The 41,844-nt window shown below is 73.7% G+C and carries 23 protein-coding genes and 2 pseudogenes; 16 read left to right on the forward strand and 9 right to left on the reverse strand.

Translation table 11 applies throughout. The features are described from left to right. Window positions 1-223: 223 nt before the first annotated feature. Complete coding sequence (locus tag ACZ4V6_RS30335; protein WP_077801510.1) at window positions 224-589, reverse strand: VOC family protein; 366 nt, start codon at window positions 587-589, stop codon at window positions 224-226. 28 nt (window positions 590-617) lie between these two features. Further along, window positions 618-1,031, reverse strand: coding sequence for a DUF3224 domain-containing protein (locus tag ACZ4V6_RS30340; protein ID WP_077801511.1), 414 nt, complete (start codon window positions 1,029-1,031; stop codon window positions 618-620). 134 nt (window positions 1,032-1,165) lie between these two features. On the opposite strand from ACZ4V6_RS30340, the gene ACZ4V6_RS30345 reads away from it, so the two are divergent. After that, window positions 1,166-1,882 carry a PIG-L deacetylase family protein gene (locus ACZ4V6_RS30345; RefSeq protein ID WP_467833637.1) on the forward strand — a complete coding sequence of 239 codons (717 nt, stop codon included), beginning with the start codon at window positions 1,166-1,168 and terminating at the stop codon, window positions 1,880-1,882. Window positions 1,883-1,916: 34 nt separating this feature from the next. On the opposite strand, the gene ACZ4V6_RS30350 is transcribed toward ACZ4V6_RS30345, so the two are convergent. Then, window positions 1,917-2,663, reverse strand: a complete 747-nt coding sequence (locus ACZ4V6_RS30350) for a class I SAM-dependent methyltransferase (RefSeq protein ID WP_467833639.1) — start codon at window positions 2,661-2,663, stop codon at window positions 1,917-1,919. Continuing rightward, the gene (locus ACZ4V6_RS30355; RefSeq protein WP_467833640.1) at window positions 2,660-4,651 is read right to left on the reverse strand and encodes an alpha/beta fold hydrolase; all 1,992 of its coding nucleotides are present in this window, start codon (window positions 4,649-4,651) and stop codon (window positions 2,660-2,662) included. The genes ACZ4V6_RS30350 and ACZ4V6_RS30355 overlap by 4 nt, the downstream gene beginning before the upstream one ends. A gap of 301 nt (window positions 4,652-4,952) precedes the next feature. Here ACZ4V6_RS30355 and ACZ4V6_RS30360 point away from each other — a divergent pair, with 301 nt between their 5' ends. From ACZ4V6_RS30360 to ACZ4V6_RS30390, 7 genes are read left to right on the forward strand one after another with little or no spacing between them, the layout of a single operon-like run. Continuing rightward, window positions 4,953-5,207 carry an acyl carrier protein gene (locus ACZ4V6_RS30360; protein WP_171991178.1) on the forward strand — a complete coding sequence of 85 codons (255 nt, stop codon included), beginning with the start codon at window positions 4,953-4,955 and terminating at the stop codon, window positions 5,205-5,207. Continuing rightward, entirely contained in the window at window positions 5,204-6,685 is a 1,482-nt protein-coding gene (locus tag ACZ4V6_RS30365) for an AMP-binding protein (protein WP_467833642.1), read from the forward strand. Before ACZ4V6_RS30360 ends, ACZ4V6_RS30365 begins: the two co-directional genes overlap by 4 nt. Window positions 6,686-6,717: 32 nt before the next feature. Next, entirely contained in the window at window positions 6,718-27,357 is a 20,640-nt protein-coding gene (locus ACZ4V6_RS30370) for an SDR family NAD(P)-dependent oxidoreductase (protein WP_467833644.1), read from the forward strand. Then, on the forward strand, window positions 27,354-28,634 hold the full coding sequence (locus tag ACZ4V6_RS30375; RefSeq protein ID WP_467833645.1) for a hydroxymethylglutaryl-CoA synthase family protein: 1,281 nt from the start codon (window positions 27,354-27,356) through the stop codon (window positions 28,632-28,634). Before ACZ4V6_RS30370 ends, ACZ4V6_RS30375 begins: the two co-directional genes overlap by 4 nt. After that, on the forward strand, window positions 28,631-28,888 hold the full coding sequence (locus ACZ4V6_RS30380) for a phosphopantetheine-binding protein (RefSeq protein WP_467833646.1): 258 nt from the start codon (window positions 28,631-28,633) through the stop codon (window positions 28,886-28,888). The genes ACZ4V6_RS30375 and ACZ4V6_RS30380 overlap by 4 nt, the downstream gene beginning before the upstream one ends. Beyond that, complete coding sequence (locus ACZ4V6_RS30385) at window positions 28,888-30,135, forward strand: beta-ketoacyl synthase N-terminal-like domain-containing protein (RefSeq protein ID WP_467833648.1); 1,248 nt, start codon at window positions 28,888-28,890, stop codon at window positions 30,133-30,135. The genes ACZ4V6_RS30380 and ACZ4V6_RS30385 overlap by 1 nt, the downstream gene beginning before the upstream one ends. 53 nt (window positions 30,136-30,188) lie before the next feature. Beyond that, window positions 30,189-30,443: an MbtH family protein gene (locus ACZ4V6_RS30390; protein ID WP_467833650.1), complete on the forward strand. Its 255-nt coding sequence runs from the start codon at window positions 30,189-30,191 to the stop codon at window positions 30,441-30,443. Here the strand turns inward: ACZ4V6_RS30390 and ACZ4V6_RS30395 are convergent. Beyond that, window positions 30,391-31,068, reverse strand: a complete 678-nt coding sequence (locus ACZ4V6_RS30395) for a Crp/Fnr family transcriptional regulator (protein WP_467833651.1) — start codon at window positions 31,066-31,068, stop codon at window positions 30,391-30,393. The genes ACZ4V6_RS30390 and ACZ4V6_RS30395 overlap by 53 nt on opposite strands. Window positions 31,069-31,411: 343 nt before the next feature. On the opposite strand from ACZ4V6_RS30395, the gene ACZ4V6_RS30400 reads away from it, so the two are divergent. The 4 genes and pseudogenes from ACZ4V6_RS30400 to ACZ4V6_RS30415 all read left to right on the forward strand — a co-directional run. Then, window positions 31,412-32,611 (forward strand): cytochrome P450, encoded by a 1,200-nt coding sequence (locus ACZ4V6_RS30400; RefSeq protein ID WP_467833652.1) that lies wholly within the window; start codon window positions 31,412-31,414, stop codon window positions 32,609-32,611. A gap of 10 nt (window positions 32,612-32,621) precedes the next feature. Beyond that, a complete protein-coding gene (locus tag ACZ4V6_RS30405) occupies window positions 32,622-32,825 on the forward strand; it encodes a ferredoxin (RefSeq protein WP_467833653.1) in 204 nt (67 codons plus the stop codon). 1,129 nt (window positions 32,826-33,954) lie between these two features. Beyond that, on the forward strand, window positions 33,955-34,326 hold the full coding sequence (locus ACZ4V6_RS30410; RefSeq protein WP_467833655.1) for a hypothetical protein: 372 nt from the start codon (window positions 33,955-33,957) through the stop codon (window positions 34,324-34,326). 61 nt (window positions 34,327-34,387) lie between these two features. Next, a pseudogene (locus ACZ4V6_RS30415) lies at window positions 34,388-34,522 on the forward strand (IS3-like element ISRhosp1 family transposase); the annotation flags it as partial. 339 nt (window positions 34,523-34,861) lie between these two features. Here the strand turns inward: ACZ4V6_RS30415 and ACZ4V6_RS30420 are convergent. Together ACZ4V6_RS30420 and ACZ4V6_RS30425 are read right to left on the reverse strand one after the other, a co-directional pair. After that, window positions 34,862-36,061, reverse strand: coding sequence for a serine hydrolase domain-containing protein (locus ACZ4V6_RS30420; RefSeq protein WP_467833657.1), 1,200 nt, complete (start codon window positions 36,059-36,061; stop codon window positions 34,862-34,864). A gap of 761 nt (window positions 36,062-36,822) precedes the next feature. Further along, window positions 36,823-37,419, reverse strand: a complete 597-nt coding sequence (locus tag ACZ4V6_RS30425; RefSeq protein WP_467833658.1) for a TetR/AcrR family transcriptional regulator — start codon at window positions 37,417-37,419, stop codon at window positions 36,823-36,825. A 168-nt stretch (window positions 37,420-37,587) separates the two neighbouring features. On the opposite strand from ACZ4V6_RS30425, the gene ACZ4V6_RS30430 reads away from it, so the two are divergent. The 3 genes from ACZ4V6_RS30430 (at window position 37,588) to ACZ4V6_RS30440 (ending at window position 40,016) form a co-directional block, all read left to right on the forward strand. Then, the gene (locus ACZ4V6_RS30430; RefSeq protein WP_467833660.1) at window positions 37,588-38,553 is read left to right on the forward strand and encodes an alpha/beta hydrolase family protein; all 966 of its coding nucleotides are present in this window, start codon (window positions 37,588-37,590) and stop codon (window positions 38,551-38,553) included. A 420-nt stretch (window positions 38,554-38,973) separates the two neighbouring features. Further along, window positions 38,974-39,324, forward strand: coding sequence for a hypothetical protein (locus ACZ4V6_RS30435; protein WP_467833662.1), 351 nt, complete (start codon window positions 38,974-38,976; stop codon window positions 39,322-39,324). 62 nt (window positions 39,325-39,386) lie between these two features. Further along, the gene (locus tag ACZ4V6_RS30440) at window positions 39,387-40,016 is read left to right on the forward strand and encodes a hypothetical protein (protein ID WP_467833664.1); all 630 of its coding nucleotides are present in this window, start codon (window positions 39,387-39,389) and stop codon (window positions 40,014-40,016) included. 70 nt (window positions 40,017-40,086) lie between these two features. Here the strand turns inward: ACZ4V6_RS30440 and ACZ4V6_RS30445 are convergent, their stop codons facing one another. Both ACZ4V6_RS30445 and ACZ4V6_RS30450 read right to left on the reverse strand, forming a co-directional pair. Then, a complete protein-coding gene (locus ACZ4V6_RS30445; protein WP_467833666.1) occupies window positions 40,087-40,692 on the reverse strand; it encodes a hypothetical protein in 606 nt (201 codons plus the stop codon). Between the two features lie 15 nt (window positions 40,693-40,707). Then, window positions 40,708-40,845 (reverse strand): annotated as a pseudogene (locus tag ACZ4V6_RS30450) (NucA/NucB deoxyribonuclease domain-containing protein); the annotation flags it as partial. A 17-nt stretch (window positions 40,846-40,862) separates the two neighbouring features. On the opposite strand from ACZ4V6_RS30450, the gene ACZ4V6_RS30455 reads away from it, so the two are divergent. Next, a protein-coding gene (locus tag ACZ4V6_RS30455; protein WP_467833672.1) for an IS5 family transposase occupies window positions 40,863-41,712 on the forward strand; the annotation gives its coding sequence in 2 pieces (ribosomal slippage) (window positions 40,863-41,222 and window positions 41,224-41,712; 849 coding nt in all). Window positions 41,713-41,844 lie beyond the last annotated feature (132 nt).

The raw sequence follows: 41,844 nt of genomic DNA on the forward strand, positions 1-41,844 counted from the left end.
GGGGAAAAAGAAGGGGACCCCCGGAGCTTCTCAAAAAGCGGAGCCGAAAAAGGAAAAACGCCCCGGGGGCGGAGACCCCGCGGGGCCCCCCCCCCCCGCGGCTGTGGGCCCGCGCCCGGCCCGAAACGGCGCGTCCGGCCCCGCCCGGTGGCCTCGTCGCCGGTCTCCGGTACACGACCGGGCGGCCCCGCGGCACGTGCCGCGGGGCCACCCGGGGTGCGGTTCATCCCGCGTACGTGGTCAGGCAGAACGGGTGTCCGGCCGGATCCTGGTAGACCCGCCACTTGTCGCCGCCCGGCTGGAACTCCGGCTTGGTGGCGCCCAGTCGCAGCACCTGCTTCTCCGCCGCGTCCAGGTCCGGGACGCTGAAGTCGAGGTGGAACTGCTTGCCGGCGTCCGGCCAGCTCGGCGGGGTGTGGTCGGCGACCCGCTGGAAGCCCAGCCGTACGGAGGAGTCGCCCATCAGGTAGGTGTTGTCCTCGCTGCTGAAGATCTCCTTCCATCCGGTGAGCTTCCCGTAGAACTCCGCGAGCGCCTTGGGGTCCCTGCAGTCGAGCGAGATGGCGGCGAGAGTGCCGACGGTCTCCATACTTCTTCCCTCTCCTGTGACCGAGAACTCAGTCGGTCGGCAGCACGTAGTTCAGGACGAACGAACTGTGTCCGTCCGGACCGACGTTATCGCTCTTGTACGTGCCCTCGCCCTCCAAACCGGCCAGTTGCGCCGTGCCCGACCCGGGGACGACGGTCATCGTCGCCTCGGCGGCCCCGGGACGCACCACGCCCTTGACCTCGAGGACGAAGCTGCCGGTGCGGCCCTCCAGTTCACCGACGACCCGCTCCAGCCCGTAGAAGGGGCTCGTCCCGTCGCGGTGCCCGAGGATGAGGCACTCCTGGGTACTGGTGGCCGTCAGGTCACCGGAGTAGTGGTTCACCACCTGGCCGTGGAAGAGCATCATGGCCTCCTCCTGGGCGGCGAAGGGGCGCGGCTTCCAGGGCTCCCACTTCATCACGCCGGTTGCCGTCCTGCTCATGGGTCTCCTTCGCACATCTCTCGGCACGACGCGGCGGAATACCGCGCGCACCGGCCATGTTCACGCTTCACCGGCGCCGTCTGCTGTGCAATTTTGAGCATTGGCGGGGACTGTCCGCATGTTAACTTCCCCGTATGAGTGAGGAATTGAAGCCATTTCCGGACGACTGGACCACCGCCCTCGCGGTGGTGGCTCATCCCGACGACATCGAGTTCGGCGCGGCCGGCGCCGTGGCCGCCTGGACCAAGGCCGGGAAGACGGTGAGCTACGTGCTGGCCAGCAGGGGGGAGGCCGGGATCGACGGCATGTCCCCGGCCGAGGCCGCACCGGTCCGCGAGGCCGAGCAACGGGAGAGCGCGAAAATCGTGGGCGTCTCCTCGGTCGAATTCATGGATCTTTCCGACGGTGCCATCGAATACGGAACCGCGCTGCGCCGCGCGATCGCCGGGACCATTCGCAGGCACCGGCCGGAATTGCTGCTCACTTTCAATTTCCATGACCGCTTCAGCAGCGGTCGCTGGAATTCCCCCGACCACCGCAACCTCGGCCGTGCGGCGCTCGACGCCGTCGCCGACGCCGCCAACCGGTGGATCTTCCCCGACCTCGACGAGGAACCCTGGACCGGCGTCCGTCACCTCGCCGTCGCCAACTCCCCGCACCCCACGCACGCCGTGGACGTCTCCGGCTCGCTGGACCAGGCCGTCGCCTCGCTGGAGGCCCACCGCACCTACCTGGACGGGCTGCGGCCCCCGGTGAGCGACGTCCGCGGTCCGCTCACCGGCCTGGCCGCGCAGACCGGCGAGCGGTTCGGCGGCCGCCCCGCCATCGCCTTCGAGGTCATCCCCTGCTGACGCCGGACCGTCCCGCCCCCGCGGGGGCGAGGTGTCACTTGCGCAGCACCGTCAGCCAGGAGCGCCAGACCTGCTCCCGGGGCCGTTCCGGCTCCGGGAGCGCCCGGAGCGCCTCGATCACGGGCACCACCAGCCGTCGCCAGTCGTCGTCGGTCACCTCCCACAGATAGGGAGGCACACGCTTCTCGAGGCTGGTGGCCAGCTGCTCCGGGCTGGTCGCCTGCACGTACGCCGCGTCGGGCCCCTGCTGGACGGTGCGCAGCCCCACCGCGGCCGCCGCCTCGACCAGCCGGCCGGGGGAGTCCGGACGCTCCGGCCGCAGCGGCGCCAGCCGTTCCAGGGCCGCCACCATCGGATCGTCGTCGGCGAACGGGTCACCGTGCACCGCGACCAGCCGGCCACCCGTACGCAGCACCCGCCGCGCCTCGGCGAGCGCGGCTCCCATGTCGCCGACCAGGTGCAGCACATGGACGCAGACCACGTTGGCGAAGGCCCCGTCCGGGCAGGGCAGCGCACGGGCGTCGGCGCGGGCCAGCCGGCCGCCGATCCGCTCACCGGCCTGCCGCAGCATCGAAGGGGAGATGTCCACGCCGTAGACCGTGTGGCCCCGCTCCAGAAGCCCGGCCGCCACGGCCCCCGTGCCGACACCGACCTCCAGGGCCGGCCCGCCCGGCACCAGGTGGGGGGCGATGGCCCCGGCGGACTGGCGTCCGCGGTCCATGCCGCCCCGCAGGGCGTCGTAGTCGCGCGCCACCCGCTCGAACGATTTGGGGGTGCTCACCTCGTTTCCTCTCCGGCCGTCCCCGTGACGACCTCGTCCGCCGGCGGTGTACGGTCCGCCGGGTCCCGCCAGAACTCCTCCAGCACTTCCGCGAGCAGCTCGGCCCGGTCGTACAGGAACTGGTGCGTGGCCGCGGCGAACTCCGCGTAGTGCCCCCGCGGGAACCGGGCGGCGGCGGCGCGCAGCCGGGCGCGGGACACCACGCGGTCGTACTCCGCGCCCAGCGCGAGCACCGGCACGGACACCTCCGGCGCGCCGTCGGCGCTGTCATCGGCCCAGAACCCGAGCATCGCGGCGGCGTAGCGGACCAGGGCGTCCTCGTCGCGGAACGGCGCCCGCACCAGCTCGCGCAGGTCGCGGTGGGTGGCGGCGAGCACGTTCTCGGCGGACTCGGGCTCGGGCTCCGGCTCCCCGAACAGCCGCAGCAGTCGTCCGGCGGTGGAGGGCCGGGCGTGCACCGCGCGGCACAGGGTGTGCAGGCTGCGCTCGTGCTCCGTGTCGAGGCCGTCCCCGCGTCCCTCCACCCGGAACGATCCGCTGAGGAAGGCCAGCGACGCCACCCGCTCCGGATGCGCCCGCGCCAGGGCGACGGCCTCCTTCGGCCCGGTGCACCAGCCCACCAGGTGGGCGGGGCCGACGCCCTCGCGCCGCAGCACGGCGGCCGTCTCCGGCGCTCCCGTCCGCTGCCGCTGCGCGCCGGACGGCTGGACCAGCAGGACTCGCCGCCGCGCCGCGAGCCGTCGCATCAGCGGATACCAGAAGTCGGGGCCCTGCCCCAGCGCCCCGACCAGCACCACCGGCAGCGCGTCGGTGCCGCCGGGAGGCGGTCCGGCGGTGCGGTACGCCACCGTTTCCTGCCCGTCCCGAGCGGGGGACGTGCCCGTGCCGAGGGTCCCGACGAAGGCGGTTGTTCCGAGCAGCCGCTTCTCCCGCGCGGCCCTCTGCCCCTCGCTGACCGCGCGCAGCAGCCCGCGCTGCGCCGGCGGGCGCATGGCGGCCACCTGCGCACCGGGCCCCAGCACGTCGTACGCGTCCAGGACACCGCCGGCCCGTCCGGCACCCTCCAGCACGCCGGTCAGCCGCCGGCACAACAGCCGGTCCACGGCGTTGAGTTCGCCGGGCGAGGCGACGGCGGTCAGGCGGACGCCGTACACGTCGGAGATCCGGTCGCACAGTTCGGCGAGAGGCGTGGCGCGCGGGGACGCCACCCGGCACACGCGGCCCGCGGTCGCCACCGACGCGCTCAGCGCGAACAGCAGGCGTACGGCCTCCTCGACGGGCAGCAGCGGCAGAGCCGTACCGGGCGGTGCGACGAACCGCAGCGGCTCGCGCTCGAACCAGCCGGGCGCCCGGGCGCGCACCTCCGCGACGGTCTCCTCCACCGCGGCCAGCAGACGGTGCAGTCCCGCCGGGGTTCCCGGCGTCCGTCCGTCCGCCGTGACGGGGCAGGCCACCCGCAGCACCCGCAGCGTCACGCCCAGGCGCGCGCACTCCTCGGCAGCGGCCCGTTCCATGGCGGACACCACGTCCGCGACCGCGGCGGCGGCGGGCGGCACGCACACCGTGCCCGCAGGACCGCCGACGGACGGGAGCGGCATCGGCACCGCGGCCTCCGCGGAACCGACCAGGACGATCCCGCCCACCCCCGCCTTGGCCAGCGCGGGCAACGCCGCGCGCACCAGTTCCGCGTCCCGGCGGGCGTCCAGGACCGGGGCGGCACCGGCACCACCGGTCACCAGCCAGGCCGCCGCACCCGGCGGAACGCTCCCCGGCAGGTCCTCGACGCGGCACACGCGCAGACGGCCCGCGCGGGCGTCCGTCCCCGGTCCCGCGGCCGCCGACTCCACGGCCCGCCCCAGGAGATCCCGCGACGCGCCGTCGCCGTTCCGGTCCAGCAGAGTCACCCGGTCGCCCCGGGCCAGGCCGTGCGCGGCGATCCGCGCGGCCAGCCGGACGTCCGAACCGCCCACCAGCAGATCGCTCACCATGCCGGCCAGGCTCTCAACCCGCCACCTGGGCGTCTGCTCAAAAGTGAGCGGCGACGGCCCGACCGCCCGCCTACCGTCCTGCGCTGAGGTTCACTCGACCGGGGCCCGGGCGCCCGGCCCGTGCCGCCCGTTCCGCGACACCGCGTCCGCGAGGTACGCACCGGAGCTCTTTCGCGCCGGGGAGGCCCGCGCCGAGAGCCGCACGCACCCGCACCACGGGCCCGCCCTCGAAACGGCGGGAAGGCGACGACAGGGCCCCTCACCACACCGGACCACGACGGGGGGAAGGATCCGACTGGACGTGTCCGACACCATCGACGACCGACTCGACGCCCTCATACGGGCCGCGCTGCCGTCCGCGCCCGACGGCCTGGAGCTCGCGGCCGACCTGCCGCTGGCCGCCTACGGACTGGACTCCGTCGGCACCGTCGGGCTGATCGCGGCCCTGGAGGACGCCTTCGGCTGCACGGTGCCCGACGAGGAACTCCTCCCCGCCAACTTCCGTACGCCGGGGGCCGTCAGGGCCCTGCTGACCCGACTGGAAGTGACCACATGACGGACCGGCTGCTCGACGACTGGTTCCGCGACGGTCTGGCCGCCCACCCGCACGGTCCCGCCCTGCGGGCCGGTGCCGAGATCCTGTCCTACACCGAACTGGACCTGCGGGCCCGGGCCTGGGCGGCGGCCCTGACCGCCGGCGGACACCGGCCGCGCCGCGTCGGCCTGCTCACGGGCAAGAACGCCGACACCTACGCGGCGTTCCTCGGGATCCTCTCCACCGGTGCGGCCGTCGTGCCGCTCGGCGCCGACGTCCCCGCCGAACGCAACGCCGCCGTCGCGGCCGCCGCGGGCATCGACGCGCTCGTCACCGGGGAGGCCCACGTGTTCGCCCCGGGGCCCGGCGTACGGGTGCTGACCAGGCCCGACCCGACGGCGGCCGCCACCTTCCGCGGTCCGGCCGGCCGCGAGCCCGGGGACCTGGCCTACATCCTGTTCACCTCCGGATCCACCGGCCGCCCCAAGGGCGTGCCCATCACCCACCGCAACGCCAGCGCCTTCCTCGCCGCCGCGCTGCCCCGCTACGACGTCGGGCCGGGCGACCGGTGCAGCCAGATCTACGAGCTGACCTTCGACCTCGCCGTGCTCGACCTCTTCCTCGCCTGGGGCACCGGCGCCTGTCTCTGCGCGCTCACCCGGCTCCAGGCGCTCAGCCCCGAACGGTGCGCGCGCACGCACGAGCTGACCTTCTGGCACAGCACGCCCAGCCTGATCGCGGCCGCCGCCCGCTCCGGCCTGCGCCCCGGCGGCCTGTCCCGGCTGCGCTACGCCGTGTTCTGCGGCGAACCCCTCCCCGTCACCGTCGCCCGCACGGTGCGCACCGCCGCCCCCGACGCCGTCCTCGACAACATCTACGGTCCCACCGAACTCACCATCGCCTGCACCGCCTACCGCTGGCACGTCGGTGACGAACCCGAGTGGTCCACACCGACCGTACCCATCGGCACGCCCCTGGACGGAATGGACTTCGTCCTGCTCGGCCCGGACGGGCGGCCCGCCGACGACACCGGCGAACTGTGCATGTCCGGGCCCCAGATGTTCGACGGATACCTGGACCCCGCCAATGACCGCGGCCGCTTCGTCGACCTGCGCGGGCGCCGCTGGTACCGCACGGGCGACCGCTGCCTCCTCGACGGCAAGGCCGGCCTCGTGCACCTGGGCCGTGACGACTCCCAGGTGAAGATCCAGGGCTACCGCGTCGAACTCGCCGAGGTCGAGGAGGCGTTGCGTCGCAGCGCCCCGGGACGGGACGCAGCGGCCTGCACGGTCGACACCGCGCGGGGCGCCGAGCTCGCCGCGTTCCTCATCGGGGCGCCGCTCGACCCCGCCGACGTGCAGGCTCGCCTCGCCGGTCTGCTGCCCGCCTACATGCTCCCCCGCCACCTGTGGGTGCTGCCCGAGGCACCGCTCAACCGCAACGGCAAGACGGACCGTGCGGCCCTGCGTGCCGAGGCGGCCCGCCGCGCCGGCTCCTGAGCGCGGACAGAAAGCGAAAGAAGGACCCCACCATGCCCGACCGCACGATCCGGTGCCGGCTGCACCTGCGCCACACCGACTTCGTCATGCGCAACCACCGGGTGCACGGAGTCTCGGTGCTGCCCGGGGTCACCTTCCTCGACATCGTCTTCCGGGTGCTCGCCGCACAGGGCGTGGACCGGACGACAGCGGTCCTGCGCGACGTGCTGTTCACCGAGGTGGTGGCGACGGCCGAAGGGCTCGACCGGGAGATACGGCTGACCGTCGCCCCGGAGGCCGACGGCGCACGCGAGGTCGTCGGCGAGAGCCGCGCCCTGCGGGACGGTGTGCCCGTCACCGGCTGGGCGCGTAACTTCTCGGCGCGGCTCACCACGACCGACGAGCCCGAACCCGTGCTCGACGCGGAGGAGTCGAAGAGGTCCGCGACCGCCCGCGGTGACATGGCGGAGCTGTACGCGCGCGCCCGCGAGGAACGCATCGAGCACGGGCCCCCGATGCGCTGCCGGGGGACGCTGTACCGGGGCGTCCACCGCGGTGCGGGTCTGCTGGCCGACATCGGACTCGAGCAGGACGAGGCCGGCCTGCTGGACCGCTTCCACCTGCACCCCGGCGTCCTGGACGCGGCCTCCCTGGTGGCCTTCGCCCAACGGCCTTCGCCCGGCGAGCCGTTCATCCCGGTCTTCATCGAGTCCTTCCGCGCGCCGCGGCCGCTGCGGGGACGCGTGTACGTGTCCGTGCCGCGCGCCGAGGAGTACGCCCCCTCCGGCGACCTGGTGCACAGCGACTGCGCGATCCACGACGAGACCGGCGCCCTGGTGGCCGAGTTCCGCCGGCTGAGCTGCAAGCGCATCCGGCACAGCGGGCTGGTCACCCGACTGCTCGACGTGGACGGCGTGGACGGTGTGGACGGCGTCCGCCGGGCCGTCGCGGTGGAGGGGCCCGCGGAGACGGGGGAGGCCGAGGAGACGCCGGAGCGCGGGCAGGCCCCGTGCGGCGCGACGGACGGTGCGGGCTCCACGGGGGACGGTGCGGGCTCCACGGGGGACGGTGCGGACCCCGCCGCCGACGCGTGGCGTGGCTTCCTGCGCAAGGTGGTCGGGGACACCCTGCGACGGGATCCCGACGACGTCGCCACCGCGACCGGGTTCTACGAACTCGGACTCGACTCCGTCACCCTGCTGGACATCAGCGGGCTGCTGGAGGAAGCGGTCGGCACGGCCCTCTACCCCACCCTCCTGTTCGAGTTCGGCGACATCGACAGCCTGGCACGGCACCTCGCGTCCGCATACGGACCGCCCGCACCGGACCGGGCACCGGCCACGCCGGACGAGACCGTCACGACCGCGGCCGGAGCGGGCGACGACGTCACCACCGTCTGCCTGCGCCCCGTATGGGCGGCGCTGCCCGCACCCGGCCACGCGGGCCCCGTCATGACCGCCGGGGACCTCGTGGTCCTCGGCGGGTCCGCCGGACTGGCCGAGAACCTGCGCGGCCGTCTGACCGGCTCCCGGCGCGTCCTGCACCGGGCGATGCCGGGCGACCGCGAGGACCTGCGCGGACTGCTGCGCGACCTGCGCGCCGAGGCCACCCCCCGCACGTTCGTCGTGCCGGCACCCGCCGACGACGACCCCGCCTCGCCGTACCGGACGGTCCAGTCGCTGGCGGCCGCCCTGGTCGAGGAACGCACCAGCGAACCCTGCGCCGTCCTGTACGTGCACGCGGCACCCGGCGGGGCGGCGCGTGCCCAGGACACCGCCGTCGGTGCCCTCGCGCGCACCGTCACGGCCGAGACACCGGTGCTGCGCTGCCTGCGCGTCGAGGTCGACGCGGACCCCGCCGACACGGACGCCGTCGCCTCGGCCCTGGCCCGGCTGACCGGGTCCGACCCCGCCGAGCCCGCGCCGGCGGGGCCCTCGGGCCTGGCCGCCGCCGCCGACGAACTGCGCTGCGTCCCCGGCAGCGGCTGGGCCCGCCGCGCCTACGCCCCGCACACCGGCGGACCGGACGCCCTGCCCCTCAGGCACGGCGGCACGTACGTCGTCGCGGGCGGCACCGGCGGAATCGGTCTGCGACTCGCCGAGTTCCTCGCCCGGGAACGGGCGGCGAAGCTGGTGCTGCTCGGCAGGAGCGCCCTCCCGGCAGGGACCGCCGCACGGTTCACCGAATGGGAGGCCCACGGAGCCGAGGTCCTGCACCTGCGGGCCGACATCACCGACGAAGGGGAACTCACCGCCGCGCTGGCCGAGGCCCGCCGCCGCTTCGGCGCCCTGAGCGGCGTGTTCCACTGCGCCGGTACGGTGCGGGACGCCGCGTACTTCCGCAAGGACCCCGGCGACGCGGAGGCCGTGCTCGCGGCCAAGATCACCGGTACCGTGCGGCTCGACGCCGCCACGGCCGGGGACGACCTCGACCTCTTCGTGCTGTTCTCGTCCCTGTCGGCGGCCGTCGCCAACCCCGGCCAGAGCGACTACGCCTATGCCAACGCCTGGCAGGAACAGTTCGCGCGACTGCGCGCCGCCCGCGCCGACAGGCCGGGCCGCACCCTCGCCGTCGCCTGGCCCTACTGGGCCGAGGGCGGGATGCGCGTGGACGCGCGGACACTGGCGCGCACCCGTTCCACGACCGGGCTCGTCCCCCTGCCCACCGGCGAGGCGCTGCGTGTCCTCACCGACGCCGGGACGGGCCCCGCCGTCGTCACCACGGTGCTGCACGGTGACGCCGGCCGCGTGGAGCGGCTGCTGCCCGCCGCGGACGGCGGACCGCGCGACGAGGACGTCTCCGGCCCGATGCCCGTCCACGGCCCCGGAGCCCTGCCGGCCGGCCCCGCGACCGCACGGCCCGGCGAGGACGGCCGGGACGGCGGCCCCGCGAAGGACCCCGCTCCCGACGACATCGCCATCGTCGGGGTGGCCGGGCAGTACCCGCGGGCGACCGACGTGAACGAGCTGTGGCGCAACCTCGTCCGCGGCCGGGACTGCATCACCGCGATCCCCCCGGAGCGCTGGCCGCACGACACCTACTACGCACCCGAGCGCGGCACCCCCGGCCGCACCTACGGGCGATGGGGCGGCTTCGTCGACGCCTACGACCGCTTCGACCGCGAGTTCTTCGGCATCTCACGGCGGGACGCCGAACGGATGGATCCGCAGGAGCGGCTGTTCCTGATGACCGCCTGGCACACGCTGGAGGACGCGGGCCACCCGCCCGCCACGCTCGCCGGACGCGCCGTGGGCGTGTTCGTCGGCGTGATGTGGAACCACTACCAGCTGGTCGACTCCGCCGACGACGGCGTCGCCCCCATGGCGGCACACTCGGCCGTGGCCAATCGCGTCTCGTACACCTTCGACCTGCGCGGACCCAGCGTGGCCCTGGACACCGCCTGCTCCTCGTCCCTCACCGCGCTGCACCTCGCCGTACGCAGCATCCGTGCGGGCGAGTGCGAGGCGGCGCTGGCCGGCGGGGTCAACCTCATCGTCCACCCGCAGAAGTACCTCCAGCTCGCGCAGGGCCGGTTCCTCTCCGACGACGGGCGCTGCCGGGCCTTCGGCCGGGGCGGCACCGGGTACGTCCCCGGCGAGGGCGTCGGCGCGGTCCTGCTCAAACCGCTGCGGCAGGCCCTGCTCGACGGCGACCACGTGTACGCGGTCATCAGCGGCAGCGCCGTCAACCACACCGGGCGCACCAGCGGTTTCACCGTGCCGAGCCCCGCCGGGCAGGCACAGGCCGTACGGGCCGCGCTGCGCGACGCGGGCGTGCCCCCGGAGCGGATCGACTACCTGGAGGCGCACGGCACCGGCACCTCGCTGGGCGACCCGATCGAGGTCGAGGGACTGCGGCAGGCGCTCACCGGAGCCGGGGACCACCGGTGCGCGATCGGTTCGGTGAAGTCCGCGATCGGACACCTGGAGAGCGCCGCCGGGATCGCCGCGGTGACCAAGGTGCTCCTCCAGCTCCACCACCGGCGCCTCGCGCCGACGCTGCACGCGGACGAGACCAACCCGCACATCGACTTCGACCGCGCGCCCGTGCGCGTCCAGCGCGAGGCCGCTGTCTGGCCGCCGCGCGCCGACGGCGCCCCCAGGACCTCCGGCGTCAGCTCCTTCGGGGCGGGCGGCAGCAACGTCCACCTGGTGCTGACGGAGGGCCCCGCACGCCCCGAGGCACCGGCCGCGCCACCGGCGGAGCACCTGTTCGTGCTCTCCGCCCGGGACGAGACGGTCCTGCGTGCGTACGCCGGCCGGTGGGTGGACCACCTGAACGCCCTCACCGACCCCGACAACGAGACCGACGCCCCGCAGCCCTCGCTCGCCGATCTCGCGTACACCTCCCGCACCGGCCGCACCGCCATGACCGTACGGCTGGCCGTGGTCACCGGGGACCTGGCGGGCCTGCGGGCGGCGTTGCACCGCTATGCGACGGGCAAGCCCCCGGCCGACGGGGACTTCTGGACGTACGCGGGCATCGAGCCGGATCCCACGGGCCTCGACGGCCTCGCCCGGACGGCCGCCGAATGGGTCGCCGAGGGGGAGCCCGGCCTTTCCGGCCGGGCCGACCACTGGGCGTCCCGCGGCCTGCCCACGGACACCGACGGCCTGCGCAAGGTCCCGCTGCTGCCCACCTACCCCTTCTCCCTGGAGCGTCACTGGCCCGGCGAGTGGGCGGCCGGAAGGCACGCGGAGGCCGGGAGGACCGCGGAGGCCGGGAGGACCGCGGAGGACCGGACGACGGCCGGCGGGGAGACCGCGGCGGAGGCGAAGACGGAGAAGAGGACGGAGGAGGAGGTGGCACCCGTGGTCACCGGGACGAGCCCGTCTTCCGGGCCCGCGGCACACGGCGCGGGGCCGGAAGACCCGGCGGGAGACGCACAGGACGAGCCGGCGGGGAGGCCCGCCGTGGACCGCGCCGTGGTCCGGCAGGCGATCGTGGAGGCGCTCTGTGCCGAACTGCGGGTCGCTCCGGACGAGATCGACCTCACCGAGCCGTTCAGCGACCTCGGTGTCGACTCGATCGCGGCGGAGGTGGTCCGCCAGGAGATCGGCGGACGCTTCGGCGTGGAACTGGACTCCGTGACCGTCTACGACCACCCGACGGTGGAGCGCCTCACCGACCACGTACTGACGCTCGGCCCCACCCACGACACGCACGTCGCCGCGGAATCACGGACCGCTCCCGCAGACAACGCCGCCGACGGCCACGCAGGGCGACAGCCGCACGGCGTGACCGCCGACGGGCCGGAGTCCGGCCGGGGCGCGCAGGGCCGTGCCGGGGCGGAGCCTGCCGAAGACGCCGAGACCCGTGCCGGGACAGAGCCCTCCGGGGTGCGCCCCGTCCGCGCCACGGAGCGGGCGGAGCGGCGCCGGGAGGCCGCCGCGGTGACGTCGGCGAGCGGGGCCGCGGCCGCGGGTGTGCCGGATCCCCACCGGGGCACCGACATCGCGGTCATCGGCATGGCCGGTCGCTTCCCGGGCGCGCCCACGCTGGACGCGTACTGGGAGAACCTGCTCGCGGGGCGCTGCGAGATCACCGAGATCCCCGCCGAACGGTGGGACGCCGCACAGTGCTACGACCCGGACCCGACGGTCCCGGGGACCACCTGCAGCCGGTGGGCGGCCCTGCTCGACGACGTCGACGCCTTCGACGCGGCGTTCTTCGGCGTCTCCCCGTTGGAGGCCGAGGCGATGGACCCGCAGCAGCGCCTCTTCCTGCGCGAGGCGTGGAACGCCCTCGAACACGCCGGCTACGGAGCGCCGCGCACGGCTGCCACCGGCACCTGCGGCGTCTTCGTCGGCAGCGGCGCGGGCGACTACGGCCGGCTCCTGGCCGACCGGGGGCAGCGCGACAGCGGATACGCGTTCCTGGGCAACGCCCCCTCCATCCTCGCCGCCCGCATCGCCTACCTCCTCGATCTGACGGGCCCCACCCTCGCCGTGGACACCGCGTGCTCCTCCTCGCTCGTCGCCGTCCACCTCGCCTGTCAGTCGATCCGGTCGGGAGAGTGCGACATGGCCCTCGCCGGAGGGGTGGCGCTGATGCTCACCCCCGAACTGCACGTGCGGTGCGGCCAGGTGGGCATGCTGTCGCCGACCGGCGTCTGCGCGCCCTTCGCGGCGTCGGCCGACGGCACGGTGCTCGGCGAGGGCGTGGGCGCGGTCGTGCTCAAGCGCCTCGACCGGGCCCTGGCCGACGGAGACACCGTGCACGGGGTGATCCGCGCCGACGGCGTGAACGGCGACGGCCGCACGAACGGCATCACCGCGCCCAGCGCCCGCTCCCAGACCGAGCTCATCGCCTCGGTGCACCGGCGTTCGGGACTGTCCTTCGACGACATCGGTTACGTGGAGGCGCACGGCACCGGAACCCCGCTCGGCGACCCCATCGAGGTCAAGGCGCTCACCGACGCCTTCCACCGGGGCACCGACCGGACCGGCTACTGCGGTCTGGGCTCGGTGAAGGCCAACGTGGGCCACACCACCATGGCGGCCGGGATCGCCTCCCTCCTCAAGGTCCTGCTGGCACTGCGGCACCGCACCCAGCCGCCCGCCGCCGGCTTCGGGGAGCCCAATCCCCGGCTCGACCTGGACGGCAGCCCCTTCCGCGTGCGCACCGAGGCGGTGGACTGGCTGCCCGGACCCTCGGGCGTGCGCGCGGCCGCCGTCAGCGGCTTCGGCTTCAGCGGCACCAACTGCCACCTGGTCGTGGCGGAGGCACCTCCCGCCGCGCCGCGGCCGCTCCGGGAGAGCCAGGGCGCCGGCGCCTTCACGTTCCCGGTGTCCGCCCGCACCGAGACCGAGTTGCGGCGCCGGCTGGAGGACCTCGCCACCGTCGCCTTCTCCGCTCCCGAAGGCGCCCGGGGCGGGGCGAGCGCACGGGACATCGCCTTCACCCTCGCCGTGGGACGCCGGCATCTCCCGGTGCGTGCCGCGCTGACCGCCGGCACCGTCACCGCGCTGGGCGCCGGCATCAGGCGCCTGCTGGACGGTGCCCCGGACGCGGGGGCGTACTGGCTGACGGCCCCCGAGGACGACACGAGCACGGCCGCGGCCTACGTACGCGGTGCCGACCCGGACTGGGAGTCGCTGTTCGCGGGAACCGGAGCACGCCGCATCCCCCTGCCGACGTACCCGTTCACCGAGTCGCGGTACTGGGCGGGAGCACCGGCCCCCTCGGACGCCGGAAGCCGGACGGAGAGCGCCGACGCCTCCGGCGGGGCGGGCGCGGACGGCCGCGGGCACCCGGGCGGATCCGCCGACCCGCTCGACGCCGACTGGCTGCTCGCCGACCACGTCGTCGCCGGAACCCCCACGCTGCCCGCCACCGCCACCCCCGCCGCGGCCGTACGCGCCGCGCTCGGCGCCGGGCGCGAACTGCCCCTGCGCTGCGAGGACCTGCGCTGGCTGCGGCCCCTGACCGCCGACCCCGGCCGGACCACCGCGGGGGCCCGGCTGCGGCTCGCGGACGACGGCGCCTTCGCCCTGACCGACGGCGCGCGGACGTACGCGAGCGGGCGGCTGGCCACCGGACGCCCGCAGACCGAGCACCTGCCCCTCGCCGAGGTCGCCGCCCGCTGCCCGCACCGCCGTGGCACCGACGTGTTCTACGACGGCTTCGCGGCCGCCGGTCTCGCCTACGGCCCCGCCTTCCGGGTCCTGGACGACATCGCCCACGGCGCGGACGAGGCCCTGGCCACACTGAGGCCACCGGCCCTGGAGGGGAACGCCACCGTGCATCCCGCACTGCTGGACGGCGCACTGCAACTGGCCTCCGTCCTGCAGCCGGACGAGGCCGACCGCGACACCCTCCTGGTGCCCTTCGGCGCCGAGGCCGTGGACGTCCTCGCCCCCCTGGACCGAGCCGCCCGCGCCCACGCCGTACGCACCGGGCCGCGCACCGTCACCCTCCGGGTCGTCGACGCCGACGGACGGGTCCTCGTCCGGGTCACCGGGCTGACGCTGCGCCCGCTCTCCGCGCCCCGGGGCCCGCTGGTGTACCGGCCCGTCTGGCAGGACACCTCCGGGACCGAGGGGCGGCCGGACGACGGTGACGTGCGGCGGGACGTCGACGGCCGGATCCTGATCGCCCACACCGCGGCGGCCGGCGAAGCGGCCCGGCGGCTCGCGGAACTGCACGGGCCGCAGCGGACGACCGTCGCGGAACTGGGCGAACCCGCCGCGAGAGCCGCGGCCGAAGGGACCTACGACCTCGTGCACGTCCTCGGCTGGTGCGGCGACACCGCCGGTGACGCGGGCCGGCCGGCGCAACGGCCCGCGCTCGACACCCTCCGGCTGCTCACCGCGCTGACCGGTCCGGCACGCGCCCGTCGCGGACGTCTCCTGGTGGCCCTCGACGGTGCCGTGGCGGCCGGTGCGGGGGAGACGCCCTGCCCGTCCGGGGCCGCCCTGCTGGGCCTGGCCCGCACGTACGGCGCCGAGTACCCGGACTGGGCGGTGCGGTGCGTCGACCTCGGAGCCGGGCCGCTCGAACCGGAGCGGGCGGCGAACCTGCTGTACACCGAGAGCGCCGTGGCGGACGGGGAACCCGTCACCGCGCTGCGCGGCACCCGGCGGCTGGTCCGGCGCGTCGCGCCCGCCGACCTGCCCGATGCCCCCGCCGTCCCGTTCCGGCCCGGGGGCGTGTACCTCGTCGTCGGCGGCGCGGGCGGTATCGGTACGGCACTCAGCCGGCACCTCGCCCGCACGGCGGGCGCCCGCCTGGTGTGGGTGGGCCGCCGCCCGCTCGACGAGGAGATCTCCCGGAAGATGTCGGCCGTCACCGCGCTGGGCGGCAGTGTGCGCTACGTCAGCGCCGACGTCACCGACGCCGGCGCGCTGCGCGACGCGGTGGAACGAGCCCGCGCCGCGTACGGGCGGCTCAACGGCGTCGTCCACGCCGCCGGCGTCCTCGCGGACCGCACCCTGGCCGGGCTGGACGAGGACACCTTCCGCGCCGCCTTCGACGCCAAGACCGCCGGAGCGGAGGCGCTGTGGCGGGCGGTGAGCGGGGAACCCCTGGACTTCCTGCTGTTCCTGTCGTCCGCGGCGGCCTTCACCGACACCCCGGGACAGGCCAACTACGCGGCGGCCGCCCACTTCCTGGACGCCTTCGCGCTGCGGCTGCGCGCCACCGGGCAGGCTCCCGCCACGGTGATCGACCTCGGGCTGTGGGGCGGCGAGGGGATGGCCGCCGGCGACGAACGGCGCACCGCGCGGCTGACCGCCCTCGGGCACGGCCCGCTCGACCCGGACCGGGCCCTGGCCGCGCTCGAACGCGTCCTCGCCGCGCGCCTGCCGCAGGCCCTGATCGTCACGGCGGACGCCGCCGGACTCGCCCGGCTCGGCGCAACCGCTCCCCGGCCGCCCGCCGCCGCGCCGCCGCCGGCACCGGCACCCGCCCCGGCAGTCGGCCCCGGACCGCTGCCGTCGCCGTCGGGCGATACGGCCCGCCGCTACGTCAAGCGGGTCTTCGCCGAGGTCCTCAAATACGATCCGGACGATCTCGGCGACCGGGTCACCTTCGAGAACTTCGGCATCGACTCCCTGATCAGCCTCACCGTCATCCGGCGCTTCGAGGAGGACCTGGGCCCGCTGCCCGCCACGCTGCTGTTCGAGCAGCCCACCATCGAACGACTGGCGGAGTGCCTGCGCACGGAGTACGCGGCACCGCTCGCCGCGGCCCTGCCGGAATCCGCCGCGTCCAGGGCTCCCGCGCCCGCCGGACCGGAGGCCGTCACCCCCCGGGCGGCCTCGTCACCCACCCCGTCCGGGCCGTCGGCGGCGGCCGTCGACAGCGGCGGGGCGACCGCCCCGGCCGGTCCCTCGCACGGGGACGACATCGCGGTGATCGGTGTCAGCGGGCGCTACCCCGGCGCGCCGGACGTGGACGCCTACTGGCGCAACCTGCTGCGCGGCGAGAACAGCGTCACCGAGATCCCGCCCGACCGCTGGGACTGGCGGCCCCACTACGACCCTCGACGGGGGACACCACAGCGCACCCCCAGCCGCTGGGGCGGATTCCTCCAGGACGTCGACCGCTTCGACGCGGGCTTCTTCGGCATCCTGCCGCGCGACGCCGACGACATCGACCCCCAGGAACGGCTGTTCCTGGAGACCAGCTGGAACCTGCTGGAGGAGGCCGGATACCTGGGCGAGCACACTCACGAGCCCGCCACCGGCGTCTTCGTCGGCCTGATGTACGGCACGTACGGGGAACTCGGCGCCACCCAGTGGCCGCGGGGGCGGCTGTCCGGCGCGCACTCCGCGTACTGGTCGGTGGCCAACCGGGTGTCGTACTTCTTCGACTTCCAGGGCCCCAGCTTCGCCGTCGACTCCGCGTGCTCGTCGTCGCTGACCGCGGTGCACCTCGCCTGCGAGAGCCTGCGCCGCGGCGAGTGCCGGATGGCCGTCGCCGGCGGAGTCAACCTGGTGCTGCACCCCTCGCACCACGTGTCCCTGTCCGCGCTGAACATGCTGTCGGCCGACGGCGCCTGCAAGGTGTTCGACGAGCGGGCCGACGGCTACGTCCCCGGCGAGGGCGTGGGCGCCGTGCTGCTCAAACCGCTGGCAGCCGCCATCGCCGACGGCGACGACATCTGGGCGGTGATCAAGGGCAGCGCGGTCAACGCCGGGGGCAAGACCAGCGGGTACACCGTGCCGAACCCGCACGCCCAGGCGACCGTCGTCACCGAGGCCCTGCGACGCTCCGGCGTCGACCCGGCCACGGTCGGCTATCTGGAGGCGCACGGCACGGGCACCGAACTGGGCGACCCGGTCGAGGTGGCCGGACTCGTCCGCGCCTTCGGCCCCGCGACGGCCGGCACCGGCCACCGGGTCATCGGCTCGGTGAAGGCCAACATCGGCCACCTGGAGGCCGCAGCGGGCATCGCCGGCCTCACCAAGGTGCTGCTCCAGCTGCGGCACCGCACCCTGGTCCCGAGCATCCACCTGGAGAACCCGAACCCGAAGATCGACTTCGACCGGTCGCCGTTCCGGCCGATACGGCGGTCCGAGCCGTGGACGGCGCCGGACGGCCACCCCCGCCGCGCCGGCGTCAGCTCCTTCGGCGCGGGCGGCGCCAACGCCCACGTCGTCCTGGAGGAGTTCGAGCCCACCGGCGCCCGTCCCGAGGCGGCCCGCGACCCGGACGGCTCGCGGCAGCTGTTCGTGCTGTCCGCCCGGGACGACGCCTCCCTGCGTGCCTACGCGGAACGCGTCGCCGCGCACCTCGCCGACGCGGACGCCCGCCACGGCACCCTGCGGGAACTCGCCGCCACCAGCCAGCTCGGCCGCAGGCACATGGAGGTGCGGCTCGCCGTGGCCGCCGCGGACCGCGCGCAGCTCGCCGCCGCCCTGTCCGCGTTCGCCCGCGGCGAGGAGCACCCGGACGTCCGGACGGGAGAGGCCCGCCCGCGCGGCGAGGCGGACGACCTGTTCGACGGTGACGACGGCGCCGCCTTCGTCGCCCGGTTGGTGGAACGGGGCGACCTCGCCAAACTCGCCCGGCTGTGGGTGCGCGGCGTCCCCGTCGACTGGGCCGCGCTCTGGCCGCGCCCGTGGCCGCGCCGGGCCCCGTTCCCCACGTCCGTCTTCCGGCGCCGCCGCCACTGGCTGCGCACGGACCGGTCCCACCTGCCCGCCGCGTCCGGGCCGGTGACCCTCCCGCTCGACCTCGACGACGCCCACCTGCGCGACCACGTCGTGGCGGGCCGGCGCCTGCTGCCCGGCGCGGCCGTCCTGGAGGCCGTGTGGACGGCGCTCGGGACGGCTCCGGGCGAACTGCGCGACCTGCGGTGGCACCGTCCCGTAGCGCTCGACGCCACCGGCCCGGAGCGGCTGGCGGTGCGGATCGACGCGGCCGGCGACAGCGGCCGGTTCCGCGTCACCGGACCCGACGGCACCGAACCGGTCTACGCCGAGGGAACGTTCGCCGGCGCCGGCGCCGGCGCACCCGAACCGGACGACGCCACCGGCCACGCCGTCCGGCCGGACGGGTTGCGCGCCCGGTGCCCGCACCCGCAGGACGTCGACGCGTTCTACCGGACGCTCGCCGGCACGGGCCTGCGCCACGGTCCCGGACTCGCCGTCGTCACCGAACTGACCACCGGCCGGGGCGAATGCCTCGCCCGGCTGCGGCTGCCCGACGGACAGCAGGCCCGGCCCCTGCACGCGGCCCTCGTCGACGGCGCGTTCCAGGCCACCGCCGCCCTGGTGCCGGACGGACCCCCGGAGGTCCCCGCCCGGGTGGAGCGCGTACGGCAGTCCGCCCCGCTGCCCGAGGAGTGCTGGGTGCACGTCCGGGAAACCGGCACCGCTTCCCGGGGCCACCGCTTCGACCTGCGCCTGATCGACGACGACGGCCGGGAACTGCTCGCCCTCGACGGGTTCACCACCGCCGTCGTCCCCGCCCGGCCGGACCACGACCGTCCCGCCGACGACGGCTGCCGGTATCTGCGCCCCCGCTGGTCCCCCGCCGAACGCGGTGCGGCCGTCCGCACCCCGCGCACGGTGCTGGTGCTCGCGCCCGACGAGACGGTGGCCGCGGCGGTCGAGCGGGAACTGGACCGTCACGCCATCCGCCACGAGACGGCTCTGCCGCGCTCCGCCGCCGGCCCCGTCGCCCGAGGGGAGGACGGCCGGTACACGCTGCCGCCGGACGACCCGGAGCAGTACCGGGCTCTCGTCGAGGAGCTCGCGGCCCGGGACGTCCACCCGGACTGCCTGCTGCGCATCTGCCCCGACTCGCCGCTCACACCGGACACCCTCGACGCGTGCCTCGCCGACGGGTTCGGGGCGGTGCTGTGGTCCGCCGCCGCGCTCCTCGCCCGCGACGCCGCCGCTCCGCTGCACCTCCTCGTCGCCCACCCCTGGGACCCCGGTGACAGGAGGCCGCACCACGCCGCGACCGCCGGAACGCTGCGGACCCTGGCCCTGGAGCACAGCGGCTGCACGGGCACCACGCTCGCCCACGCGCCGGACACGGACCCCGTCACGCTGGCCGAGCTCCTCGTCGCGGAACTGCGGGCAGGCGGCGGCCAGGGCGTCACGCACGTGCGCTACGCCGACGGCGTCCGGCAGGAGCGTGCCCTGGAGGAGTTCACGCCCGACGGAGCCGCCCTCGTCGACGACCTCCCGGTGCGTCCCGGCGGCACCTACCTCATCACCGGTGGTGCCGGACGGCTCGGACTGCGCTTCGCGCGACTGCTCGCCGCACGCGGCCCCGTCACGCTCGTCCTGACCGGGCGTTCGCCGCTCGGCCCCGGGCAGCGGGCCCTGATCGAGGAGCTGAACACGGGCGGCACCCGCGCCGTCCACCTGCCGGCCGACGTGTCGGACGCCGCCGACGCCGCCCGGCTGGTCTCCCGCATCCGCGCGGACTTCGGCCCGCTGCACGGCGTGCTGCACGCCGCCGGCACCACCCGGGACGCGCGCGCGGTGCGCAAGACGGCCGCCGAGGCCGCCGAGGTGCTCGGCCCCAAGGTGCACGGAGCCGTCCTGCTCGACGAGCTGACGCGCAAAGAACCGCTCGAGTTCTTCGTCTGCTTCTCCTCCGCCACCGCCGAGATGGGCAACCCGGGGCAGGCCGACTACGCCTACGCCAACGCCTTCCTCGACGAGTTCGCCGAGGCGCGCGAGGCCCGGCGCGCCCGTGGCGGACGCCGGGGCCGCACCGTGTCCATCGGCTGGCCGCTGTGGCGGGACGGCGGTATGACGGTCGACGCGGCCACGCTGCACCTGATGGAGCGCCGCTGGGGGATCGCACCGCTCGCACCGGAACGCGGCGAACGGGCCTTCGTCCGCGCCCTGACCGGGACGGCAACCCGCGTCGTCGTGTACCAGCCGGCCGCCGCCGACAGCCCCGCACCGTCGTCCGAGCCGCCCGCGGCGACCCCGGACGGGAAGGCGGACACCGGCGAGGTGCTGCGCGAACTCCGGCTCCTGGCGGCCGGCTTCCTGCTCGTCGACCCCGAGGAGGTGGACGACGAGGCCGACCTGATGGATCTGGGCTTCGACTCCATCTCGTTGACGGAGCTGATCAACCGGGTCAACGACCGCTACGGGCTGGACCTGCTGCCCACCGCGCTGTTCGAGCACAGCACCCTGGCGCGTTTCGCCGCCCATCTGAGCGGGGCCCACCTGCCCGCGACCGCACCCGGCCCGCTCACGAACGCCGGGCCCGCCGGGCCCGCCGCGGAACCGCCCGACGATCCCGGCGCCGGGGACGACCTCGCTCCGGCCGACGAGCCCGCTCCGGCCGACGACCCCCGCGTCGAGCACGACCCGCCGCGACCCCGCGACGCCGGTTTGCCCGACGCCGAGGACACGCCCGCGGCTCCGTCCACGCCGACTCCGTCCCTGCCGGGCCCGCCCGAGCGGCCCGCGCCCGTGCCCGAGCGGTCCGCCTCCGCGCCGGTGCCGGAGGAGGAGATCGCGGTCGTGGGCATGGCCGGCATCCTCCCCGGCTCACCGGACCTGGAGACGTTCTGGGCCCACCTGGCCGCCGGCGACGACCTGGTCACCTCGGTCCCCGAGGAACGGTCCGACCTGCTCGCCGACCCCCGCACCCGCGACGTACGGGCCGGGTTCCTGGACGACATCGCCGCGTTCGACGCCGGTCTGTTCGGGATATCGCCCCGCGAGGCCGCGCTCATGGACCCGCAGCAGCGCCTGTTCCTCCAGGCCGTGTGGCGGGCCGTCGAGGACGCCGGGCAGCGCCCCGACGACCTGGCGGGCACCAGCACGGGCGTGTTCGTGGGCGTGGCCACCTCCGACTACGACGAGCTGCTCACCGCGCACGGCGTGCCGACCGAGGCGCACATGGCCACGGGCGTCGCCCACGCCGTCGTCGCCAACCGGGTGTCCCACCTGCTGGACCTGCGCGGACCCAGCGAGGCCGTGGACACCGCCTGCTCCAGCGCACTGGTCGCACTGCACCGGGCCGTGCGCGCGCTGCGGGCGGGGGAGTGCGACGCGGCCCTGGTCGGCGGGGTCAACGTGACGCTCAGCCCGGCGGTCTTCGTCGCCTTCGCGCAGGCGGGCATGCTCAGCGCCGAGGGACGGTGCCGGACGTTCGACGCGGGCGCCGACGGTTACGTACGCGGTGAAGGAGCCGGGGCGCTGCTGCTGAAGCCGCTGCGCCGGGCCCTGGCCGACGGCGACCACGTCTACGCCGTCGTCAAGGGCAGCGCCGTGAACCACACGGGGCGTTCGGCCTCCCTGACGGCACCCAGCCCGCGGGCGCAGGCCGAGGCCGTGGTCCGCGCGCACCGTGAGGCGGACGTCGAGCCGGACACGATCGGTTACATCGAGGCCCACGGCACCGGAACCCGGCTCGGCGACCCCGTGGAGATCGAGGGCCTGAAGCAGGCCTTCGGCACCCTGTACGCCGAGCACGGGCTCGCGATGCCGACGGAACCGGTCACCGGGATCGGCTCCGTCAAGACGGCCGTCGGCCACCTGGAGGCCGCGGCGGGCATCGCGGGCGTGCTGAAGGTCCTGCTCGCCATGGAGCACGGCGAACTGCCCGCCCTGCTGCACCTGAAGGACCCCAACCCCTACCTGCGGCTCGAGGGTTCGCCGTTCCGGCTGGTCACCGAGCACAGCGGGTGGCCGGTGGTCCGGGCGCGGGACGGCCGCCCCGTGCGCCGGGCGGGGGTGAGCTCCTTCGGGTTCGGCGGCACCAACGCGCACGTCGTCCTGGAACAGCGGGTGACGCAGCCGGAGCCGTCACGCCCGGAGGCCGCGGCGCACGGCGAGCGAACGCTGTACCCCCTGTCCGCGCCGTCGGAGCCCGCATTGCGGACCTACGCGGGACGGCTCGCCGACGCGCTGGAGGACCGACCGGACCTCGACCTCCGTGACGTGGCGCTGACCCTGCGCGACGCGCGCGCCGAACTGCGCGAACGTCTGGCGCTGGTGGCCGCGGGCCGCACCGAGCTGATCACCGCCCTGCGGGCCGCCGCCGACGGCGGAACCGGCACCGGAATCCACCGGGGCACCGCCACGCGCCGGCCACCGGCCGGTCCCTCCGCGGCCGCGGAGCCGGGGAGGACCGGTGCGGCGTCCTCGGCGCCGCGGGCCGACGCCGCGTCCGCGCAGGTCCCGCAGGACGTGGACGCGCTGGCGGCCGCCTGGGTGACGGGTGCCGTGCCCTTGGCGCCCGTACGAGGCGAGCGTCCCCGGCGGCTGCGGCTTCCGAGTTTCCCGATGAGCACCGCACGCCACTGGTTCACCCTCCCGTCGACACCCACCGTGGAGCAGCCCGTGACCTCGTCCCCGCCGCGTCGCACCCCCGTCCGGCTGGCGCCCGTCCGTCGCACGGCCGCGGCCCCGGCAGTACCCGCGCCACCGGCTCGGCAACCGCTGACGGCGCACGCGACGCCCCGGTCGGCTCCCGCTCCCGACCCGGCTCCCGTTCCGGCCCCGGCTCCCGCTCCCGTCCCGGTCGCCGTTCCCGCCCCGGCAGTCGTTCCGGACGCGGCCCGGACCGCCGTCGCCCAGGCCGGACCGGCGTCCGCGGACCGTGCTCCCGACGACGTGGCGGACGTGGTGCGCTCACGTCTCGCGGACATCCTCGGCACACCCGCCGAGGAGGTGGACCCGCAGCGGCCCTTCGGCGACCTCGGCCTCGACTCCATCTTCCGGATGGACCTGGCCCGCGCCCTGAACGTGGAGTACGGCACGGAACTGTCGGCCGCCGACCTGTACGAACACGACACGGTGGACCTGCTCGCCCGCCTCGTCGCCGGCCCCCGGACCACCCCACCCGCCGACGCGGCCGGACCCGGGGCCGGGACCACGGCCGCCACCGGCCCGCAGCAGCCGTCAGCGGCCGGGGAAGCCACCCCCCGGGACAATGCACCCACCGGTCTCCTCGCCCTGCTGGAGAGCGTCCTGGACCGCCGCCTCGACCCGCACATCGCCTTCACCGACGCCGGACTGACCTCCTTCGACATGCTCCGGGCGATCAGCGCGCTGGAGAGCCGCTTCGGGGCCCTGCGCAAGACCCTGCTGTTCGACCACCCGACCCCGGCCGAGCTCCACGCCTTCCTGGCCGAACGGTACGGCGAGCACGCGGTCTCCTCGCTCGCGCCCACGACGGCACCGGCGAGCGGGAACGGTGGAGGGGCGGCACGACAGCCCTCTCCCGGGGCGGGCACCGGGCGGAGCGGACGCGGGCCGGGCGCCGGGGAAGGCGGCACGCCGCTGATCGTGCCGCGCAGCGACCCCGGTGACGCGGAGACGGCCGGCCTGCTGGAGCGACTGCTCGGCAGGTACGGTCGCGAGACCGGCCTGGCCGGCCGCGACATCGCGCCCCTCGCCTTCCTCGGCGCCGGACGCCGGGGCTACCTCATCTTCTCCAGGTCCGGTGACGACCTGCTGGCCTGGAGCTACGTGGGCCCCGACGACCACTTCGCCGAGCTGGCCGGGGAGTTCGTGGAGTACGCCGTGGGGGAGGGCCTGCGGCCCAACTTCCTCTCCCTCCTCCTGCTGACGGAGGTGGGCGGCCACCGGGTCACGGCCACCCCGTTCGGCGCCCTGCAGCGCCTGGAGGACATCGGGCGGTTCGACCTCGCCGGGTCGGCGAAGAGCCGGCTGCGCAACATGGTGCAGCGCTTCGCCCGTGCGGGCGAGTGCCGGACGGCCGAGTACGTCTCCGGCTCCGACCCCGACCTGGACGCACGGCTCGCCGACCTGGTGGACGCGTGGACGCGCGGGAAGGAGATGACCAACCCGTACGTGTGGCGGGTGCGCCGGGAACTCCTGGACGGCCGTCTCGGCGACAACCACCGGGTCTTCCTCACCACCGTCGACGACGCCCTGGTGAACGCGGTCGTCGTCACCCGTGTCCCGGCGGAGAACGGCTATCTGCTCGACGTGGAGTTCTATCCGCCCGACATGCCGAGGGGCGGACTGGAGTTCGCCCTGGTGCGCATCATCGAACAGCTCGCCTCCGAGGGCGTCGAGGTGTTCAGCTTCGGCGCGAGCTTCGGGGTGCGGCTGGGCGACCCCTCCCACGCCGACCCGGAGGCCGAGCGCGCTCTGCGGGAGCTGGACGAGGCCGGGATCTTCGGCAGCGGCAACTTCCGCTTCAAGAACAAGTTCCGCCCGGTGAACACCCCGCTCTACCTCTGCCGCCCGGCCGAGGGCCCGCGCACACCGGTGGCGGACGTCATCCTGATGATCGCCGACCCGCACACGGCCCAGGAGCCCCCGGCCACACCGGAGCACCGGGCGACCACCCCCACCGGCCGACCCGGCGCCGGCCCGGCCGTCCGGCCCGTGTCCCCACCGGCCGCCGCCGACGAGCACACGCCCCGGCCGCCTGCGGCCGAGACGTCACCACTCGCGGCCGCCCCGAAAGGCCGGCCCTCGCCCGACCCCCTCCCGGCCGATCGGAGGGCACCCTCACGACCGCTGCCGACCCCCACGCCTCCCGCCGGAGCCACCACCTCCGGCCCTCGGTCCGGCGACGCGCCCTGCGCGCCCACCGTCCCCGCCCGGAAGGACACCGGGCGGCACGCCCCACCGCGCACGCCCCGCGCCCCGGCCGGCCCGGCATCCCTGGCCGGCGCCCACGCCGCCCCGCTGCTCGCGCACGGGTGCAACCCTCTCCGGCTGCCCTTCTCCGAGGTCCCGTTCGACCTGCTGACCGACTCCTGGTCCGAGCGCGCCGACGCGTTCATGACCGAGCGGCTGCGCACACTGTCCGAGTCGGCCCTCGGTGGCGACGACGCGGAGGACGACCTGCCCTGGCTGCCGTTCCCGACGGTGATTCCGACCGCGTCGGGCCGACAGGCCGAGGAGTTGCTCTGCCGGTGCTGGCCGGGTGCGCGCGGGCGCGTACCCCACAACCGTCTCTTCCCGACCTGGCTGCGCAGCCTCGCCGTGAGCGGTTTCCACCCCGAACGGCTGCCCACGACCGGCGCAGGCGGCGACGTGGACCCGGAGGCGCTGGCCGCAGCGCTCGCCGACACCGGCACACCGGTCTCCTTCGTCGCGCTCGAACTCACCTGCAACGCCGCGGGCGGCGTCCCCCTGTCCCTCGCAGGGCTGCGCGCGGTCCGCGACCTCACCCGTGCCCACGGCGTGCCCCTGGTGCTGGACGCCACCCGGTTGCTGGAGAACGCCGCGGCCGTGGTGGAGGACGAGGAGCCGATGCGTGGCCGGGGCCTGTGGGACGCCGCGCGCGAACTGCTCGCGCAGGCCGACGCCGTCACGTTGAGCGCCGGCAAGGACTTCGGCGTCCACCACGGGGGCCTCGTCGCGACCGCGCTGCCCGAACACGCGGACCTGCTGCGTGAGGAGACCACGGCCCGCGGACCCTGGGCCGGGCTGCTCGAGCGGCGCACCCTGCGCCGTGCGCTGCTCGATCTGGACGGCGTCGCCAAGCTCGTACGGCGCCGTCTCGCAGCGGTCACCACCCTGCGGCAGGCCCTGCGGTCGGCGGACGCCCCGGTGGTCGACGTCCCCGGCTCCCACTGCGTCCTGCTGGACGCGCGGCGCGTACCGGGCGCGACGGAGCTCAGCCACCCCGTCCCGTCCGTGCTGGCCTGGCTGTTCGCGCACACCGGGGTCCGCGGCGGCCCGCACCTCGGCGACGACGGCCTGATCCGGCTCGCGGTGCCCGTGGGCTGGCCCCGGAAGGGGATCACGGACCTCGCCGGGCGGCTGTCCCGGCACTTCCTGTCCCCGCCACCGCTGACCGCCCTGGTGCCGGCCGGTGAAGGGGACGGCACGGGCGGCGACCCGGCACGGGCCGTCTACCGGCCGGCGGACGGCGGGACACGGTCCCCGGCCGGGCCCGCCGTGCCGCGCGACATCCTGGAGGAACTGGAGGAGGGGTACGCGCCCGCCGACGAGAACGCCAGGCTGCTCGCCGAGGCGGTGCCGGACGTGGAGCGGCACGTGGTGCGGCTGGCGGACGGCGACGTCGAGGTGTTCGCGGCCGGCGACGGCCCCGTCGTCCTGCTGATGCACCCCTTCAACATGGGCGCCGGTGTCTTCGCCGAGCAGTTCCGCGCCCTGTCCGGGCGTTACCGGACCGTCGTCGTCCACCATCCCGGCGTCGGCGCCAGCACCGCCCCCACCGACCTGAGCCTGGCGGGCATCACGGACAGCAGGACCGAGGTCCTCGACCGGCTCGGAGCGACGGGACCGGTACATGTGGTCGGCGCGTCCTTCGGCAGCCTGCTCGCCCAGTCCTTCGCCCTGCGCCACCCGGAGCGGACCGCATCCCTCACCCTGATCTGCGGATCCTTCCGGTACGCCAATCGCGAGGGCGGGGTGAACCGGCTGGAGCGGGTGGTCGCCGAGGACCTCGACCGGATCGTGTCGGGCTCCGGCTCACCGCGCGTCGCCCGGGACCGTGACCGGCTGACGGAGCTCCTGCTGCGCAGCGAGAGCATGGACGCCCGCACCGGGCTGCGCTACCTCGACCTCTTCGCCGGGGAACCGGACCTGCGCGAGCGGCTTCCCGAGATCTCCGTACCGACCCTGCTCGTGCAGGGCCGCCACGACTCGGTCATCCCGCTCAAGACCGCCCATCTGATGCACGGACTGATCCCCGGCGCGAGCTACGAGGAGATCCCCGACGCCGGGCACTTCCCCTGCGTCACCCACCCCGACGAGGTGAACCGGCTCCTGGCCGCGTTCCTCGACCGCACCGGGAGGCGACCGTGAACGACCGGCCCATCGGCATCGACGCCATGAACGTGTACGGCGGTCTGGCCAGGATCGCCGTGCGCGAGCTGTTCGCCGGGCGGGGCCTGGACCCCGACCGCTTCGACAACGTCGGCATGGCGGCACGCTCCGTGGCGCTGCCCTTCGAGGACCCCGTCACCAACGCCGTCAACGCCGCCGCGCCGCTGCTGGCGGGGCTCTCCGCCGAGGACCGGGACAGCATCGGCTTCCTCATCACCGCCACCGAGTCGGGGCTGGACTACAGCAAGTCCGTCGCCTCCTACGTGCACGCCCACCTGGGGCTGTCACCGGCGTGCCGGCTTCTGGAGGCGAAACAGGCGTGCTTCGCGGCCACCGCCGCCCTGCGGCTCGCCGCCGGGTACGTGGCCGCCGAACCGGGAGCCAAGGCGCTCGTCATCGCCACCGACGTGGCGCTGGCCGACGCGCGCGCCTCCTACGCGGAACCGGCCACGGGCACCGGCGCGGTGGCCCTGCTGGTCGGCGAGGAACCCCGCGTGCTGGCCCTCGACCCAGGGGCGACGGGCGCCCACAGCTTCGAGGTCCAGGACACCGCCCGGCCCACGCCCGACCGCGACATCGCCGACGTCGACCGGTCCCTGCTCGCCTATCTGGAATGCCTGGTCGGCGCCTACGGCGACTACCGGGCGCGCGTCCCGGAGGCGGACGTGACCGGCACGTTCGACCTGCTCGTCTTCCACACCCCGTTCTCGGGCATGGTGAGGGCGGCGCACCGCAGACTGATCCGGGAGTTCGGCCCCCCGGACGGCCCCGCGGCCGGCCTCCCCGACCGCCGGTGGACCGACGAGGACTTCGACCGCCGCGTGGCACCGTCGCTGCGCTACCCCGACATCGTCGGCAACCTGTTCTCCGGCTCGCTCTACCTCGCGCTGGCCGGCGCGATCGACACCCTGCGCCCGCGGGGCGAGCTCAGGGCCGGACTGTTCTCCTACGGGTCGGGCTGCTCCTCGGAGTTCTTCAGCGGGGTCGTGCGCGACACGGCGGCCGGCACCCTTGCCGCCCTGGACATCGCGGGGCGGCTGGAGCGCCGCGCCGACCTCACCTTCGCCGAGTACGAGGAACTGCTCCCGCACAGCACGAGCTGCCTGGTACCGGTCGCGGACCGCGACATCGACCCGTACGCCTGGAAGGAGCTGCTGGACCGGGTGCCGGGCCGGGACCGGCTGCTGGCTCTGACCTCGGTGAAGGACCACCACCGCCACTACGACTGGATCACGGAAGGAACCACCGCGCGATGAGCGACACCACGGCCGTCGGCCACGACGAGATCCTGCGGACGATACGGCGGCACACGGTGGCCGTCGTACCGGAGGTCGATCCCGCCCGGATCACGCCCGAGCGCACCCTGGACGAGCTGGGCTGCAACAGCATCGACCGGGCCGAGATCCTCACCGGTGTGCTGGAGGAGCTGGACATCGACCTGCCGCTGGAGAAGCTCACCTCCGGCGCGACGGTGGAGGAGCTGGCCCGGCTGATGGACGAGCACCGCTGATGCGTGGAGAACCGGTGGTGATCTCGGGGGTCGGTGTCCTGTGCGCCGTGGCCGACGACGCCGCCGCGTTCGCCGCCGCCCTGCGCGAGGGCCGGTGCGGGATACGGCAGGACGCGGACGGCGGGCCGGGCCGCGCCGACCTGGACGACGAGGCGCCCGAGCGCGCGCTGGAGGCGCTGCGCGGGAGCCCGGGCCTGCCGGTGGACCGGGCGCTGAGGGCGGCCGGGCGCGCCGGCCTCGCGATGCGCGCCGCCGTGGCCGCGGCACTTCAGGCGTGGGACGACGCCCGGCTGACCGAACACCCCCCGGAGCCGGACCGGGTGGCCCTCGTCGTGGCGGGCAACAACCTCACCGGGCGGCAGCTCGCCGAGCTCACCGCCCGGTACGCGCACAAGCCGCGGTTCGTGCCACCGCGGTCCGCGCTCCGCCTCCAGGACACCGATCAGGTGGGTGTGCTCAGCGAGGTGCTCGGTATCGAGGGGGAAGGATGTACCGTCGGGGCGGCCTCCGCCAGCGGCAACCTCGCCCTGGTGCAGGGCACACGGCTGGTCGCCTCCGGAGCGGCCGACGCCTGCCTCGTGGTCGGTGCGCCCGCCGATCTGTCCGACGTGGAACGGCAGGCGTACCTGAACATCGGCGCGATGGCACCGGGCCCCGCCGCACCCCCCTTCGACCCCGACCACAGCGGGTTCGTCGCGGGCCGGGCGGCGGCCTGCGCCGTGCTGGAGTCCGAGAGCTCGGCGCGCCGCCGCCGGGTGCCCGGCTACGCCCGCGTCGGCGGCGCGCACGCCCGGCTCGCGGCGACCAGCTCCGCCGCCCCGGACCCGCGGGCCGAGGCGGCCGCGATGACGGGCGCGCTGCGCGACGCCGGAGTACGGCCGGACCAGGTGACCTACGTCAACACCCACGGCACCGGCTCCCCCGGGGGAGACGCCGCCGAACTGGCCGCGATGGGCGAGGTGTTCGGCCACACCGGCCGACGCCCGTGGGCGAACGCCACCAAGGCCCTCACCGGGCACTGCCTCACCGCGGCGGGGGTGGTGGAAACCGTGGCGGTCGCTGTCCAGATGCGCGGCGGCTTCCTGCATCCGACTCCGGGCAGACCCCCCAAGGACGCCCGTGGGGCGGAGTTCACCACGGACGTGGCCGTGCCCGCCGACGTCTCCCACGCGCTGTCCAACGGATTCGGATTCGGCGGATTCAACAGCAGCATTCTCCTCTCCGCCCTGCCGCGGACGCAGCGCTGAACGTGCTGTCCGGCAGAGGGAAACGCCGGAGGGAAAGACACACAGGAGGAGCAGTGAACCCCTTCGAGAACGACGAGCTGGAGTTCCTCGTCGTGGTCAACGATCTGGGCCAGCACGCTCTGCAGCCCGTTTTCGCCGGGACTCCGCGGGGCTGGAGAACCGTCCACGGGCCGGCCGGCCGAGGCGACTGCCTCGCCTATGTGGAACGGCACTGGGCCGGCCCGGCCGGGGTTTCGGCCCCGGCATCCCTGAAGGTCAGTCGCGCGTGTTCAGGAACTTCACGAGCTCCGGGACGTTCACCGTCATGAGGGAGCCGGGCCCCGGCTCCAGCATCCCCCGCATGCGGAAGTTCTTCAGGAAGAAACCGACCCGCGACCGGGTGGTGCCCACCATTCCGGCCAGTTCCTCCTGGGTGAGGCGCTGCGTCATCACCACCCGGCCGCCCGGCTGCTGGACACCTATTTTCCGGGCCAGCCGCAGCAGCGCGAAAGCCAGGCGCTGCTCGCAGTTGTCCGTCACCAGATGAGTGATGAATTGCTGCTGCTCGCACAGCCGCCGGGTCAGCAGCCGCAGGAAGTCACCGTAGAGATCCTGGTCGTCGAGCGCCTTGAAAAGACTGCTCTGCGGAATTCTGCGCAAGGTCGCCGGAGTCATCGCCGTGGCGCTCTCGTAATGCTCACTGTTGAGTAAACAGGACTCCCCGACGAGATCTCCCGGTGAATGTATGCCCAGCAGACACTGTTTTCCGGATATGGACACCGTCGTGGTCTTGACGTATCCGTCGAGAACCAGATAAACGTTGCTTCCTCGACTTCCGGCCGCGTACAGGAGTTTTCCACGGGGGACCCGCATGGCCGATGTTCCGGTCCCGATCCGCTGCAGGGCGGACTGGACAGAGGCGTGGAATCCCTGGTTGGCGTGGGTGGCAGTCACAGTCAAGAAATCTCCCGTGGCTCTGAGTTCTTGATCCGGTCGGCCGAGCCTGTGAGCCCGGCGCTGGAAACTCCATGCGTTCTCGCCGAGTCGGTTCGCCTTTCCCTGCGTGTCTCTGCGTGGCCAGAGGACCTGGACCCGCCGCTGATGACCCTCGTGGAACCCGCGTCAGATGCGGCGGCGGCCCCGCTCCAGACTCCTAACCGACAACTCGGTGGAATGTCAACGGCCCCTCTACGCAAGTGACTTGAGTCGCCGTTGCTCAGTATTGAGCAGCCGCGGGGGCGAGCACGCGTCTAGCCTCACAGCCGATCAGGCAACCGAAGGGACGGACGAGGTGATCATGAAGGATGCAGTGAGTCTCGACTTCCCGCTGACGGCACGCACGTGTCCTTTCGACCCTCCGGAGCGCTACGCCGAGCTGCGCGCCACCGCCCCCGTGAGCAGGGTCGCGCTGCCCAGCGGACAGACCGCCTGGCTGCTGACCCGCCACGCCGACGTACGCGCGGTCCTGGACGACCCGCGATTCAGCTCCGACATGAGCCGCCCCGGCTTCCCCCACCTCTACCCCAAGCCCGTCGAACCGGTCCTCAAGGGCACCTTCATCCGCATGGACGGTGAGGAACACGCACACTACCGCCGCATGCTGACCGGGCTGTTCTCCGTCAAACGGGTCGAGGCGATGCGGCCCTTCGTGGAGCAGGTGGTGGAGGACTGCCTGGACCGGATGGCCGCCCACGGCGCACCGGCCGACCTCGTGCGGGAGCTGGCCTATCCGGTTCCCTCCCGTGTCGTCTGCGGCCTGCTGGGCGTCCCGCACGAGGACCACGCCACCTTCGGCGGCTACCTCAACACGCTCTTCGACGGCTCCAGCGACCAGGAGCAGTTCGCGGCGGCCAAAGCGGGTCTGAGCACCTACCTGGACGCTCTGGTCTCGAAGAAGGAGAAGGCGCCGGAGGACGACCTGATCAGCGTGCTCGTCGAGCAGCAGTACAAGCCGGGTCGCCTCAGCCGCCAGGAACTGGTCACCATCTCCTGGATGCTGCTCGCCGCCGGCCACGAGACCACCGCCCACATGATCGGTCTCGGTGCGCTCACCCTGATGGAGCACCCCGACCAGCTCGCCCGGGCCGTCCGAGGCCCCGCGGCCATGGCGGACGCCGTGGAGGAACTGCTGCGCCACCAGACCGTCATGCAACTCGGCATGACCCGTGTCGCCGTCGCCGACGCGGAGATCGGCGGCACGCTCATCCGCGCCGGCGAGGGAGTGATCGCACTGCTGTCCCTGGCCAACCGCGACCCCGACGTCTTCCCCGACCCCGACACGGTGGACGTCACCCGGGGCGCCCGTCACCACGTCGCCTTCGGATTCGGGCCGCACCAGTGCCTCGGCCACTCCCTCGCACGGCTCGAACTCGCCGTGGTGTTCGACCGGTTGTTCCGCCGCTTCCCCAAGATCCGGCCCACGACGCCGACGGCCGACATCCGCTTCCGCGAGGACGCCATCGTCTACGGCGTGGCGGAACTCCCCGTCGAGTGGTGACGACAGGCCCATGTTCAGGATCGCGGTGGACTCCGAGAGGTGCTGCGGGGCAGGCACCTGTGTGCTGATCGCCCCGGAGGTGTTCGACCAGACCGACGACGAGGGCCTGGCGTTCGTCGTGTGCGGGGAACCGGGCCCCGAGCAGGCGGACTCGGTCTACGAGGCCGCACGCGCCTGCCCGCGCGGCGCGATCACGGTCACGGAAGAGGACTGAGGCGAGGGGGTGTCCGGACTCGACGCGGAGACAGCCGCTGAGGGAACCGACCGGAAGCGGGCAGAAGACCCCTCCCGGGCCTTCGGCGGTGCCCGGCGATGTCGTCGGGGTCGAAGCCGGTGCCGGGAGCGACCGGGCCGTCCACGGTGACGCCCGCCGCGTGGACGCCGGAGGAGCCGTACTGCCGGCCGAGCAGCGCGATCGGGGCCCGGACGCCCGCCATGTCCGAGGAGAGGCTCACGTACTGCGGCTCGGGCCCGGGCGTGCCGCCCGTGGCACGAAACGTCCCGCCCCCTCGCGCCGCCGTCATCGGCGCGAGGCGTGCCGCGGCATCGAGTGCGCCGACCACGTGCCCTCTCAGGACGAGCCCACCCTCTCCTACGAGGAGTTCCGCGCCCTGTGCGGGGCTCCCGACGTCCAGCACAAGGTCGCCGAGATCGAAGCGGCCGCCCGCCGGCGCACGGAGCAGGCCGCCACGGCCCTCGCCGCACCCCTCCTCCACGGCCCGGCGACCCGCGCCGGCCGCCCAGGCGCCCCCGGCGCCGCACACCAGGCCCGGCCGGCCCGGACGCCCCCGCAGCCCCCCGCCGGGCCTGCGCCCGTAGGGGCGGCCGCCTCGGCAACGCGTACGGCACGGGCGCGAGCGGCGTGTCCGTGGCTGCGGTACCCGTTCGGGGAGGTGACGTGGCAGCGCCAGGAGGGCATCCAGTCCGTGCCTCGTGTGTGCCCCGCATGGGGATGCCGTGGCGCTTCTGACAGCCGTGCCACGGCATCCCGTCCCCGGCACCGCGCGGAAGGGCACCGGTGGTCGCCGGCCGGTACGACCATTGCACCCACACGGGGGGCGCACTCACCGAACCCCCGACAGCGCCCCCTCACGTGCCGTTACCAACAGCCCATGCCCACCGTTCGCTGCGCGGCCCGGCCGCCGCCACCCTCGCCGTCCCGCCCCCACCACCACTGCTCCCACCCACGTCTCGCAGACACCTCCACTGGAGCCTTGCCGCCGACGACGCGGAGGCGGCAGCCCTGGCCGGGACGACGGCCGGCTGCCCGGAGCAGACCGTGACATACGAGTCGGCCCCGCAATCGGCGGGGTGAGACCGTGCACGCGAACAAGGAGAGACTCATGATCACAGCACGAAGGGCAGGGGGACGGATCGCCACCCTCACGGCTTCCCTCACCGTCGCCGGCGGGCTGCTGCTGGCGACCGCGGCGCCTGCGAGTGCCGAAGTGAAGTCCACCTGCGGCACCTACATCTGCGTCGCCACCGCCTACCAGGGCCGCGACTACGTCCAGGACATCACCGTCACCACACGGGACGGCCTGCCGGGAACGCTGCGCGCGTTCGTCGGCGACTACCGGGCAAGCAAGGCGAACGCCTCGCGGTGGCGGTTCGTCGTCGACCGGGAGATCAGGGCGTACCCGAGGCTGGCCGTCTGCGGCGGCCTCGACCGCGGCGGCCGGGTCATCGAGAACCACTGCGTGATGATCCCCTGAAGCCCGCACGGTTCCCTCGTCTCGACACCACGAGTCCCGAGGAGAACTGCCGTGACCTCCCGAGGCCCGCCTGGAACTGTTCCGCTGGAGGTCGTACTACGACCGACGTCACCGGCACTTCGTACTCGGCCGCCTCACACCGGTCGAGTGCGAACAGCGCCTGATCACATCACATGCTCTGTCACTCGCCGTGTGAAACCCGGTGTCCGCTTCCGGGGATCAGCCTCACTCGTTCCCGCGCGCGGCCAGGCAGTCGAAGAAGTCATCCCGGAAATGTGGTGTCACCGTGAACGCTTCGCGCCGTGCATTGTGGTGCAGAAGGGTCATTTCTTCGCGGCCTCCGTGCTGATCAAGTGCCTCTCTGGTCGGAGCACAGGATCAGCACGGAGGCCGCGTTCGCATCCTCGGAACCCTCGTACGAGCGGCCACGGCCGGGGCGTTTTCCGACATGCGGCTCTCCGGGGCGGCCGGCGGACCGGGCGGACTGTGCGGGTTGGTCGCAGCGGCTTCGTTCAGCGTGGTTGGCGGGTGCTGTTCATGGGGACATCGACGATCGACGAGCGGAGCACAGCGCGCGGTCGACGAGAGCCGTAACGTCCTGCATCTGCCGGGTGGCGCTGTTTTCATCGCCCGGTCGGCTGTGCAAGGAGACCGTGACGGTAGTCCGGCCGTCCGGGGTCGTGGCAGGCCACACCAGATATCCGAATCCGTCGCCGCTGTGCCCCCAGGACCCGCCTCCGCAGGACAAGGGCGTCCAGAACAGGCCGAGCCCGTCACGCGTGCCCGGTGGGAAGCCACGATCGGCGGGGACTTCGATGGTGCGCTGCATCTCGGCCAGCTGGTCGGGGGCCAGGAGCCTGCCTTGCAGCAGCGCCGTGAAGAACCTGTTGGTGTCCGCGGCCGTACTGATCATCGACCCGTCGGCATCGGCGTCGAAAGGCAGGTAGGCAACGGTGGTGTCGGTCATGACACCACCCGGCTCGAACTGCTGATAGTCCTGGGCATGCGGGCCGGGCAGGAACGGCCGGTTGCCGGGTGTGAGAGTGCGGGTGAGCCGCAGCGGACGGATGATCCTGGCCCGGACCTCGTGCTCCCATGAACGGCCCGTGACCGCCTTGATGACCATGCCGAGGAGAACATAGTTGGTGTTGGAGTACTCCCAGCCGGCACCGGGCGCGAAGGACGGCTGGTGCTTCATCGCAAGAGCCACACGCTGCCGGGAGGTGTAGGTGGTCCAGCGGTTCGCGCGGTATCCGGCGGCGCTGAGATCGGGGACGACGTCGCCGATGTAGTCGGGCAGCCCGCTGGTGTGCTGGAGCAGCTGACGCAACGTGACGTGGTGCCCGTCATTGCCATGGCCGCGGACCAGGCCGGGCAGCCAGGTGTCCACCGTGTCGTCCAGCGACAGGCGGCCTTCACCGACGAGCTGGAGCAGTACGACCGCGACGAACGTCTTCGTGGCGCTGCCGATCCTCAGATAGCCGTCCATGACCACGGGCCGCCCGGTGCTGAGATCACCGACCCCGCTGCGAACGGACCGCACTCCGTGGGGCGTCTCCAGCCTCACCGACACGCCTGTGACGCCGTCGTCCCGCAGGGCGTCGACAGCGCGCTGCAATGGGGAGAGGCGATCGGAAGCCGCCGCTTCGGACTCTGCCGGAACGCATGACACCAGAAGGGCGACAGCGAGCACGGTCACTGTCCGGCGACTGATCCGACTCCGCATGATCGACATAAGGCAACGCTAAGAACGGCATGCTCCGCAAACCATCCGGCCACCCAGAGTCCCTGTGGTCGGGATCTCCCCAGTGCACGTGGGCAGTTACGTTTGGATCATCGAGCGGACCACCGGAGGAAGACGGCTGCGATGGGGAGGAGTCCGGCCGGGCAGACGGTCCCGGTCTTCTCGTAGCGGGTGGCGACCCGCGCCACTGCTCGAGGCGCGCCCCGACGGCGCAGCCACCCCGGATGCCCGCGGTCCTGGCCGAGCACACCCCCGTGCGGACAGCACAGTCCAAGCCGACGGGCCGGCCTCCTGGCCGGTCGGCGTTCGAGGACGAGTGACCTGATGCCGACCCGGCTGAGGTATCAGGAGGGGACTTCGGCGCCGCCCCGGCTCGGAGGGCGTCAAGGACGGCATCGTGGAGCTGCCGCAGACCGTCGCGGTGGGGGAGTGGGGCGGGACTGCCGGTGAGGGTGTACCACTCGGAGGCGTCGGTGTACTGGACGGCGACGGCCACCTGGCCGTCGGGTCGCAGGGTGGTGGCAACGGTGAGGCCGCCGGTGACGACACCGATGGCTTTGTCCACGAGTCACGACAGCGGATGTTCACGACGTCGAGCAGCGTCCTTGTGATGTCGTGTTCGATGTCCATGAGAAACGACAGCACCGGTTCAGGGGTGCTGCTGCCTGCCGGCGTCTCCGGCTGTTGGGAGGCGGCCGCTCGGCTCGCGTGGGCGTCGTGGAGAGGCCGGGTCGCGATGTCGCTCGTCGGCATCAGGAGGCATGAGGTCGCTGGAGTCCCTGGAGGAGAAGGGCGATCAGGCGTCGGGGGTCGTAGCGGGGGTCGTTGTCGCGTCCGATGCAGAGGTTGCCGATGCCGCGCATCAGCTCGTACGGCTGCGTGCCGGGCCTGATGTCGCCGGCCTCGACCGCGGCGTCAAGCAGTCGGGCACAGACGGGCAGCAGGCGGTCGAGGAAGTAGGCGTGCAGCGCGGCGAAGCGGTCGTCGTCGGACTGCAGGGCGTCGGCGAGTCCGTGCTTGGTGACCAGGAAGTCGACGAAGAGGTCGATCCACTGGCGCAGTGCTTCGAGTGGGGAGCCGGCACTGGCCAGCAGGCTCGGGCCGGCCTCGGCGCATGCCTCGATCTGGTGCTGGTAGACGGCTGTGACGAGATCCGCCCGGGTCGGGAAGTGGCGGTAGATCGTGGCCATCCCGACGCCCGCCCGTGCCGCGATCTGGCGGATCGGCGCGTCGACGCCGGAGGTGAGGAACACCTCGGCGGCGGCAGCGAGCACCGTCCGCCGGTTGCGCTGGGCGTCGGCCCGCTTGCCTCGGGACGGCGAATCCCCTGCCGGGCTCTCAGTGGTCATCACGTGTTCCTTCCGTGCCGGTTGACAAAACGGAGCATCGCTCCGAATACTAAATGGAGCGGTGTTCCGTTTCAGGCTAGCCGAAACGGGACGCTCCTGACCGCCATGCCGCCCGCCGGTCGCAGGAGACCGGCGGGCGGCATGTGCCACCGAAAGGGAACCCACATCGTGAGCACACCCACCGCCACCAGCACCGACGCCTTGGGCACGCCCGTCCCGGTCCTGTCCTTCAGCCCCGTAGTCCTCTCCGTGCCCGGACGTCCCGTGGACCTCCAGATGCGCGTCTCCGTGCCCGCGACCGGAACCGGCCTCCCCGTCATCCTCCTCTCCCACGGTCACGGCCCCTCGAACAACCTCTCCTCGCTCAACGGCTACGCGCCGCTCGCCAACTTCTGGGCCGCTCACGGATTCACCGTCATACAGCCCACCCACCTCACCTCCCGGACACTGAGCCACCTGGTCGCCGGCGCCCCCGGCGCACCCGACTTCTGGCGCTCCCGCGCCGAGGACATGACCCACATCCTCGATCGGCTCGACGTGATAGAGCGCACCGTGCCGCAGCTCGCGGGGCGGATCGACCCCACCAAGGTCGCCGTCGTCGGACACTCGCTCGGCGGCTTCACCGCCGCCCTCCTGCTGGGCGCCGGGCTCAACGACCCCGACACCGGCAACGTGGTCCACCTCGCCGAGCCCCGGATCAAGACAGGCGTACTGCTCGCCGCGCCCGGCAGAGGCGGCGAAGTCCTCAACGGGCCCATGGCTGAGCAGTGGCCGATCATCGGGGCCGTCGACTTCTCCACCATGACCGCACCCGTGCTGGTCGTCGCCGGCGACAAGGACGATTCCCGGCACTTCACAGACATGGGGCCGGACTGGCACGCCGACCCCTACACCCTCGCCCCTGGCCCCAAGACCCTGCTCACCCTGTTCGACGCGGAGCACGGGCTCGGCGGGATCGCCGGATACGACGCCGCCGAGACCACGGACGAGAACCCCGAGCGAGTCGCCGCCCTCGCCCGGCTCACCGCGGCCTACCTCAGCACCCAGCTTCATCCCGGTACCCCTACGTGGCCGAAGGAGTGCGAGGCACTGACGACCGGCCCCGACCCGGTAGGACGAGTCACATCCAAGTAAGCCTCCCGCCCCCACAGTCAGCCTGCCGGGCGAGGCGGAAAAGGCGCGTCGGGACAGAGTCGGCGGACTCGTACTCGACGACGGTGTCCGGGCAGCCGGCCGCCACGGTCTGAAGTGCCCTGGCACCCAGGACCGTCGGCCGCAACAGGCTGTCTCCGCGCTGCCCGGACTCCTGCCCCGTTCGCATCGCAGCCGACCGCGCACCCTGCTCAAACCGGTGGACAACCGCTGCCGGTACTCGTGGACAGAGCCACCCAGGGATGCCGAAACGCCGGCCAACTCCACCGGGAGGCACGCAACCAGGGCTTTCCAGGAGACCGGAGCATGGTCAACTCCTACGTCCGTCTACTGAAGCAGGGCACCGTCACAGCGCCACCGCCCCCGGCACTGCCGAAACCCGGGAGAACCCTGCGCTGGATCATGAGCCGCCCTGAGCGCCTTCACCCCGACGAGGCCGTGGGCTTGAAGGAGGTCCGGGCGACCCGCCCCGAACTCGACGCCGCAGTCGAGTACGGCAGAGCCTTCGGCGCGCTCATGCACGATCACCGCGGCGAAGACCTCGAAGGATGGATCGAGCAGGTCAGACAGCACGATCTGCCCACCCCGCGGCAGTTCGCCGACGGACTCCTCCACGACCGGGACGCGGTCGTCGCCGGCCTGTCGAGCGCCTGGAGCTCCGGCCAGGGGACCAGGGTCAAGCTTCTCAAACGCGCCGGCCACGGCAGGGCCAGACTCGACCTCATCCGCACCCGCACCCTCCTCCGGCCGTGAGACAGACCCCCGAACCGGGCGGATGGTCCGATCCGGAAGTGAGGTGGGCCGGAGCGCGCCGCGTGACGAGCGACGATGACACCCTGAACTCGATCAGGAGGCACCGTGACCTCGCTGAGCTGCTATGGAACGTCTGTGAGTTCGATCTCTCGCGCGGAGACCACGGCGAGCCTGTCCGGCTGTCGTCCGGGCTTGCCCTGGAGGGCGTGGCCGGCGACTTCACCGGCGGGACACTCTTCCTCTGTGGTGAGGACCGTACGGCACGGCCCGTGCTGTACGCCGACTCCGAGGGACAGACCGGTCCGATCGGCCACAACCTCGTCGAAGCACTGCAGATCATGGTGGGGCTGCCGTCTTGGCGGGACTGCCTGAAGTTCTCCGGAGCCGGCGACCTGGCGGTCATGCGGACGGCCGCCGATCACCTTGGCCGCGACGAGCGCCGGGACGGACCGGAGCTCGGTGCCGAGCGGATTCGCCTTGCCGCCGCACTGGACCTGGAACTCGCACCCGCCCCGTCCTGCTGGCCGGTCTGCATGCGGCGGTTTCCGCCACCGTGCCTGACTTCGTGCTCACCTTCCGGCCGCCGCGGCCAGCGACCGAAGCCGGTTCCCCGACTACGGGACACGGGGGCGGGCCGAAATGCTTGTCATTCGGGATGCCCGGCGCGCTGCGGTGCGGAATCGATCCGCTGAGGGCTCGCTGCGCAGAGGACCGTTGCAGGCGGGTTCGGATGTGGCGACGTCCGCAGTTCCGTTCGCAGGATCATCGGTCGTCTTCAACGTCCAGCGGGGACGGGTCGCTTTCCCAAGCCAGATCGAGAACGTACCGTTCGGTGTGCGGGGTGTGTCGCCAGTCGTCCGCCAGGCGGGCTTCCGGCCCGGACGCAGCCAGATCGCGCAGTGTCGCTTCGTGATAACTGCCCATGGCCTGGCGGCCGGTCCACCAGGCCGTTCCCCGGTACACACCTGGACGGGGCAAGGTCATGTCCCCGGCGGGACCGTAGCCGAGTTGGTTGATGACCAGGGTTCCGGTCCCGGACTCGAGGGTGACGGCGACGTGGCCTTCGGCGTCGTCCGGAGCAGGGGGCGGTGCGTCCCAGATGCGGATGTCGACCTGGGCGGGGATGTCGGCCTGAAGGCTGTAGAGGTACAGGTGGTAGCCGTTGCCGGCCACCACCTGCCGGCGTGCGGCGTCCATGGCGGCTGCGTCGTCGAGGCAGGCGTCGGCGTCATACACCTCGATGAAGCGACGGCCTGGAACGGCGTTGACGCTGTACTCGGACAGGAGCCCCATGAACGGGCCTTTCTCCCAGCGGGTGATCTTCACGTAGAACGGGTCGCCGTCCAGCGTCCGGTTGAGGGTATACATCGTGTCGAGTCGGCGTCCTCCTTCCTCATTGACGGTCCCCTCGACCAGGCGGACGGAGTACCGGTCGTCGCCCTTGTCCGACCCTTCCTTGGTCGAAGCGAAGGGGCACTCGTCGCACTGCAGGGACGTCCCGCTGTAGGCCGTTTCGTTCAGATCATCCGATCGTTGGTCTGGTTGTGTCGTTGACTGACGCGCAGTGGGCGCGGATCGAGCCGTTACTTCCGGCCCGGACGCCGAAGCGGGGTGGGCGGTGGCGGGACCACCGTGAGGTGATCGACGCGATCGCCTGCAAGTTCCAGGCCGGGACGCAGTGGAGGTATCTGCCGGAGAAGTTCGGCAACTGGCGGGGTGTCTGCAACCGGCTGCGGAGGTGGGCCGCGGACGGCACGTGGGAGCGCGTGTTCACCGCGCTCATGACCCAGGCCGATGAGGAGGACGACCTCGACTGGGTGGTCTCGGTGGACTCCACGATCGCCCGTGCCCACCAGCATGCCGCCGGGGCCCGCAAGAAGGGCCCCGGCAGGCGAGCCGGCGCACCATGCCATCGGCCGGTCCCGCGGAGGACTGAGCACCAAGATCCACCTCGCGGCCGACGACCGCTGCCGCCCCTTGGCCTTCTTCCTGACCGGCGGACAGGCCAACGACGCGCCGGCCTTCACCGAGGTGATGGCACGCCTGCGTGTCCCGCGGCGCCGGGACAGGCCCCGCACCAGACCCGACGCAGTCCTGGCGGACAAGGCGTCTTCATCCCGCGCGATCCGCGGGCCCCTGCGCAGTCGCCGCATCCGGGCCGTCATCCCGGTCCGGGCCGACCAGAACGTCCACCGGCTGAGGCGCGGCAGCCGGGGCGGGCGCCCACCTGCCTTCGACCGAGAGGCATACAAGCAGCGCAACACCGTCGAGCGGTGCATCAACCGTCTCAAGCAATGGCGAGGGATCGCCACCCGCTACGAGAAGACCGCGACCATTTACCTGGCCGGCCTCCACGTCGCCGGCATCTTCCTCTGGTCAGCCCGCTGATCCAAACGAAACGGCCTAGTCCTCGTGGAGCTCGGCCTGGAGGCGGCGGGAGGGGCGGAAGGCGTAGAGGTCGAGGACGGCGGGTGGGTCGGTTATGCCGGGTCCGCCGTCCTTGACCCAGGAGGCGATGTC

The organism is Streptomyces sp. NPDC029152, from assembly GCF_055564355.1.

Coding starts and splice junctions, on each gene's coding strand:
- ACZ4V6_RS30335 (WP_077801510.1), bottom strand. CDS start 589: ATGGAGACCGTCGGCACTCTCGCCGCCATCTCGCTCGACTGCAGGGAC.
- ACZ4V6_RS30340 (WP_077801511.1), bottom strand. CDS start 1,031: ATGAGCAGGACGGCAACCGGCGTGATGAAGTGGGAGCCCTGGAAGCCG.
- ACZ4V6_RS30345 (WP_467833637.1), top strand. CDS start 1,166: ATGAGTGAGGAATTGAAGCCATTTCCGGACGACTGGACCACCGCCCTC.
- ACZ4V6_RS30355 (WP_467833640.1), bottom strand. CDS start 4,651: ATGGTGAGCGATCTGCTGGTGGGCGGTTCGGACGTCCGGCTGGCCGCG.
- ACZ4V6_RS30365 (WP_467833642.1), top strand. CDS start 5,204: ATGACGGACCGGCTGCTCGACGACTGGTTCCGCGACGGTCTGGCCGCC.
- ACZ4V6_RS30370 (WP_467833644.1), top strand. CDS start 6,718: ATGCCCGACCGCACGATCCGGTGCCGGCTGCACCTGCGCCACACCGAC.
- ACZ4V6_RS30380 (WP_467833646.1), top strand. CDS start 28,631: ATGAGCGACACCACGGCCGTCGGCCACGACGAGATCCTGCGGACGATA.
- ACZ4V6_RS30385 (WP_467833648.1), top strand. CDS start 28,888: ATGCGTGGAGAACCGGTGGTGATCTCGGGGGTCGGTGTCCTGTGCGCC.
- ACZ4V6_RS30400 (WP_467833652.1), top strand. CDS start 31,412: ATGAAGGATGCAGTGAGTCTCGACTTCCCGCTGACGGCACGCACGTGT.
- ACZ4V6_RS30405 (WP_467833653.1), top strand. CDS start 32,622: ATGTTCAGGATCGCGGTGGACTCCGAGAGGTGCTGCGGGGCAGGCACC.
- ACZ4V6_RS30410 (WP_467833655.1), top strand. CDS start 33,955: ATGATCACAGCACGAAGGGCAGGGGGACGGATCGCCACCCTCACGGCT.
- ACZ4V6_RS30420 (WP_467833657.1), bottom strand. CDS start 36,061: ATGTCGATCATGCGGAGTCGGATCAGTCGCCGGACAGTGACCGTGCTC.
- ACZ4V6_RS30425 (WP_467833658.1), bottom strand. CDS start 37,419: ATGACCACTGAGAGCCCGGCAGGGGATTCGCCGTCCCGAGGCAAGCGG.
- ACZ4V6_RS30435 (WP_467833662.1), top strand. CDS start 38,974: ATGAGCCGCCCTGAGCGCCTTCACCCCGACGAGGCCGTGGGCTTGAAG.
- ACZ4V6_RS30445 (WP_467833666.1), bottom strand. CDS start 40,692: ATGTATACCCTCAACCGGACGCTGGACGGCGACCCGTTCTACGTGAAG.